General features: G+C 58.5%; 52 protein-coding genes and 1 riboswitch (2 of these 53 cut by a window edge). Of the genes, 21 read left to right on the top strand and 31 right to left on the bottom strand.

The genetic code is table 11. The annotated features are described in order from the left end of the window. The 3 genes from aceF to pdhR form a co-directional block, all read right to left on the bottom strand. Positions 1–582 carry the 5' end (the start) of a pyruvate dehydrogenase complex dihydrolipoyllysine-residue acetyltransferase gene (aceF, locus tag F3J36_RS13330; protein WP_166719855.1) on the bottom strand. The gene continues 1,305 nt to the left of window position 1, outside the view, so the window shows 582 of its 1,887 coding nt (coding positions 1–582); it begins with the start codon at positions 580–582; its stop codon lies off the left edge, out of view. A gap of 14 nt (positions 583–596) precedes the next feature. Continuing rightward, complete coding sequence (gene aceE / locus F3J36_RS13325; protein ID WP_021507538.1) at positions 597–3,263, bottom strand: pyruvate dehydrogenase (acetyl-transferring), homodimeric type; 2,667 nt, start codon at positions 3,261–3,263, stop codon at positions 597–599. 126 nt (positions 3,264–3,389) lie between these two features. Beyond that, positions 3,390–4,154, bottom strand: coding sequence for a pyruvate dehydrogenase complex transcriptional repressor PdhR (gene pdhR, locus F3J36_RS13320; protein WP_021507539.1), 765 nt, complete (start codon positions 4,152–4,154; stop codon positions 3,390–3,392). A gap of 512 nt (positions 4,155–4,666) precedes the next feature. Between pdhR and aroP the strand changes: the two genes are divergently transcribed. From aroP to F3J36_RS13305, 3 genes are all read left to right on the top strand, one after another. Further along, on the top strand, positions 4,667–6,022 hold the full coding sequence (aroP, locus tag F3J36_RS13315) for an aromatic amino acid transporter AroP (protein ID WP_058759500.1): 1,356 nt from the start codon (positions 4,667–4,669) through the stop codon (positions 6,020–6,022). A gap of 154 nt (positions 6,023–6,176) precedes the next feature. Continuing rightward, positions 6,177–7,583: a glycoside-pentoside-hexuronide (GPH):cation symporter gene (locus F3J36_RS13310; RefSeq protein WP_166719854.1), complete on the top strand. Its 1,407-nt coding sequence runs from the start codon at positions 6,177–6,179 to the stop codon at positions 7,581–7,583. Beyond that, positions 7,580–8,533 (top strand): family 43 glycosylhydrolase, encoded by a 954-nt coding sequence (locus F3J36_RS13305; protein WP_125308869.1) that lies wholly within the window; start codon positions 7,580–7,582, stop codon positions 8,531–8,533. Before F3J36_RS13310 ends, F3J36_RS13305 begins: the two co-directional genes overlap by 4 nt. Here the strand turns inward: F3J36_RS13305 and ampE are convergent. Both ampE and ampD read right to left on the bottom strand, forming a co-directional pair. After that, positions 8,515–9,369, bottom strand: coding sequence for a beta-lactamase regulator AmpE (gene ampE, locus F3J36_RS13300; protein ID WP_031279700.1), 855 nt, complete (start codon positions 9,367–9,369; stop codon positions 8,515–8,517). The two genes, F3J36_RS13305 and ampE, sit on opposite strands and share 19 nt — an antisense overlap. Before the next feature lie 16 nt (positions 9,370–9,385). Continuing rightward, entirely contained in the window at positions 9,386–9,937 is a 552-nt protein-coding gene (gene ampD / locus F3J36_RS13295; protein ID WP_166719853.1) for a 1,6-anhydro-N-acetylmuramyl-L-alanine amidase AmpD, read from the bottom strand. A 182-nt stretch (positions 9,938–10,119) separates the two neighbouring features. On the opposite strand from ampD, the gene nadC reads away from it, so the two are divergent. From nadC to hofC, 4 genes are all read left to right on the top strand, one after another. Next, positions 10,120–11,016, top strand: coding sequence for a carboxylating nicotinate-nucleotide diphosphorylase (gene nadC, locus F3J36_RS13290; protein WP_166719852.1), 897 nt, complete (start codon positions 10,120–10,122; stop codon positions 11,014–11,016). A 176-nt stretch (positions 11,017–11,192) separates the two neighbouring features. After that, positions 11,193–11,642 (top strand): prepilin peptidase-dependent pilin, encoded by a 450-nt coding sequence (gene ppdD / locus F3J36_RS13285; RefSeq protein WP_021507545.1) that lies wholly within the window; start codon positions 11,193–11,195, stop codon positions 11,640–11,642. Beyond that, a complete protein-coding gene (gene gspE / locus F3J36_RS13280; RefSeq protein WP_166719851.1) occupies positions 11,635–13,023 on the top strand; it encodes a type II secretion system protein GspE in 1,389 nt (462 codons plus the stop codon). Before ppdD ends, gspE begins: the two co-directional genes overlap by 8 nt. Beyond that, positions 13,016–14,215, top strand: a complete 1,200-nt coding sequence (gene hofC / locus F3J36_RS13275) for a protein transport protein HofC (RefSeq protein ID WP_166719850.1) — start codon at positions 13,016–13,018, stop codon at positions 14,213–14,215. The genes gspE and hofC overlap by 8 nt, the downstream gene beginning before the upstream one ends. Before the next feature lie 30 nt (positions 14,216–14,245). On the opposite strand, the gene F3J36_RS13270 is transcribed toward hofC, so the two are convergent. Next, on the bottom strand, positions 14,246–15,286 hold the full coding sequence (locus tag F3J36_RS13270; protein WP_021507548.1) for a GMP reductase: 1,041 nt from the start codon (positions 15,284–15,286) through the stop codon (positions 14,246–14,248). Positions 15,287–15,493: 207 nt separating this feature from the next. Between F3J36_RS13270 and coaE the strand changes: the two genes are divergently transcribed. Genes coaE through yacG form a run of 3 tightly spaced genes read left to right on the top strand, consistent with a single transcriptional unit; the run spans position 15,494 to position 17,056 of the window. After that, positions 15,494–16,102, top strand: a complete 609-nt coding sequence (gene coaE / locus F3J36_RS13265; protein WP_088516649.1) for a dephospho-CoA kinase — start codon at positions 15,494–15,496, stop codon at positions 16,100–16,102. 4 nt (positions 16,103–16,106) lie between these two features. Continuing rightward, entirely contained in the window at positions 16,107–16,850 is a 744-nt protein-coding gene (gene zapD / locus F3J36_RS13260) for a cell division protein ZapD (protein ID WP_132466698.1), read from the top strand. An 8-nt stretch (positions 16,851–16,858) separates the two neighbouring features. Then, the gene (gene yacG / locus F3J36_RS13255; RefSeq protein WP_021507551.1) at positions 16,859–17,056 is read left to right on the top strand and encodes a DNA gyrase inhibitor YacG; all 198 of its coding nucleotides are present in this window, start codon (positions 16,859–16,861) and stop codon (positions 17,054–17,056) included. Between the two features lie 26 nt (positions 17,057–17,082). Here yacG and mutT read toward each other — a convergent pair whose 3' ends face one another. Beyond that, entirely contained in the window at positions 17,083–17,478 is a 396-nt protein-coding gene (gene mutT, locus F3J36_RS13250) for an 8-oxo-dGTP diphosphatase MutT (RefSeq protein WP_058774821.1), read from the bottom strand. 185 nt (positions 17,479–17,663) lie between these two features. Between mutT and F3J36_RS13245 the strand changes: the two genes are divergently transcribed. After that, positions 17,664–18,050: a transcriptional regulator gene (locus F3J36_RS13245; RefSeq protein WP_021507552.1), complete on the top strand. Its 387-nt coding sequence runs from the start codon at positions 17,664–17,666 to the stop codon at positions 18,048–18,050. A 40-nt stretch (positions 18,051–18,090) separates the two neighbouring features. Here the strand turns inward: F3J36_RS13245 and secA are convergent, their stop codons facing one another. The 22 genes from secA to F3J36_RS13135 form a co-directional block, all read right to left on the bottom strand. After that, the gene (gene secA, locus F3J36_RS13240) at positions 18,091–20,796 is read right to left on the bottom strand and encodes a preprotein translocase subunit SecA (protein WP_059010287.1); all 2,706 of its coding nucleotides are present in this window, start codon (positions 20,794–20,796) and stop codon (positions 18,091–18,093) included. A 71-nt stretch (positions 20,797–20,867) separates the two neighbouring features. Further along, a complete protein-coding gene (secM, locus tag F3J36_RS13235) occupies positions 20,868–21,374 on the bottom strand; it encodes a secA translation cis-regulator SecM (protein WP_166719849.1) in 507 nt (168 codons plus the stop codon). Positions 21,375–21,646: 272 nt separating this feature from the next. Beyond that, positions 21,647–22,564 carry a UDP-3-O-acyl-N-acetylglucosamine deacetylase gene (gene lpxC / locus F3J36_RS13230; RefSeq protein ID WP_031279703.1) on the bottom strand — a complete coding sequence of 306 codons (918 nt, stop codon included), beginning with the start codon at positions 22,562–22,564 and terminating at the stop codon, positions 21,647–21,649. A 101-nt stretch (positions 22,565–22,665) separates the two neighbouring features. After that, a complete protein-coding gene (ftsZ, locus tag F3J36_RS13225) occupies positions 22,666–23,820 on the bottom strand; it encodes a cell division protein FtsZ (RefSeq protein WP_021507556.1) in 1,155 nt (384 codons plus the stop codon). A gap of 71 nt (positions 23,821–23,891) precedes the next feature. Continuing rightward, positions 23,892–25,148, bottom strand: coding sequence for a cell division protein FtsA (ftsA, locus tag F3J36_RS13220; protein WP_013507861.1), 1,257 nt, complete (start codon positions 25,146–25,148; stop codon positions 23,892–23,894). Beyond that, complete coding sequence (ftsQ, locus tag F3J36_RS13215; RefSeq protein ID WP_058780440.1) at positions 25,145–25,984, bottom strand: cell division protein FtsQ; 840 nt, start codon at positions 25,982–25,984, stop codon at positions 25,145–25,147. The genes ftsA and ftsQ overlap by 4 nt, the downstream gene beginning before the upstream one ends. A gap of 1 nt (position 25,985) precedes the next feature. After that, positions 25,986–26,906, bottom strand: coding sequence for a D-alanine--D-alanine ligase (locus F3J36_RS13210; protein WP_166719848.1), 921 nt, complete (start codon positions 26,904–26,906; stop codon positions 25,986–25,988). Then, positions 26,899–28,374, bottom strand: coding sequence for a UDP-N-acetylmuramate--L-alanine ligase (murC, locus tag F3J36_RS13205; protein WP_031279704.1), 1,476 nt, complete (start codon positions 28,372–28,374; stop codon positions 26,899–26,901). The genes F3J36_RS13210 and murC overlap by 8 nt, the downstream gene beginning before the upstream one ends. Positions 28,375–28,444: 70 nt before the next feature. Next, complete coding sequence (gene murG, locus F3J36_RS13200; RefSeq protein WP_166719847.1) at positions 28,445–29,503, bottom strand: undecaprenyldiphospho-muramoylpentapeptide beta-N-acetylglucosaminyltransferase; 1,059 nt, start codon at positions 29,501–29,503, stop codon at positions 28,445–28,447. Beyond that, a complete protein-coding gene (gene ftsW / locus F3J36_RS13195) occupies positions 29,500–30,714 on the bottom strand; it encodes a cell division protein FtsW (protein WP_021507561.1) in 1,215 nt (404 codons plus the stop codon). The genes murG and ftsW overlap by 4 nt, the downstream gene beginning before the upstream one ends. After that, positions 30,714–32,030, bottom strand: coding sequence for a UDP-N-acetylmuramoyl-L-alanine--D-glutamate ligase (gene murD / locus F3J36_RS13190; protein ID WP_166719846.1), 1,317 nt, complete (start codon positions 32,028–32,030; stop codon positions 30,714–30,716). The genes ftsW and murD overlap by 1 nt, the downstream gene beginning before the upstream one ends. 2 nt (positions 32,031–32,032) lie before the next feature. Next, positions 32,033–33,115: a phospho-N-acetylmuramoyl-pentapeptide-transferase gene (mraY, locus tag F3J36_RS13185; RefSeq protein ID WP_021507563.1), complete on the bottom strand. Its 1,083-nt coding sequence runs from the start codon at positions 33,113–33,115 to the stop codon at positions 32,033–32,035. After that, complete coding sequence (murF, locus tag F3J36_RS13180) at positions 33,109–34,470, bottom strand: UDP-N-acetylmuramoyl-tripeptide--D-alanyl-D-alanine ligase (RefSeq protein WP_166719845.1); 1,362 nt, start codon at positions 34,468–34,470, stop codon at positions 33,109–33,111. Before murF ends, mraY begins: the two co-directional genes overlap by 7 nt. Continuing rightward, a complete protein-coding gene (murE, locus tag F3J36_RS13175) occupies positions 34,467–35,954 on the bottom strand; it encodes a UDP-N-acetylmuramoyl-L-alanyl-D-glutamate--2,6-diaminopimelate ligase (protein WP_166719844.1) in 1,488 nt (495 codons plus the stop codon). The genes murF and murE overlap by 4 nt, the downstream gene beginning before the upstream one ends. Continuing rightward, positions 35,941–37,710: a peptidoglycan glycosyltransferase FtsI gene (locus F3J36_RS13170; RefSeq protein ID WP_021507566.1), complete on the bottom strand. Its 1,770-nt coding sequence runs from the start codon at positions 37,708–37,710 to the stop codon at positions 35,941–35,943. The genes murE and F3J36_RS13170 overlap by 14 nt, the downstream gene beginning before the upstream one ends. Before the next feature lie 16 nt (positions 37,711–37,726). Continuing rightward, a complete protein-coding gene (gene ftsL / locus F3J36_RS13165; protein ID WP_021507567.1) occupies positions 37,727–38,047 on the bottom strand; it encodes a cell division protein FtsL in 321 nt (106 codons plus the stop codon). Next, positions 38,044–38,985: a 16S rRNA (cytosine(1402)-N(4))-methyltransferase RsmH gene (gene rsmH, locus F3J36_RS13160; RefSeq protein WP_021507568.1), complete on the bottom strand. Its 942-nt coding sequence runs from the start codon at positions 38,983–38,985 to the stop codon at positions 38,044–38,046. Before rsmH ends, ftsL begins: the two co-directional genes overlap by 4 nt. 2 nt (positions 38,986–38,987) lie before the next feature. Beyond that, positions 38,988–39,446: a division/cell wall cluster transcriptional repressor MraZ gene (gene mraZ / locus F3J36_RS13155; RefSeq protein WP_021507569.1), complete on the bottom strand. Its 459-nt coding sequence runs from the start codon at positions 39,444–39,446 to the stop codon at positions 38,988–38,990. 492 nt (positions 39,447–39,938) lie between these two features. Next, the gene (gene cra / locus F3J36_RS13150; RefSeq protein ID WP_010615604.1) at positions 39,939–40,949 is read right to left on the bottom strand and encodes a catabolite repressor/activator; all 1,011 of its coding nucleotides are present in this window, start codon (positions 40,947–40,949) and stop codon (positions 39,939–39,941) included. Positions 40,950–41,146: 197 nt separating this feature from the next. Beyond that, positions 41,147–41,638, bottom strand: coding sequence for an acetolactate synthase small subunit (gene ilvN, locus F3J36_RS13145; RefSeq protein ID WP_010615603.1), 492 nt, complete (start codon positions 41,636–41,638; stop codon positions 41,147–41,149). 2 nt (positions 41,639–41,640) lie between these two features. Next, positions 41,641–43,365 carry an acetolactate synthase 3 large subunit gene (gene ilvI, locus F3J36_RS13140; RefSeq protein ID WP_031279705.1) on the bottom strand — a complete coding sequence of 575 codons (1,725 nt, stop codon included), beginning with the start codon at positions 43,363–43,365 and terminating at the stop codon, positions 41,641–41,643. A 419-nt stretch (positions 43,366–43,784) separates the two neighbouring features. Then, positions 43,785–43,964, bottom strand: a complete 180-nt coding sequence (locus F3J36_RS13135) for a hypothetical protein (RefSeq protein WP_132466716.1) — start codon at positions 43,962–43,964, stop codon at positions 43,785–43,787. A gap of 132 nt (positions 43,965–44,096) precedes the next feature. On the opposite strand from F3J36_RS13135, the gene leuL reads away from it, so the two are divergent. From leuL to leuD, 5 genes are all read left to right on the top strand, one after another. Further along, entirely contained in the window at positions 44,097–44,180 is an 84-nt protein-coding gene (leuL, locus tag F3J36_RS24375; protein ID WP_125308910.1) for a leu operon leader peptide, read from the top strand. A 93-nt stretch (positions 44,181–44,273) separates the two neighbouring features. Then, complete coding sequence (leuA, locus tag F3J36_RS13125; RefSeq protein WP_166719843.1) at positions 44,274–45,836, top strand: 2-isopropylmalate synthase; 1,563 nt, start codon at positions 44,274–44,276, stop codon at positions 45,834–45,836. 2 nt (positions 45,837–45,838) lie between these two features. Then, entirely contained in the window at positions 45,839–46,930 is a 1,092-nt protein-coding gene (gene leuB / locus F3J36_RS13120) for a 3-isopropylmalate dehydrogenase (RefSeq protein WP_166719842.1), read from the top strand. 4 nt (positions 46,931–46,934) lie between these two features. Beyond that, entirely contained in the window at positions 46,935–48,341 is a 1,407-nt protein-coding gene (leuC, locus tag F3J36_RS13115; RefSeq protein WP_058759634.1) for a 3-isopropylmalate dehydratase large subunit, read from the top strand. 3 nt (positions 48,342–48,344) lie between these two features. Then, a complete protein-coding gene (gene leuD, locus F3J36_RS13110; RefSeq protein ID WP_021507574.1) occupies positions 48,345–48,950 on the top strand; it encodes a 3-isopropylmalate dehydratase small subunit in 606 nt (201 codons plus the stop codon). Between the two features lie 154 nt (positions 48,951–49,104). Here leuD and F3J36_RS13105 read toward each other — a convergent pair whose 3' ends face one another. After that, entirely contained in the window at positions 49,105–50,286 is a 1,182-nt protein-coding gene (locus tag F3J36_RS13105; RefSeq protein WP_021507575.1) for an MFS transporter, read from the bottom strand. 254 nt (positions 50,287–50,540) lie between these two features. Between F3J36_RS13105 and sgrR the strand changes: the two genes are divergently transcribed. The 4 genes from sgrR to thiQ all read left to right on the top strand — a co-directional run bounded on the left by sgrR (position 50,541) and on the right by thiQ (position 55,670). Further along, positions 50,541–52,202 carry an HTH-type transcriptional regulator SgrR gene (gene sgrR, locus F3J36_RS13100; protein ID WP_166719841.1) on the top strand — a complete coding sequence of 554 codons (1,662 nt, stop codon included), beginning with the start codon at positions 50,541–50,543 and terminating at the stop codon, positions 52,200–52,202. Between the two features lie 70 nt (positions 52,203–52,272). Further along, positions 52,273–52,366, top strand: a riboswitch (TPP riboswitch). 46 nt (positions 52,367–52,412) lie between these two features. Further along, positions 52,413–53,399 carry a thiamine ABC transporter substrate binding subunit gene (thiB, locus tag F3J36_RS13095; protein ID WP_125308882.1) on the top strand — a complete coding sequence of 329 codons (987 nt, stop codon included), beginning with the start codon at positions 52,413–52,415 and terminating at the stop codon, positions 53,397–53,399. Continuing rightward, the gene (gene thiP, locus F3J36_RS13090; protein WP_166719840.1) at positions 53,375–54,985 is read left to right on the top strand and encodes a thiamine/thiamine pyrophosphate ABC transporter permease ThiP; all 1,611 of its coding nucleotides are present in this window, start codon (positions 53,375–53,377) and stop codon (positions 54,983–54,985) included. The genes thiB and thiP overlap by 25 nt, the downstream gene beginning before the upstream one ends. Further along, entirely contained in the window at positions 54,969–55,670 is a 702-nt protein-coding gene (gene thiQ, locus F3J36_RS13085) for a thiamine ABC transporter ATP-binding protein ThiQ (protein ID WP_058774834.1), read from the top strand. The genes thiP and thiQ overlap by 17 nt, the downstream gene beginning before the upstream one ends. Here the strand turns inward: thiQ and F3J36_RS13080 are convergent. Beyond that, a complete protein-coding gene (locus tag F3J36_RS13080) occupies positions 55,667–56,431 on the bottom strand; it encodes a DedA family protein (RefSeq protein WP_021507580.1) in 765 nt (254 codons plus the stop codon). The genes thiQ and F3J36_RS13080 overlap by 4 nt on opposite strands. A 169-nt stretch (positions 56,432–56,600) precedes the next feature. On the opposite strand from F3J36_RS13080, the gene polB reads away from it, so the two are divergent. After that, on the top strand, positions 56,601–57,671 hold the start of the coding sequence (polB, locus tag F3J36_RS13075) for a DNA polymerase II (protein ID WP_166719839.1). It continues 1,290 nt past the right edge of the window; 1,071 of the gene's 2,361 nt are visible here — the first part of the coding sequence; its start codon is at positions 56,601–56,603; its stop codon lies off the right edge, out of view.

Below are 57,671 nucleotides of genomic sequence, written 5' to 3'. Positions count from 1 at the left end.
GGAGGCTGCCGCTTCTTTCACGGCAGGTTTGGCAGCCGCTGCTGGCGCCGCGCCTTCGGCTTCAAAGATCATGATCAGTGAACCGGTGTTCACCTTGTCGCCCGTAGCGATTTTGATCTCTTTCACCACACCGGCAAACGGTGCAGGCACTTCCATGGACGCTTTGTCGCCTTCGACGGTGATCAGCGATTGCTCAGCCGCCACTTTGTCGCCCACTTTAACCAGAATTTCGGTGACTTCAACTTCGTCGCCGCCAATATCCGGTACGTTAACGTCTTTCGCTTCGCTGGTGGCGGCCGGTGCCGCTTCCGCTGGTTTCTCTTCGGCGGCCGGTGCCGCAGCAGCTGCACCTTCGGCGTCGAAAATCATGATCAGTGAACCGGTATTCACTTTGTCACCGGTCGCGATTTTGATCTCTTTGACCACGCCGGCCTGCGGCGAAGGCACTTCCATCGAGGCTTTATCGCCTTCCACGGTGATCAGCGACTGTTCGGCTTCAACCTTGTCGCCCACCTTGACCAGAATCTCGGTGACTTCAACTTCGTCTGACCCGATATCCGGTACGTTAATTTCGATAGCCATTACTCTCTTACCTCTTAAGCCAGACGCGGGTTAACTTTATCGGCATCGATGTTGAATTTCGCGATCGCATCCGCCACCACTTTCTTCTCGATTTCGCCGCGTTTAGCCAGTTCACCCAGGGCTGCAACCACTACGTATGACGCATCCACTTCGAAGTGGTGACGCAGGTTTTCGCGGCTGTCTGAACGGCCGAAACCATCGGTACCCAGCACGCGATAATCGCTGGCTGGCACGTAGCTGCGAACCTGCTCTGCGAACAGCTTCATGTAGTCGGTCGATGCCACCGCCGGCGCGTCGTTCATCACCTGAGCGATGTACGGTACGCGTGGAGTCTCCGTTGGGTGCAGCATGTTCCAGCGCTCACAATCCTGACCGTCGCGTGCCAGCTCGGTGAACGAGGTTACGCTGTAGACGTCAGAACCGATGCCGTAATCCTTCGCCAGGATCTGTGCCGCTTCGCGCACGTGACGCAGGATAGAACCTGAGCCCAGCAGCTGCACTTTGCCTTTGCTGCCTTCTACCGTCTCCAGCTTGTAGATACCCTTACGGATACCCTCTTCCGCACCCTGCGGCATCGCAGGCATGTGGTAGTTTTCGTTCAGCGTGGTGATGTAGTAGTAAATATTTTCCTGCGCTTCGCCGTACATACGTACCAGACCGTCATGCATGATGACTGCCACTTCGTACGCGTAAGACGGATCGTAAGAGATACAGTTCGGGATAGTCAGCGACTGAATGTGGCTGTGACCATCTTCGTGCTGCAGACCTTCGCCGTTCAGCGTGGTACGACCGGACGTGCCGCCCACCAGGAAGCCGCGCGCCTGCTGGTCGCCTGCCAGCCACATCAGATCGCCGATGCGCTGGAAACCAAACATCGAATAGTAGATGTAGAACGGAATCATCGGCAAGTTGTTGGTGCTGTAAGAGGTCGCCGCCGCCAGCCAGGAAGACCCTGCGCCCAGCTCGTTGATCCCTTCCTGCAGAATCTGGCCTTTCTCGTCTTCTTTATAGTAAGCAACCTGCTCACGGTCCTGCGGCGTATACTGCTGGCCGTTCGGGCTGTAGATACCAATCTGACGGAACAGACCTTCCATACCAAAGGTACGCGCTTCGTCCGCGAGGATCGGCACCAGACGATCTTTGATCGACTTGTTCTTCAGCATCACATTCAGCGCACGCACGAAGGCGATGGTGGTAGAGATCTCTTTGCTCTGCTCTTCCAGCAGCGCACTGAACTCTTCCAGCGCCGGCATTTCCAGCTTTTCGCTGAACTCAGCCTGACGGGTTGGCAGGTAGCCGCCCAGCTTCTCGCGCTGGCCGTGCAGGTAGTTGTACTCTTCTGAGCCTTTTTCGAAGGTCACATACGGCAGCTGTTCGATCTTGTCGTCAGCCACTGGCACGTTGAAGCGATCGCGGATGTAGCGAACGCCATCCATGTTCATCTTCTTAACCTGGTGCGCGATGTTCTTACCTTCCGCGGTGTCACCCATACCATAGCCTTTGATGGTATGCGCCAGGATCAGCGTTGGCTGACCTTTGGTCTCCTGCGCTTTCTTCAGGGCCGCGTAGATTTTCTTCGGATCGTGACCACCACGGTTCAGGGCGAAGATCTCTTCGTCTGACCAGTCTTTCACCAGCGCTGCGGTCTCCGGGTATTTACCGAAGAAGTGCTCGCGCACGTACGCACCGTCGCGTGATTTGAAGGTCTGATAGTCGCCGTCAACGGTTTCGTTCATCAGCTGAATCAGCTTGCCGCTGGTGTCTTTCTTCAGCAGCTCGTCCCAGCGTCCGCCCCAGATCACTTTGATCACGTTCCAGCCAGCACCGGCAAAGATGCCTTCCAGCTCGTTGATGATCTTACCGTTACCGGTGACCGGACCGTCGAGGCGCTGCAGGTTACAGTTGATGATGAACACCAGGTTATCCAGCTTCTCACGGGTAGCGATGGTGATCGCCCCTTTGGATTCTGGTTCGTCCATCTCGCCATCGCCAAGGAAGGCGTAAACGGTCTGCTTAGAGGTATCTTTCAGGCCGCGGTGTTCCAGATATTTCAGGAACTTCGCCTGATAGATGGCGTTCAGTGGGCCGAGACCCATCGACACGGTCGGGAACTGCCAGAAGTCCGGCATCAGTTTTGGATGCGGATAGGAAGAGAGACCGTTGCCGTGGACTTCCTGACGGAAGTTGTTCATCTGCTCTTCAGTCAGGCGTCCTTCAAGGAACGCACGCGAGTAGATGCCCGGAGAAATGTGGCCCTGGAAATAGACCAGATCGCCGCCATCCTGCTCGCTACGCGCGCGGAAGAAGTGGTTGAAGCACACTTCATAAATGGTGGCAGAAGACTGGAAAGACGACAGGTGACCACCCAGCTCCAGATCTTTCTTCGACGCACGCAGAACCGACATAATGGCGTTCCAGCGGATTGCGGAACGGATACGACGTTCAAGAGAGGTGTTCCCCGGATATTCCGGCTCATCTTCGACCGCAATGGAGTTGATGTAGTTGCTGACGGCGTTGCCGCCCGCTGCCACTTTCACACCACCTTTGCGTGCAGCACTCAATACCTGATCAATCAGATACTGCGCGCGCTCAACACCTTCTTCACGGATGACCGATTCGATCGCCTGTAGCCAGTCACGAGTTTCGATCGGATCCACGTCATTCTGTAAACGTTCTGACATGGGGTGTATTCCTTATCTGTGTCTAATACGTTGAATTATCAGGAGCCTGTCTGCTTGTGCTTTGCTTCTGATTCACAGCACAAGAAGACAGGCCCGTCGTTTATGTCGCACGTTCATTGCCGTGCGTTATTCCTTACGTTGCTGTAAACGACGCAGGGAGCGTTCACGACGGCTCTGCTCCCGACTTCTGTCCAGCAAGATTTCCTCAATGAACGCCAGGTGACGATGGGATGCCTCGCGTGCTTGTTCTGGCTCACGAGCCACAATCGCCTCAAAGATACTGGCGCGGTGACCGCTCACTTTCGCCAGCATTTCGCGGCGAGCGTAGAGCAATTCGAAATTCTGACGGACGTTCTGTTCCAGCATAGGGCCCATCGAACGCAGCAAATGCAGCAGCACCACATTATGGGCGGCTTCTGTGACAGCGATCTGATACTTCATGACCGCATCGGCCTCAGCATCTAAATCGCCGCTGTCCTGCGCCTGCTGGATGTTGACGTGACAGTCGCGAATACGCTGCAGGTCTTCATCGGTGCCGCGCAGCGCAGCGTAGTAGGCCGCAACGCCTTCCAGCGCATGGCGGGTTTCCAGCAGGTCAAACTGGGATTCAGGATGTTCAGCAAGCAGGCCGACCAGCGGGTCGCTCAGGCTTTGCCAGAGATTCTGCTGTACGAAGGTGCCACCACCCTGACGGCGCAGCAGCAGGCCTTTGGCTTCCAGACTCTGGATCGCTTCGCGCAGCGATGGACGTGAGACATCAAACTGTTTGGCCAGTTCACGCTCGGGAAGCAGTTTTTCACCCGGCTGGAGCGTCCCTTCCATAATCAGGGATTCCAGCTGCTGTTCGATTGCATCGGAGAGCTTGGGTTGGCGAATTTTACTGTAGGCCATCATCCCTTCTTATGAGCCAAACGTCCGGAGTAAATTGGTAATACCAATTGAAAAATGGTGCCCGTAAAGTAACAAAGTATTCACCTTGTGTCTATATGGCCCCCCGCACACTTTCACCGCAGACACCGGTTACCGTGCGCTAACTTACCGGGATCTGGCAGAAAAGCGTCTCAGCCCGGCAAATGTTAACAGATTTCACTTTTACCAAACCTTACACTGCATTAGCGCACACCAGGCTGCGTAGCCATAAGCGAATGCTATTCGTGTTTAAGCCTTATTCATGGCAGAAATAGCGCAAGGGAAGCGCAGAGGATGCTGCTGCTTTTTCAGCCATCTCTCAGCACAAAAAGCAAAAGCAGGTGCAAAGCGGCGCGCTTATCACTATTCTGGTCGCCAGGGTAGCTCAGGCTTGCACACAGCCCGCCGGATACCGTAAAGAAAAACGTACACAGATAGAACAGCCTTACAGTGCGCGCACTGCAGGTGCACAATAACAACATCATGAGGTTTGTATGGAACAACAGCATGGCGAAACGCTGCATCGCGGCCTGAAAAATCGCCATATTCAGCTGATTGCGTTGGGCGGTGCCGTCGGTACCGGTCTGTTTCTGGGTAGCGCATCAGTGATTAAATCGGCCGGTCCGGCCGTGATTCTCGGCTATGCCATCGCCGGTTTTATTGCCTTCCTGATCATGCGCCAGCTCGGCGAAATGGTGGTGGAAGAGCCGGTGGCCGGCAGCTTTAGCCACTTCGCCTATAAATACTGGGGCAACTTTGCCGGCTTTGCCTCCGGCTGGAACTACTGGGTGCTGTATGTGCTGGTGGCGATGGCTGAACTCACCGCCGTCGGCAAATATATTCAATTCTGGTGGCCGGAATTCCCCACCTGGGCCACTGCGGCTATCTTCTTTGTGGTGATCAACGCCATCAACCTGACCAACGTCAAAGTGTTCGGTGAGATGGAGTTCTGGTTCGCGATTATCAAAGTGGTGGCGGTCATCGGTATGATCCTGTTTGGCGGCTGGCTGCTGTTTAGCGGCAACGGCGGCCCACAGGCCAGCGTCAGCAACCTGTGGAACCAGGGCGGTTTCCTGCCACACGGCGTCAGCGGGCTGGTAATGATGATGGCGATCATCATGTTCTCCTTCGGTGGCCTTGAACTGGTGGGTATCACCGCCGCAGAAGCCGACAATCCACAAGAGAGCATCCCTAAAGCCACCAACCAGGTGCTGTGGCGTATCCTGATTTTCTACATCGGCTCGCTGGCGGTGTTGCTCTCCCTGCTGCCATGGACGCGCGTCACCGAAGAGACCAGCCCGTTTGTACTGATCTTCCACGAACTGGGCGATGCGCTGGTGGCGAATGCGCTCAACGTGGTGATCCTGACCGCCGCGCTGTCGGTGTATAACAGCTGCGTTTACTGTAATAGCCGCATGCTGTTCGGCCTCGCTCAGCAGGGCAACGCGCCAAAAGCGCTGCTGAAAGTGGACCGTCGTGGCGTGCCGGTGGCGACCATTCTGGTCTCGGCGGTCGCCACTGCGCTGTGCGTGTTGATTAACTATCTGATGCCGGGCGAAGCCTTCGGCCTGCTGATGTCGCTGGTGGTCTCCGCGCTGGTCATCAACTGGGCGATGATCAGTCTCGCGCACCTGAAATTCCGCAAGAAAAAAGACCAGCAGGGCGTGACCACCCGTTTCAGGGCGGTGCTGTATCCGCTGGGTAACTGGATCTGCCTGCTGTTCCTGGCGGCCATTCTGGTGATCATGCTGATGACGCCAGGTATGGCGATTTCAGTGTGGCTGATTCCGGTGTGGCTGCTGGTGCTGGCCGTGGGTTATACCGTTAAAAATCGGGTACAGAAAGCCTGATGCTTCACCGGGCCCGGCACGCTGCTGCCGGGCCGATCCGCTTCACACTTTTCCCCGCCCGCGTATTTTGTCCATCATCCTGACCGATTGTTCCCCACCAGGTTACTGATTTAACGCTGATAATTTTTGCTCCACTTGTCGCAGGAGACGACTGATGAAAGGAGCAGCCCTCTCGTTCAGAGAAAAACTGGGATACGGCATGGGTGACGCCGGATGCAACATGATCGGCGGTGCCATCATGCTGTTCCTCAACTACTTCTACACCGACGTATTTGGCCTTGCTCCGGCGCTGGTCGGCACGCTGTTGCTGTCGGTACGGGTGCTGGATGCAGTGACCGACCCGATAATGGGCGCGATTGCCGACCGCACGCAGAGCCGCTGGGGACGCTTTCGCCCGTGGCTGCTGTGGATATCGCTGCCCTACGTGCTGTTCAGCGTGCTGATGTTTACCACCCCGGACTGGAGCTACGACAACAAGGTGATCTGGGCATTTGTCACCTATTTCCTGATGTCGCTGACCTACACCGCCATCAATATTCCTTACTGCTCGCTGGGCGGCGTCATCACCAATGATCCCGGTGAACGCGTCTCCTGCCAGTCATACCGCTTTGTCATGGTGGGCATCGCCACGCTGATCCTCTCGCTGTCGCTGCTGCCGATGGCCGAGTGGTTTGGCGGCGACAACAAAGCGCGCGGCTATCAGCTGGCGATGAGCGTGCTGGCGCTGATTGGCCTGGTGATGTTTCTGTTCTGTTTTGCCACGGTGCGCGAGCGTATTCGTCCGGCGGTACCGAGCAACGATGATCTGAAGAAAGATTTGCGCGATGTATGGAAGAACGATCAGTGGGTGCGCATTCTGCTGCTGACGTTCTGTAATGTCTGTCCCGGTTTTATTCGCATGGCCGCCACCATGTATTACGTCACCTGGGTGATGGGCCAGTCGACGCACTTTGCGACGCTGTTTATCAGCCTGGGCGTCATCGGCATGATGCTTGGCAGCACACTGGCGAAAGTTCTCACCGATCGCTGGTGCAAGCTGAAGGTGTTTTTCTGGACCAACATTGCGCTGGCGCTGTTCTCCAGCGGCTTTTACTGGATCGATCCGCACGCCACCGTCACCGTGGTGATCGCTTATTTCCTGCTGAACATCCTGCACCAAATTCCGTCGCCGCTGCACTGGTCGCTGATGGCTGATGTCGATGACTACGGCGAATGGAAAACCGGTAAACGCATCACCGGGATCAGCTTCTCCGGCAACCTGTTTTTCCTCAAGGTCGGACTGGCGGTAGCGGGTGCCATGGTCGGGTTTTTATTGTCGATGTATGGCTATGACGCAGCGGCGAAACAGCAGTCTGCCAGCGCGCTCAACGGCATTGTGCTGCTGTTTACCCTGATCCCCGGCGTCGGCTATCTGATCACCGCCGGCGTGGTGCGCCTGCTGAAAGTGGACCGCGCGCTGATGCGCACCATCCAGCAGGATCTCGCGCTGCGTCGCGCCAACTTCCATGACCTGTCCGCCCCTGTTTGCCGCGCAACCTCACAACCAGGAGAAATTAAATGAGCTGGCCTAACCCGTTTATTACGCAACGTGCCGATCCGTTTATATTGCGCCACGGCGATGGCTACTACTTTATCGCTTCGGTGCCCGAGTATGATCGGCTGGAGCTGCGCTATGCCAGCACGCTTAACGGCCTGATTACCGCCCCGGCCACAACCGTGTGGCATAAACCGGACAGTGGTCCCTGCAGCGCCCTGATCTGGGCACCGGAACTGCACCTGATTAATGGCCAGTGGGTGATTTACTTTGCCGCCGCGCCGTCCCGCGAAATCAAAGAGGGGCTGTTTCAGCACCGTATGTACGCGCTGGTATGTGATGATGCCGATCCGCTCAGCGGTCACTGGCAGCCGTGCCGCCGCGTGCAAACCCACCTCGATACCTTCGCCCTTGACGCCACCCACTTCGTGCATCAGGGCAAAAACTGGTATCTGTGGGCGCAAAAAGATCCGGCCATTCCCGGTAACTCCAACCTGTATCTGGCGGAATTACTGAATCCGTGGACGCTGAAAACCCAGCCGCTGATGCTCAGCCGGCCGGAGTATGAGTGGGAGTGTGCCGGCTTTAGCGTTAATGAGGGACCGGCGGTGATTCGTCATGGCGAGCGGCTGTTTGTCACCTACTCAGCCAGCGCCACGGATGAAAATTACTGCCTCGGCATACTGAGTATTGACGCGCAGGCCGATCCGCTCGACATCAGCGCATGGCATAAATCGGCGCGGCCGGTATTTGCCACCAGCTGGGATAATCACCAGTACGGTCCGGGGCATAACAGTTTTACCGTGGATGAAGCAGGACGGGATGTACTGGTGTATCACGCACGGAATTACACCGAAATTGAGGGCGATCCGCTGTGGGATCCCAACCGCCATACGCGGCTTAAATATTTTGCCTGGCGCGAAGACGGCACACCGGATTTCGGCGTGCCGCCTGCCGATCACACTAACGTGCCGTAGATAGTCAGCAGCGCCACGACCACGACCAGCACCAGCGAAACGCGTTTGGCCAGCGCCACGGCAACCCGTGGCGTTTCCACTTTATCCAGATGCGGATCGCGCGCCAGCGAGAACTGCGCCAGGCTGGTCAGCACCTGATACTGTGGACGATGCACATCGCTAAGCGCGGCAAACCATGCCGGCAGCGCACGCTCGCCGTGGCCCAGCAGCGCATAAGCCACACCGGCCAGCCGCACCGGAATCCAGTCCAGCACGTGCAGAATGCGATCGATGCCGGACTGTGCGCGTTCCAGCGGGGAACGGTGTTTTGCCAGCCAGCTCTGCCAGGCGCGCAGAAACGCATACCCCACCAGCAGCACCGGCCCATACGGGCCGCCCACGACAAACCAGAACAGCGGCGCAAGATAGAAGCGGAAATTAATCCAGATCAGCGCGTTTTGCAGCGCCTGCAGAAATTCGCGCTCGCTACAGTCAACCGGCACGCCGTGAATCAGCGTCAGCTCTGCCGCCATCGCCTGATGGGCCGCTTCATCATCGTGGCTCGCCGCTTTAAGATACTGGTGGTAATGCAGCCGCACCGAGCCGGCACCAATGCACAGCAAACCGACCACAATCCAGAACAGCAGCTGCGCCACGCCAAACAGAATGCCCTTCAGGCTCCACACCACCAGCCAGACCAGCAGCATGGCGATCACGGTCATCAGCAGCGTACGCAGCAACGAGAAGCGCTGGCGACCGCGAAACAGCGGCTCAAGCCGATGATCCAGCTGCCAGTGTTCACCTAATTTAAAAAGACGTTCCCAACCCAAAACTAACAACAAACTAAACAACGTCATACCTGCTCCTGCGGTGTCAGGGGTGCTCCTGCCCGATAGCCTGTTTATAGCGTATCCAGTCAAATGCCGGACCGGGATCGGTCTTGCGTTCCGGCGCAACATCGCTGTGACCGGTGATACGTTGCGGCGTCAGCGGATAATGCTGCATCAGCAGGCGGGTAACCTGCTGCAGCGTAGCGTACTGGGCATCGGTGTAGGGCAGCGTGTCAGTGCCTTCCAGCTCAATGCCCATAGAAAAATCGTTGCAGTTTTCCCGTCCGGCAAACTGCGAAATGCCGGCATGCCAGGCGCGCTGGTCAAAGGAAACATACTGTACCAGCTCACCGTCACGGCGAATCAGACAGTGCGCCGCCACGCGTAACTGGGAGATATCCGCAAAATAGGGATGCGCATCAGCCGGTAGCGTACCGGTGAACAGCCGGTCAATCCACGGACCGCCAAATTCGCCCGGCGGCAGACTGATGTTATGAATGATCAGCAGCGACGGCGCTTCGTTATCCGGCCGCGCATTAAAGTGCGGCGACGGCACCTTGCGTGCGCTCGTGATCCAGCCGTGTTCCAGTTTCATGCCTGTTATCCTGAACAAAATCTGGCTGAGAATACCATGATTCCACCTCGCTGCTTGTGACTTAATGCGTTATGGCATCAGCAAGTTAAGGATACTAAACATTTCACCTGGCGTGTCTGGCAATAGCTGCAAAATCAGGCTAAGGTGAGCGCACGTAATCCGCAGGGTGGAGCCGCAAAATCATGGTGTCGCGTCGTTATAATCCCGAACATCGTCGTCAGGAATTGCTTAAACGTATTCAGCTGGATATCCCGGAAACCGTGGCACGTGCGCTCCAGGAGGATTTAGGTGGTGACGTTGACGCTGACCGCGACATCACCGCCCAGCTATTGCCGCAGGCGGCGCAGGCTGAAGCGCGCGTTATCACCCGCGAAGCCGGTGTTTTCTGTGGTAAACGCTGGGTGGAAGAGGTGTTTATCCAGCTGGGCAATAACGTTTCCATTACCTGGCACGCAGAGGACGGCCAACCGCTGGTGGCCGATCAGCTACTGTTTGAAATACAGGGACCTGCTCGGTTGCTGCTGACGGCAGAACGCACCGCGTTAAACTTTGTGCAGACGCTCTCCGGCGTAGCGACAGCCGTGAACCGCTATGTGGCGCTCTTGTCTGGCAGCAATACCCAGCTGCTGGATACGCGCAAAACCCTGCCTGGCCTGCGCACCGCGCTCAAGTATGCGGTGCTGTGTGGCGGCGGGCAGAATCATCGCCTGGGCCTGTCCGACGCTTTCCTGATCAAAGAAAACCACATCATTGCCAGCGGTTCGGTCAGTAAAGCGGTGGAGAAAGCCCTGTGGCTGCACCCGGATGTGCCGGTCGAGGTGGAAGTGGAAAATCTCAGCGAACTGCAGCTGGCGCTGGCGGCCGGTGCCGACATCATCATGCTGGATAACTTCACGCTGGCGATGATGCAGCAGGCGGTTACGCTGACGGCGAAGCGCGCGCTGCTGGAGGTGTCCGGCAACGTGACGGAGACGACGCTACCGCAGATTGCCGCCACCGGAGTGGATTATGTCTCGGTAGGCGCGCTGACTAAGCACGTGCAGGCGCTCGATCTGTCGATGCGTTTTCGCGAAGTCTGACGTATAGCTACGCCGCCGGTGCTGGCGGCAAAATGCGAGCCGGCTTCCATCATCATGTGGCTTCGCCTGTAACGCGCTAGATTGTCTGCGCGCCTCTTTCCGCGATTGAAACACGCCCCCTTCCGCTTTTCCCCGCCCTTTCTTACCGTTGCGGCTCCACAACAAGGAGCCTCATTATGGATAAACAACGCGGTTTTACCCTGATCGAGCTGATGATTGTTATCGGTATCGTCGCCATCCTCAGCGCCATTGGCCTGCCCGCTTACCAAAATTATCTGCAACGTGCCGCGCTGACCGACATGCTGCAAACCATGGTGCCCTATAAGACTGCCGTGGAGCTGTGCGCCATTGAGCGCGGCGGACCGGCGCAGTGTCAGGCCGGCGAGCGCGGTATTCCCGCCGCCAAAGGCTCGCGCTATGTGGCGAACCTGAGCGTGGTGAATGGTGCCATTACGCTGACCGGCCAGGAGAGCCTGACGGGGTTAACCGTTGCAATGTTGCCGATATGGAATGCGGCGGAAGGCGCACTCAGCTGGCAACGCAGCTGCACCAGCGACAACGCCAGCCTGCGCGACAGCTGTCTTGAGCAGTTCCGCTTTGCCGACAAGGAAGAAAACAATGGATAAGCCGGATAGCGCCCTGCAGGCGCTGTGTGCCCGCTATCAGGCCGTGATACTGCACCATGACGCCACGCAATTGCGCGTGGCGGTCGCGGACGCGCCAGACCCGCTGTTGTTAGAGGCGCTGCAGTTTGCCAGCCAGTGCGCAGTCGAGGTTGAGTGCTGGCCCGCCGCACGGCTGGAGCAGCTGCTGCACCAGCCAGAAAGCAGTGCGGCACCGCGCGAACAGGCCAGCGCCGAGTCCGCCATTCACGCGGTGGATCAGATTCTGCGCCAGGCCATACAGCGACGCGCCTCCGATGTGCACTTTGAACCGCAGCGTCACGGGCTGCGCGTACGGCTGCGGATTGACGGCGTGCTGCATCCGCTGCCGCAGTTACCGGATGCCCCACCCGCCGCCGTGCTGGCACGGTTGAAAATTCTCGGCGGTCTGGATATCGCGGAGCGTCGGCTGCCGCAGGATGGCCAGTTCAGTCTGGAGATGGATGACAAACCGGCGGCGTTCCGCCTGTCGACCCTGCCGGTCAGCCAGGGGGAAAAAGCGGTGGTGCGCCTGCTGCAAAGCGAAAACAGCGCCATTGCGCTCGATAAGCTGGGCATGCCGGTACCACAGCTGCGTCTGCTGAAAAACGCGCTGGCCAAACCGCAGGGGCTGATTCTGGTCACCGGCCCAACCGGCAGCGGCAAAACCTTTACGCTGTACAGCAGCCTGAGCGCCCTCAACGTGCCGGAGAAAAACGTCTGCAGCGTGGAGGACCCGCTGGAAATTCCGCTACAGGGGATTAACCAGACGCAGGTACAGCCACGGAGCGGTCTCGACTTTAACCGCGTCCTGCGCGCGCTGCTGCGGCAGGATCCGGACGTCATTATGATCGGCGAAATCCGTGATGCTGAAACCGCCAGCATCGCCGTAAAAGCGGCGCAGACCGGACACCTGGTGCTCTCAACCTTGCACACCAACTCGACGGCCGAAACCCTGACCCGCTTACGGCAGATGGACATTCCCGGCTATCTGCTTGGCCCGGCGTTACAGCTGGTGGTGGCGCAGCGGCTGGTGCGCCGTTTGTGCGTGCACTGCCGTCAGCCGGGCCAGGCGATTGCCCATCTGCCCGGCGACATGTGGCCCGGCACGCTGCAAACCTGGCGTGCGCCCGGCTGCGATCACTGCTTCTCCGGTTACTACGGCCGCCTGGCGCTGTTTGAAATCCTGCCGATGAGCAGCAGGTTGCAGAACGCCATCTCGGCTGATATGCCGCTGGAGCACCTGCTGACGCTGGCCGCGGAGCAGGGAATGAAAACGCTGCTGACCGCCGGGCTGGAGGCGGTGAGCCGCGGCGACACCTCTTTCGAGGAGATGCAGCGCGTGGTGGGCCTTGGCAATGGCTAATCGCTACCAGTTTCACTGGCAGGCACTGGACAGCATGGGCCTGCTGCAGGAGGGCGAGTCGCTGCAGCCCACGCAGGATGCCCTGCTCGGCCAGCTGGGCGATCGCGGCATGCTGGTGGTGAGCTGGCAGCGCGGGAAATGCTGGCGCGTACGCGACTGGAAGTGGCAGCAGAAAATTGACCTGATGCGCCAGCTGGCGACGTTGCTGAAAGCCGGGCTGCCGCTGGCGGAGAGTCTGACATTGCTGGCCAGCGGCCATCCTCATGCAGGCTGGCGCGTGCTGCTGAGCCTTCTGCAACAGCGGGTCATGGCCGGAGAGCCGTTTTCTCAGGCGCTGCGTGCCTGGCCGGATATCTTCCCGCCGCTGTTTCCGGCACTGATGCAGGTGGGTGAGTTGACCGGGCAACTGGACGAGTGCTGCCGCCAGCTGGCACTACAGCAGAGCAGGCAACAGTTTCTGCGCCAGAAGGTAGTGAAAGCGTTGCGCTATCCGCTGTTTATCCTGCTGGTGGCGCTGGCGGTCAGCGCCGGGATGCTGCTGTTTGTACTGCCGGAATTTGTTGCGGTGTACGCCAGTTTTGACGCACCGCTGCCAGCCTTTACCGCTGGCGTGATGGCGCTGTCGGCGCTGTTGCAGCAGGCGGCGCTGCCGCTGCTGTTGTGCGGTGTGGCGTCCGGGTGGCTGGCGCGTCTGGCCTACCGGCGCTCCGTCCCGTGGCAAAAGCGCAGCCAGCAGTGGCTGCTGCGGCTTCCGCTGCTGGCCCCGTTGTGGCGCGGCGGTCAGCTGAGCCAGATATACGCGATTCTGCAACTGACGCAGCAGGCCGGGCTGACGCTGCTGCAAAGCCTGCAGGCGGTGGAAGTGACGCTGGCCGCGCGACTGTGGCGCGATGCCATCGTGGCGTTACAGCAGCACATTGCCGCTGGCGCACCGCTGCATCAGGCGCTACAGGGACATCCGCTGTTTACACCGCTGTGCGCTCAGTTGATCCGCGTTGGTGAAGAGGCCGGTGCGCTGGATGTGATGCTGGCGCGACTGGCGGAGTGGCACGAAGCGCAAACGCTGACGCGCGCAGACAGCCTCGCCGCTTCGCTGGAGCCATTAATGATGGTGGTGATTGGCGGCATTGTCGGCATGCTGGTGATTGCCATGTATCTGCCGGTATTTGGTCTGGGAGACGCCATACGTTAAACGGGCGCACGCGGCGCCCGTTACGGCACATCAGCGGTTAAAGACGCGGTTTTCCTGTTCTGCTACACGAATAAAGGTGGTGCGCTTGGTCAGCTCTTTCAGGCGCTCTGCGCCGACGTAAGTACAGGCCGAACGCAGTCCGCCGAGGATATCTTTCACCGTCTCCGCGACCGGTCCACGCAGCGGCAGACGAACGGTTTTACCTTCTGCGGCGCGGTAGCCCGCCACACCGCCCACATGACGTTTCATCGCGGATTCGGAGCTCATGCCGTAGAACAGCATAAACTGCTCGCCCTGCTCTTCAACAAGAGTGCCTTCGCACTCATCGTGTGCCGCCAGCATGCCGCCGAGCATCACGAAATCGGCCCCGCCGCCAAACGCCTTGGCGATATCGCCCGGCACGGCGCAACCGCCGTCACTGACAATCTGCCCACCGAGGCCGTGCGCCGCATCAGCACACTCAATCACCGCGGAGAGTTGCGGGTAGCCAACGCCGGTTTTGACGCGCGTGGTGCAGACCGAACCCGGACCGATTCCCACCTTCACAATGTCGGCACCGGACAGAATCAGCTCTTCGACCATTTCACCGGTCACCACATTCCCTGCACAAATGGTTTTCCCCGGGAAGCTTTCCCGCGCGCGCTGCAGGAAGGCAACAAAGTGCTCGGAGTAGCCGTTTGCCACATCAATACAGATAAAATTGAGCTGGGGTGACAGTGCGAGGATCGCGCTTAACTTTGTGAAATCTGCTTCTGAGGTGCCGGTGGAGACCATCACGTGGCTGAGCACCGTGGCCGGTACACGCTGGATAAAGGTCTGCCACGCTTCAACACTGTAGTGCTTGTGAACGGCAGTCAGCACGTTAAAGCCAGCCAGCGCTTCGGCCATGGTAAAGGTGCCGACGGTATCCATGTTGGCGGCAATCACCGGAACGCCGGACCAGGCGAGGCCTGAATGTTTGAAGGTGAACGTGCGTTCCAGCTCAACCTCAGAACGGCTTTTCAGCGTGGAGCGTTTCGGGCGGATCAATACATCTTTAAAGCCCAGTTTTACATCTTCTTCGATACGCATAGCAGAGTGTCCTGGTTAGTGACGACGAACCGCAGTTCGGGTAGCGCTCACGGCTCCAGTGTCGTTATCATACGCGCCATTCGTTCCGCGACAAGACTGCGAATTTCACTTTATTTAAGCTACAATCCGTTAAATTTAGCTGAGAAAACCGATTGTGATCGGGCTCTCATCACGCTGCGGCAGATGAGAAAATGTTGAGAGAACGCTATGCCTTTTACCGTTGCACTGACCGGCGGCATTGGTAGTGGTAAAAGCACCATTGCTAACGCTTTTGCCGCGCTGAACGTCGACATCATTGATGCCGATGTGATTGCCCGCGAGGTGGTTGAACCGGGCACACCTGCGCTCAATGCGATTGTGAAACGCCACGGAGAATCGATTCTGACCGCAGAAGGCACGCTTTATCGCGCGCGTTTGCGGGAAATTATTTTCCAGCAGCCGCAAGAGAAAAACTGGCTCAATCAACTGCTGCATCCGCTGATTAACGCCCGTACCCAGCAGCTGAAGGCGCAGGCAGCTTCGCCTTACGTCATGTGGGTAGTGCCGCTGCTGGTAGAAAATGGTCTGCAGCATCAGGCTGACCGGGTATTAGTCGTGGATGTCGATGAGGCCACGCAGCTGCAGCGCACCCGCCAGCGTGATGGTATCTCTCTCAGCCAGGCGCAACGGATTCTTGCCGCGCAGGCCAGCCGTCAGCAGCGTTTAGCCTGCGCGGATGACATCATTGATAACAGCGGCACGCCGGAACAGGCTTTGCCGCGCGTTGCTGAACTTCACCAGCGCTATTTACGCCTGGCAGCAACCGGACGGGATTAATATCATGAGCACAGTGGTTCTGTTTGAACACCCATTGAATGAGAAAATGCGCACCTGGCTGCGCGTGGAGTTTTTGATCAACCAGCTGCACGAAACGCTGCCGGTTAACAGCTCGGTTGCCGCACTGGGTGTATTTCGTATTATTGGCGACCTGCTGGATATCTTCGAACGCGGCGATATGCGCACCGAGCTGTTAAAAGAGCTGGAGCGTCAGCAGCAAAAACTGCGTGCCTGGCTGGATGTGCCGGGTGTCGATGAACACACCGTCAGCCAGCTGCGCGAACAACTAAAGCAACAGTCCAGCGAGCTGATGGCCGCGCCGCGCATGGGTCAGCAGCTGCGCGAAGACCGGCTGATTGCCTCCGTACGTCAGCGCCTGAGCATTCCCGGCGGCTGCTGCAGTTTTGATCTGCCGGGTTTACACATCTGGCTGCACCAGCCACAGGCGCTGCGCGATACCCTGGTGAATAGCTGGCTGGCCTCGCTCGATCCGCTGCGCAACAGCCTGACGATGATCCTCAACCTGATTCGTCAGTCGGGCGTGTTTCGCCATCAGACCAGCCTCAACGGCTTTTATCAGGATAACGCCGAAGGGGCCGACCTGCTGCGCCTGCAGCTGACGCTGGAAGATGCGCTCTATCCGCAGGTCTCTGGTCATAAAAGCCGCTATGCCATCCGCTTTTTACCGCTCGATAGCGAACGCGGCGAAGTGCCGGCGCGACTGAATTTTGAATTAGCCTGTTGTTAGAGGATGTTATGCAGGAAGAGATGATTACCGTACCTTGCCCCAACTGCGGTAAAGCCGTGATGTGGGATGAACTCAGCCCGTGGCGCCCGTTTTGCAGCAAACGCTGTCAGTTGATCGACCTGGGCGAGTGGGCCGCTGAGGAGAAACGCATTCCCAGCAGCGGTGACATGACGGAGAGTGACGACTGGAGTGAAGAGCAGTCGTGATCGGCAGGGGCTCGCGGCCCCTGAGTTTAAATCTCGCCCGCCACTAAGCGGGCAATCAGGGCGTGGTTGGCCGGTGGAAATTCATCGGCCAGCAAATCACGCTGCTCGACCCAACGCTGCGGCTGACCTTCGCGTCCCCACGGCTCACCCTGCCAGCCCTCCACCAGGAAGAAATGCAGCGTAACACGCAGGTCATCGTAACTGTGGTCGGCCTGACCAATCGCTTTCGCCGCCGTCACTTCAATACCGGTTTCTTCCATCAGCTCACGTTTTAACGCCTGTTCTGCGCTTTCGTGCTGTTCAATTTTTCCGCCCGGGAACTCCCATTTGTTGGCCATGTGCGAGCTTGCTGCACGCTGGGCAAGAAAGATCTGACGACTGGCATTGCGAATGATGCCCACCGCAACCTGCAGGTGTTTCATAAGCTGGATTCCGCTTGTAGTGAGTGAGCGCTGATTTTAAAGCAGACGCCGGACGATGTTAACTGCTGTCGGCTTCACCGCGATCCTGTCGCACAGATTCCAGTTATTAAGACAGGTCGTAATGATCGCACGGCGCCATGTTGGGAATACTCGCAGCCACTTTACTCTAGCCAGGCCGACTACACATGGAACGCAAACTAACAACGTTTCTGGCGCAAGACGCACAGAAACAGATGAATACCTTACGCCATTTGGTTTTCCACGACATCCTGACGCTCGACAGTGCGCAAAACACCTTAACCTGGTGGCCAGAACAGAAGACCATCCCGCTTAATGAAGCGCAGAAGCGCTTCTTCTCCTGCCTGCTGCTGCGCATCACCTCAAAACGGCAGATCATTGCCACGGTATGGAATGAGAGCTATCCGGGGATCAGCGACAACAACTATCACCAGCTGCTGTTTCAGAGCCGGGCGTTGCTGAAACGCTATGGTTTGCCGGATGGGCTGCTGGTCACGCTGCCCTACCATGGCGTGCGGCTGAATGAGGAGAAGCTGATGGCGATTACCCGCTAATCAGCCAAAGAAAAAGGAGCCCGCGGGCTCCTTTTTGTTATCAGGCCAGACGACCGTGACACTGTTTGTATTTTTTACCTGAGCCGCATGGGCACGGATCGTTACGTCCCACTTTCCGCTCACCGCCCTGTGCCGCCAGCGCAGCGGCCGCTGCGGTGTCGTCATCGACGTGACTGAGCTGCTGCTGCTGTGCCAGACGCTCTGCTTCTTCACGACGCTGCTGCTCCATCGCTTCCACTTCTTCCGGCATCCGCACCTGCACTTTGCTCAGGGTGCTGATCACTTCGTACTTCAGCGACTCCAGCATCGCGGCAAACATGGCGAAAGATTCACGTTTGTACTCCTGCTTCGGATCCTTCTGCGCATAGCCACGCAAATGGATACCCTGACGCAGATAGTCCATCGCCGCCAGATGCTCTTTCCACAGCGAGTCGAGCGTTTGCAGCATCACGCCTTTTTCGAAGTTGCGCATCATTTCTGCGCCGACCACTTCTTCTTTCGCCGCATAGTTTTCGCTGGCGCGGCTCATGATGCGCTCACGCAGCGTCTCTTCATGCAGATCCGGCTCTTTATCCAGCCACTCGGCAATCGGCAGATCCAGGTCGAAATCATTGCGCAGACGCTCTTCCAGCCCCGGGACGTCCCACATCTCTTCCAGCGACTGCGGCGGAATGTAAGTGTCGATAGTGGCTTTGAACACATCTTCGCGGATGCTGTTGATGGTGTCCGACACGTCAGAGACATCCAGCAGTTCGTTACGCTGGCTGTAAATGGCGCGGCGCTGATCGTTAGCCACGTCATCGTATTCCAGCAGCTGTTTACGGATATCGAAGTTGCGGCTTTCCACTTTGCGCTGCGCATTAGCAATCGCTTTGGTTACCCATGGATGCTCAATTGCTTCACCCGGCTTCATACCCAGCTTACGCATCATGTTGGACACACGATCGGAGGCAAAGATACGCATCAGCGCATCTTCCATCGACAGATAGAAGCGCGAAGAACCGGCGTCACCCTGACGGCCCGCACGGCCGCGCAGCTGGTTATCGATACGGCGTGATTCGTGGCGTTCGGTACCAATAATGTGCAAACCACCTGCCGCCAGCACCGCATCATGGCGCAGTTTCCACGCAGCCTTGATAGCTTCAATCTGCTCTTCCGTTGGATTTTCCAGCGCCGCCACTTCCGCCTGCCAGCTACCGCCGAGCATGATGTCCGTACCACGACCGGCCATGTTGGTCGCGATGGTTACCGCGGCTGGCTGACCTGCCTGCGCCACGATATCCGCTTCGCTGGCGTGGAACTTGGCGTTCAGTACGCTGTGCTTGATACCCGCGCGCGTCAGCTCCTGAGATACCACTTCCGATTTTTCAATCGAGATGGTGCCCACCAGTACCGGCTGACCGTTAGCCGTACAGGTGCGAATATCTTCGATAATGGCGTCGATCTTCTCTTTCTCGGTCATGTAGACCAGATCGGCCATATCTTTACGCACCATCGGACGGTTGGTCGGCACCACGATGGTATCGAGCTTGTAGATGGAGCTGAATTCAAACGCTTCAGTATCAGCGGTACCGGTCATACCGGCCAGTTTCTCGTAGATACGGAAGTAGTTCTGGAAGGTGATGGAAGCCAGCGTCTGGTTTTCATTCTGGATCTCCACGCCCTCTTTGGCTTCGACCGCCTGATGCAGGCCATCAGACCAGCGACGTCCCTGCATGGTACGACCGGTGTGTTCATCAACGATGATCACCTCGCCGTCCTTCACGATGTAGTCAACGTCGCGGGTGAACAGTGCATGGGCGCGCAGTGCTGCCGTCACGTGGTGCATCAGCATGATGTTGGTCGGCGAGTAGAGTGATTCGCCCTCATCCATAATGCCCTGGCTGACCAGCAGCTCTTCCACTTTCACCAGACCGCGTTCGGTCATGTGCGCCTGACGGGCTTTTTCATCTACCCAGAAGTCACCTTCGCCCTGGAAGTTATCCGAGTCTTCTTTTTCCTGGCGCACCAGGTGTGGAATGATTTTGTTGACCTTGATGTAGAGATCGGAGCTGTCTTCGGCCGGACCCGAGATAATCAGCGGCGTACGCGCTTCATCAATCAGGATCGAGTCCACCTCATCCACCAGCGCATAGTGCAGTTTACGCTGTACCCGCTCTTCCGGACTGAAGGCCATGTTATCGCGCAGATAATCGAAGCCGTATTCGTTGTTGGTGCCGTAGGTGATATCGGCCGCATAGGCAGCGCGCTTGGCCACCGCCGGCATGCCTGGCAGGTTGATACCGACCGTCAGACCAAGGAACTCAAACAGCGGACGGTTGTTTTCGGCGTCACGCTGCGCCAGATAGTCGTTGACGGTCACAACGTGCACGCCCTTGCCGCTCAGCGCGTTCAGGTAGGCTGGCAGCGTCGCAGTCAGGGTTTTACCCTCACCGGTGCGCATCTCCGCGATGCAGCGTTCGTTGAGCACCATGCCGCCGATCAGCTGCACGTCAAAGTGGCGCATGCCAAACACGCGCTTACTGGCTTCACGCACGGTGGCGAAGGCTTCAGGAATCAGGCTCTCCAGCGTTTCACCTTTTTTCAGGCGCTCGCGGAATTGATCGGTTTTCGCTTTCAGTTCGTCGTCAGACAGTTTGACGAACTCCGGCTCCATCTTGTTGATGACATCGACCACTTTGCGCATGCGGCGCAGAGTACGATCATTGCTGCTACCAAAAACTTTCGTTAACAATTTGATTAACATAATAAATTTATCTCAATTCAGCCGTGACAATACGGGCTGCAAAGGCAAAAAAAAGAAAAAGGAAAATAACGTTAGCTTTGAGCAATGAAAGGTCCGGCGCGGATGCCATGAATAGCAGCCTGCCAGTCAGCAGAAGAGTGAACGCTGGGCGAAACATGGTGCGCTCGCGACGGCGGTGCCATCGTGGCTAAAGGTTGCGCGGGTGAAGTCAGCAGCGCCTGCAGCGAGTCAATCAGCGCCAGCTTTTGCGCCGCCAGCGGCAATGCATGTTCCGCTTCCGCTGTTGCGGGCGGCGTCATGCTAAATGAGAGATGGCGAATAACGGTGCGGATGGCGTGCTGATGCCAGTAGTCAACGTTGAAACTGGGGCGACGCGCGCTTTCCTGCAGGCGAATCAGGTGATCAAACCGCACCACCTTGCCGGTAAACAGGCTGCTGACCGGCGAATCGCTGCTGGTGGGCTCTGCGCTTTGTGCACAGGCAGGCAGGCCGAGACTGGCCGCCACCATTCCCAACAGGAGATGAGGCCAGAAATAGCGTCTGCCGAGTTGTCGCCAGCGTGAGAAAATCCCGATCACCTTTCGTCCATCATGCCAGTCATTAAGCGCTAAGCCAGAGTTGCGTTACGCACCCTGCTTACATGAGCGCCAGATAATAGCACTTATGTGGGGCTTCGACATCAGGGATTAAAGGGCTTACGGCGGATTTCACGTTTTTTTGCGCAGGGTTTGATCACTGACAACAGGGTTTTGCGAGCGGGATTACAGCCTCAGCGGCGGGCAATAAAAAACGGCGGGTTCCACTGACCGGAGAGGGTGTCAGGGAAGCCCGCCGTTTGATGGCTGACTTATTAAGCCAGCACTAAATTTGGCGCTTTGAAGGCCAGTGGCAGTTCAGCTTCGTCTTCGAAGGTCGCCCATTCCCAGGCTTCCTGCTTCGCCAGTACCGCCTGCAACAGTTTGTTGTTCAGCGCATGGCCGGACTTGAACGCAGAGAATGCGCCAATCACGTTATGACCACACATGAACAGGTCGCCGATGGCGTCCAGCATTTTGTGACGCACGAACTCATCTTCAAAGCGCAGGCCATCTTCATTCAATACGCGGAAGTCATCGAGGCCAATCGCACAATCTAAACTACCGCCCAGGCACAGGCCTTTAGACTGCAGATATTCGATTTCACGCATAAAGCCGAAGGTGCGCGCGCGGCTAATCTGACGCACAAAGGATTCAGCCGAGAAATTGAGCTGGTAACGCTGCGAGCTTGAGTCGATCGCCGGATGTTTGAAGTCGATGGTGAAGTCGAGTGAAAAACCGTTGTACGGTTTAATCTCGGCCCACTTATCGCCATCTTCTACCCGTACCGTTTGCTTCACGCGCACGAATTTCTTCGCACTGTTCAGCTCTTCGACACCGGCATCCATCAGCAAATAAACAAAAGGCGCGGCACTGCCATCCATGATCGGAATTTCTGGCGCATCGACTTCAACAATAATGTTGTCGATACCCAGACCTGCCAATGCAGCATTCAGGTGTTCAACCGTCGAAATACGCACGCCTTCATCATTCACCAGGCAGGTACTCAGCATGGTGTCGCGCACGTATTTTGCATCAGCCGGGAAATCAACCGGTGGATTCAAGTCAGTGCGACGATAGATGACCCCGGTATTAGCCGACGCAGGGCGTAAAGTCAGCGTGACTTTTTTGCCGGTATGCAAACCGACGCCAGTCGCCTGAACAATACGTTTTAATGTCCTTTGTTTGATCATCGCATTATCTCGCAATATTACCCATCCGACCGCCAGTATAAATTACCGGCGGGCGAATACTTTAGCACAAAGAGCGGAGAATCCCAATTCTCAGGATATTCTTAGTCTGCCTGTTTACGCAGGAAGGCTGGAATATCAAGATAGTCAGGCTCTTTGCTGGATGACGCTGGCTGGTCATTCACCACTTTCGCGGCCGGTTTCTGCTCCTGCGGCAGCGGCGCCATGCCGTGCTGCTGGTAGCGATGATCCATGACCGGCTGAGTCGCAGGCTTGTTAGTCACCAGGGTGATTTCCGGACGTTTGTCCATGCCGATACCGGTCGCCACCACGGTGACGCGCAGCTCGTCGTTCATCTCTGGATCCAGCGAGGTACCGATAACCACGGTCGCGTTGTCCGAGGCGAAGGCGCGGATGGTGTTACCCACGGTTTCGAACTCATCCAGGCGCAGGTCGAAGCCCGCCGTGATGTTGACCAGCACGCCACGCGCACCCGACAGATCGATATCTTCCAGCAGCGGGCTGGAGATCGCCATTTCGGCCGCTTCTTCAGCACGGTCTTCACCACAGGCAACGCCAGAACCCATCATCGCGTAACCCATTTCTGACATCACGGTACGCACGTCGGCGAAGTCAACGTTCATCAGGCCCGGACGGGTAATCAGTTCTGCGATACCCTGCACCGCACCTTTCAGCACGTCGTTAGCCGCACCGAAGGCATCCAGCAGAGAGATACCACGGCCCAGCACTTTCAGCAGCTTGTCGTTAGGAATGGTGATCAGTGAATCAACATGCTTAGACAGCTCTGCGATACCCTGCTCAGCAAACGCCATGCGTTTTTTCCCTTCGAAGTTGAAGGGCTTCGTCACCACCGCAACCGTCAGGATACCTAAATCTTTGGCTACTTCAGCCACCACAGGAGCTGCACCGGTACCGGTACCGCCACCCATGCCCGCGGCGATAAACACCATGTCTGCCCCTTCCAGCGCAGAACGCAGTGCTTCGCGATCCTCTTCCGCCGAGGTACGGCCGACTTCCGGGTTAGCACCCGCACCGAGACCTTTGGTGATATTGGTCCCGATCTGAATCGTCTGGCCGACCGCCGTTTTACGCAACGCCTGTGCGTCGGTATTCACAGCGAAGAATTCCACACCTTCGATACGCTCGCGTACCATGTGCTCTACGGCGTTGCCACCGCCACCGCCGACGCCGATGACTTTAATCACCGCGTCATTGGTTAATTCCATAGGTTCAAACATGATTTCTCTCCGTTATGTGCCTGTCGCCTGGAGATCATAAACATTGCCTGATGATCTCCTTTTTCAAAAAATTAAAACTCTTTCTTCAGCCAGCTGTTGATGCGTTTAAACCAGTTGCCCACTGAAGCACGTTTTTCCGTTTCTGCATCACCGTTCATGTGTGACTCTTTGCCGTAATGCAGCAGGCCAACCGCCGTCGAGTAGTACGGCTCCTGTGCATAATCCGTCAGGCCGGTGATGTTAAGCGGCTGACCGATGCGCACCTGGGTGTGGAACACCCGCTGTGCACAGGCCGCCAGACCTTCAATCTGCGCCGCACCGCCGGTCAGCACAATACCGGCTGCCAGATGGTGCTTCACGCCCTGCTGGCGCAGTTGCTCCTGCAGTTGCAGAATCTCGTCGTTCACCAGATTCAGCAGTTCGGTGTAACGCGGCTCAATCACTTCTGCCAGCGTCTGGCGCTGCAGGCTGCGCGGTGGACGTCCACCCACGCTCGGCACCTCGACGTTTTCGTCTTTGCCGACAATCGAACCCAGCGCACAACCATGACGCACTTTAATCGCTTCGGCGTCGGTTGGCGGTGTGCCAAAGGCATAGGCGATATCGCTGGTCACCACGTTCCCGGCATAGGGAATCACTTTGGTATGACGCAGCGCGCCGCCGGTGTACACCGCGATATCCATTGTACCGCCACCGATGTCAACAACACAGACTCCCAGCTCACGTTCATCTTCGGTCAGCACCGAAAAACTGGATGCCAGTCCGGCAAAAATCAGTTGGTCAACTTTCAGGCCACAACGTTCAACGGCTTTCACGATATTTTTTGCCATATCGTTGTGGCAGGTGATGAGATGCACCTTGGCCTGCATACGCACGCCGGAAAGGCCAACCGGATTTTTGATGCCTTCCTGATAATCGATGGCGTATTCCTGTGGAATCACATGCAGAATACGATGTTCGTCGCGCACGCGAACGGATTTCGCCGTGTGCACCACGTTTTCCACATCATCCTGAGTGACTTCCTCTTCGGAAATCGGAACCATCCCGATTTCGTTCTGACAACTAATATGTTTGCCCGATAAAGCAAGGTATACCGACGAAATCTGGCAGTCTGCCATCAATTCCGCCTGGTCGATGGCGCGCTGAACGCACTTCACCACCGACTCCAGATCGTTCACGCCGCCTTTGTCCATACCGCGGGACGGGCAGCTGCCGACGCCAATAATGTTGACCATACCATCGGGCAGAATTTCCCCAACCAGGGCGGCGACCTTCGCAGTGCCGATTTCAAGTCCTACTACCAGTTTTCTGTCCGTTGCCTTGATCATTGTGGTTTAGCCTGTGCCTGGTTTTGTTGCTGATTACTGTCCTGTGGCTCAATCGGTGCCGGTGCCCAGCCTACTGCGGCGCCGGAGTCATAGCGTAGATCAACATAGCTGATGCGCTGGTTCTGACTCTGGCCCTGCTGCTGCAACTCCGGATAGAGCTCAATAAAACGGTTCAGACGCTTCATGGTATCGCTGCGCCCCAGTTCGATGCGCACATCGTCGCTGGTCACCAGCTGCCACGAGCGCCGCGCCGTCATCGACGCGACCTTCAGGGTAAACTTACTGGCCCGCAGCACATCACTCATGGTGTGATAGCCGGCCAATACCTCTTTCTCACTGCCTTCCGGACCATACAGCATCGGCAACGTCTCTTTGCCGATGTGGCTGGCCGGGACGCTGAAGGAGACGCCATCGGCGTCCACCATGTGCGAGTCATTCCAGCGTGCCACCGGGACAAACTCCACCAGGTTTATCTTCAGCTCATCAGGCCACTGCTTGCGCACGCTAACCTGTTTAATCCACGGTAACCGCTCGATCTGCTGCTGGATAATATCCACGTTCTGCGACATGAACGTTCCCGGCGCGCCGAGCGATAAAATCGCCTGACGAATATCATCGTGCGTGGTGTAGTGGGTTTCGCCCGTCACTACCAGCTTCGACAGCGGCAGACGCGACGCATCATTCATCCACTTCAGCACCACGAGGCCGCCAGCCACCATGATGCCCATCACCAGCAGCAGGAACACGATGCCAAACAGCCGTGCTCCGTTGCTCCGTCCGGAGCGCGCACGCTCCTGAGGTTCGCGATTTCTAACGCGCAGTGCCGCCTGAGACATATCAGTCAGCCAGCTCCAGAATGCGCGCCACCAGTTGCGGGAAGCTGTATCCCGCCTGCTTTGCCGCCATCGGCACCAGGCTGTGGCTGGTCATGCCAGGCGAGGTGTTCACTTCCAGCAGCTGGAAATTGCCGTCACCGTCGACCATCACATCAACCCGTCCCCAGCCGCTGCAGCCTAACGCGCGCCACGCGGCCAGCACTAATGTCTGCAGTTCCGCCTCTTTCTCCGCACTCAGGCCGCTCGGGCAGAAGTATTGAGTATCGTCAGAAATGTATTTTGCTTCATAGTCATAGAACTCGCTGGCGGTCTGAATTCTGATTGACGGCAGAATTTCGTCGCCGACGATGCCCACGGTGTATTCGGCACCGCTGAGAAAAGCTTCCACCAGCACGTCATCATCATGGCGAAACGCCTCCTGCAGCGCGGCTGGCAGCGCTTCCGCCTGGTTCACGCGGCTGATGCCAACGCTGGAACCTTCACAGCTTGGCTTCACAAACAGCGGCAGTCCGAGCGCGGCGATCGACACCTGCGCTGCAGCATCCAGCCCCTGCTCATACTGCTGGCGCGTCAGCCAGACAAATTTGCCCGCCGGCAATCCCCTGCCCTGCCACAGCAGTTTGCTGCGCAGTTTATCCATGGTGATAGCCGACGCCATAACGCCGCTGCCGGTGTAGGGCAGTTGCAGAAACTCCAGCAGCGCCTGCAGCGTGCCATCTTCGCCACCGCGACCGTGCAGCGCGATAAACGCTTTGGCAAAGCCCTGCTGCGGGAGGTCCAGCACTGAGACGTCACGGGTGTCGACACCGTGCGCATCAATGCCCATCTCGCGCAGTCCTGCCAGCACCGCGCTGCCGGACATCAGTGACACCTCGCGCTCGGCGGAGGTACCGCCCATCAATACCGCGACTTTCTCAGCCATGGCGCGCCTCCGTGTTCAGAGCCGGCTGCAGCTGAATCTCAGCCAGCTTGCGGGCAATTTTGCCGATGTTGCCGGCGCCCTGCACAATCACCAGATCGTCGCCGGACAGCAGCGGTGCCAGCGCATCCGGCAGCGCTTCGTGCTCGGAGACCAGAATCGGATCGACCTTGCCGCGATTGCGGATGGCACGGCACAGTGAACGACTGTCCGCGCCCGGAATAGCGGCTTCGCCCGCCGGGTAGACATCCAGCATCAGTAACACATCCACCTGTGACAGCACATTGGCGAAATCATCGAACAGATCGCGGGTGCGCGTGTAGCGATGCGGCTGAAACACCATCACCAGCTTTTTCTCTGGCCAGCCGGCGCGCGCCGCTTTAATGGTGACATCCACTTCGGTCGGATGATGGCCATAATCGTCGACCAGCATCGCGCTGCCTGGCTTACCGTTAACGGCAGCGGTGTCAAACTCGCCCAGCACGTCGAAACGGCGACCGGTGCCCTGGAAACTCTCCAGCGCCGCCAGAATGGCGTTGTCGTCAATACCCTCTTCGCTGGCAACCGCCACGGCTGCCGCGGCGTTCAGCGCGTTATGGCGACCCGGCGCATTCAGCGTCACGTGCAGCACCGGTTTGTCCTGACGAATCAGGGTGAAGTGGCCCTGCGCGCCGCGCTGTTCGTAGTTTTCGACCCGCACATCCGCATCGTCGCTGAAACCATAGGTGGTGACCTGACGGCCCACGCGCGGAATCAGATCGCGAATCACCACATCGTCCACGCACATCACCGCGCGCCCGTAAAACGGCAGGTTGTGCAGGAAGTTAATAAACGTCTGCTTCAGGTTCTCAAAATCGCCCTGATAGGTATCCATGTGATCCGCTTCGATGTTAGTGACAATCGCCACCATCGGTTGCAGATGCAGGAAAGACGCGTCGCTTTCGTCCGCTTCCGCAATCAGATAACGGCTGCTGCCGAGGCGCGCGTGCGTACCCGCCGCTTTAACCAGACCGCCATTGACGAACGTCGGATCGAGACCGCCTTCCGCATAAATACTGGTCACCATCGCGGTGGTGGTGGTTTTGCCGTGCGTGCCGGCAATCGCGATGCCGTGACGGAAACGCATCAGCTCAGCCAGCATCTCCGCCCGGCGGATCACCGGGATACGCTGCTCACGCGCCGCCACCAGCTCCGGGTTGTCCTGCGCCACGGCGGTGGAAACCACGACGACGCTGGCGTCGGTAACATTTTCCGGGCGATGGTTGAAGTAAATGGTCGCGCCCAGCGAGGCCAGATGCTGCGTAACCGGATTGGGCGCCAGATCGGAGCCGCTAATGTGATAGCCTTCGTTCGCCAACACCTCGGCAATACCGCCCATGCCGGCACCGCCGATGCCGACAAAGTGGATGTGCCGGACGCGACGCATCTCGGGCACAATAGAACGCAGTTTTGCCAATTGTTGTGTATTCATCTGTCTCTGTTACCTGTTTTCCCGTTTGCACCTGCATTCAGATGCGGGCCAGTCAAACTGACCGGTTAACTTACTTCGCGACGCGCGCAACCTCTTGTGCCACCCGTTCGGTCGCATCAGGAATCGCCACCTGGCGGGCTTTTTCCGCCATCGCCAGCAGCGTGGCGCGATCCCAGTGGCGCAGCGTGTCTGCGACGGCCGCAGCAGTAAACTGCGGCTGCTCGAAAATTTTGGCCGCGCCGGCTTTTTCCAGCGGCAGCGCATTCCAGTACTGCTGACGATCTTTGTGCTGGAACGGCACGAAAATCGCCGGTAAACCTGCCGCCGCCACTTCACTGACGGTCAGCGCGCCGGAGCGGCACACCACCACATCGGCCCACGCATAGGCTTGCGCCATGTCATCGATGAACTCGGTGACCTTATGCTGCGGCTGGCCAGCGGCCTGATACGCCTGCTGCACGGTCTCCCGTGCGCCTTTGCCGGTCTGATGCCACAGTGTGATGGCGTCACCCAGTTCGGCGGCGACCTGCGGCACGATCTGATTGAGGATGCGCGCGCCCTGACTGCCGCCAATCACCAGCGCACGGATCGGCCCGCTGCGGTGTGCCAGACGCTGCGCCGGCAGCGGCAGCGCCAGCACATCATTACGCACCGGGTTGCCCACCACCTCGGCAGTGGAGAACGCGCCCGGAAAGGCCTGCATCACTGTAGTGGCGATCTTCGCCAGCCACTTATTGGTCAGCCCGGCAATACCGTTCTGCTCGTGCAGCACCACCGGGATGCCGCAACTCCATGCCGCAAGGCCGCCCGGCCCGGAAACATATCCGCCCATGCCCAGCACCACATCCGGCTGCCAGTTTTTCATGATGCGGCGCGCCTGGCGCCACGCATTGAAAATGCGCACCGGTGCCAGCAGCAGGGCCTTTACGCCTTTACCGCGCAGTCCGCTGATGCGAATGAAGTCGATATCGATGCCATGCTTTGGCACCAGATCGGCTTCCATCCGGTCTGCGGTTCCCAGCCAGCGCACCTGCCAGCCTTGTTCGATCAGATGATGCGCCACGGCCAGTCCGGGGAACACATGTCCGCCGGTACCCCCTGCCATGACCATCAGCCGTTTACCACTCATCGGGCACCTCGGGTAAACGCCTGGGCTTTTGCCAGACGCGTTTCATAATCTATGCGCAATAAAAACACGATGGCGGTCGACATAATGATCAGACTCGATCCACCGTAACTGATCAGCGGCAGCGTCAGGCCCTTGGTCGGCAGCATACCCGCCGCCGCACCAACGTTAACCAGCGCCTGGAAGCTAAACCACACGCCAATGGAACAGGCGAGAAAGCCGGAAAAACGCTGGTCGATCTCCAGCGCGCGACGGCCAATCGACATTGCGCGAAAAGCGACGAAGAATACCATCAACAGCGCCAAAACCACACCGACATAACCCAACTCTTCACCGATAATTGAGAAGATAAAGTCGGTGTGCGCTTCCGGCAGATACTCCAGTTTCTGCACCGAGTTGCCCAGGCCCTGCCCCCAGAACTCACCGCGGCCAAACGCCATCAGCGACTGAGTCAGCTGGTAGCCGCTGCCGAACGGATCTTCCCACGGGTTCCAGAAGGAGGTCACGCGGCGCATACGGTAAGGTTCCGCGATAATCAGCAGCACCACGGCGAAAATGCCGGAGCCGATAATCGCCAGGAACTGCCACAGTTTGGCGCCCGCCAGGAACAGCATCGCCAGCGTGGTAACAAACAGCACCACCACGGTGCCGAGGTCTGGCTGGGCCAGCAGCAGCACCGCCAGCACCACCATCACGCCCATCGGCTTACAGAAGCCCCAGAAGTTGTTCCGCACCTCTTCCACTTTGCGCACCAGATAACTGGCGAGATAGCAGAACAGCGACAGCTTGGATAACTCCGCCGGCTGAATACGCAGCGGCCCGAGCGCGATCCAGCGCGATGCGCCGTTAACCGAGCTACCGACCACCAGCACAATCAGTAGCATCGCCACCGAGGCCATCAGCATCGCGTTGCTGTAGCGCTGCCAGAAATCCATCGGTACGCGCAGCGTCACTAATGCCATACCCAGCGCCAGTGCGATATAAAAGGCATCACGCTTGGCAAAGTAGAACGGATCGTCGTTAAGACGCTGTCCAACCGGCATCGACGCCGAGGTGACCATGACAAAACCGATAATCGCCAGGCCAAACGTCAGCCACAGCAGCGTGCGGTCATACAGCACCACCGGCGCGTCGTCGTTGTCGCGCGCGCCCATCACCCAATCACGCAGGCGCAGCGAAATAAAACTGGCGATACTGGCTCCGGGAATACGCATCAGCTCAGCTCCTTCGCCAGTTGCGCGAAGCGATCGCCACGCTGTTCAAAATTACGGAACTGGTCGAGGCTGGCGCACGCCGGTGACAGCAGCACCAGGTCGCCCGCCAGCACCTGAGCGGCAATCTGCGTCATCGCCTGTTCGAGCGTGTCGGTGCGCGTCGCCACTGCCGGACGCAGCGCGGCCAGCGCATCGCCGTCGCGGCCAAAGCAGAACAGCCGCACGTTGTCGCCCTGCAGATAGCGCGCCAGCGGCGTAAAGTCCGCCCCTTTGCCATCGCCACCCAGCAGCAGCCACAGCGTACCTTTCACCTGCAGGCCGTTAAGCGCGGCTTCGGTGCTGCCCACGTTGGTGGCTTTCGAATCATTAATCCAGCGCACGCCATGCGCTTCGTGCACCAGCTGGAAGCGATGCGGCAGGCCGCTGTAGGTGGTTAACGCTTTCAGGCTGGAGGCGCGCGGGATATTCACCGCATCGGCCAGCGCCAGCGCGGCCAGCGCATTGGTGTAATTGTGCTGCCCGACCAGCTTCATCTCGTCGGTATTAAGGACTTTCTCGCCCTTCACCCGCAGCCAGGTACTGCCCTGCTGCTGGTTGAGGTGATAATCGCCCACGTCGATGCCAAAGCTGACGCAGCGGCGATCGGCGCCGCGCACCGGCATGGTCATGCCATCGTCGGCATTCACCACGCAGATATCCGCGTTTTCATAGATGCGTAATTTAGCGGCGCGGTACTGCTGCATGCCGAGCGGATAGCGATCCATATGATCCTCAGTGACGTTGAGGATGGTTGCCGCCGCCGCTTTCAGGCTGTAGGTGGTTTCCAGCTGGAAGCTGGAGAGCTCCAGCACATACAGCTGCGCCGGCGATTTGAGCAGCGTCAGCGCCGGCAGCCCAATGTTGCCGCCTACGCCCACCTGCCAGCCCGCGGCGCGCGCCATTTCGCCCACCAGCGTGGTGACGGTACTTTTGCCATTGGAACCGGTGATCGCCACAATCGGCGCCTGCGCTTCACGGCAGAACAGCTCGATATCGCCGACAATTTCAATGCCGGCGTCGGCCGCTTCGCTCAGCGCCGGGTGCGCCAGCGCGATGCCGGGGCTGGCGATGATCAGATCGCATGCCAGCAGCCAGTCGCTGTTGATACCGCCAACGTGGCGCTCCACCTGCTCTGGCAGTTTGTCCAGCCCCGGCGGTGACACACGGGTATCCATCACGCGGGGCGTCACACCCTGCGCGAGGAAGAAATCAACACAGGAGAGGCCGGTAATGCCTAATCCAATGATGACGACTTTTCTGCCCCGATAGTCAGCCATGATTAACGTACCTTGAGCGTTGCCAGGCCAATCAGCACCAGCATCAGCGAAATAATCCAGAAGCGCACGATCACGCGCGGCTCCGGCCAGCCTTTCAGTTCATAGTGATGGTGGATCGGCGCCATGCGGAAAATACGCTGACCGCGCAGCTTGAACGAACCCACCTGCAGAATCACCGACAGCGTCTCGACCACAAATACGCCGCCCATGATCACCAGCAAAAATTCCTGACGCAGCAGCACTGCCAGCGTGCCCAGTGCGCCACCCAGCGCCAGCGACCCCACGTCGCCCATGAAGACCTGCGCCGGATAGGTGTTGAACCACAGGAAGCCGAGACCGGCCCCGACAATCGCGGTACAGACAATCACCAGCTCACCGGCGTGGCGCAGATACGGGATGTGCAGATACTCAGCGAATTTCACGTTACCGGTCGCCCAGGCCACCAGTGCAAATCCCGCCGCGACAAACACCGTTGGCATGATGGCCAGACCATCCAGACCGTCTGTCAGGTTGACCGCATTACCGGTTCCGACAATCACAAAGTAGGCCAGCACCACGTAGAACAGGCCGAGCTGCGGCATAACATCTTTGAAGAAGGGCACCACCAGCTGTGTGGCAGGCGTATCTTTACCGGCGATGAACAGCGCGAACGCCACGCCGAGCGAAATCACCGACATCCAGAAATATTTCCAGCGCGCGATCAGGCCTTTAGTGTCTTTACGCACCACTTTGCGATAGTCATCAACAAAGCCAATTACGCCAAAACCGACCAGTACCACCAGCACGCACCAGACGTAAGGATTGGACGGATAAGCCCACATCAGCACCGAAACCGTGATGGAGGTCAGAATCATTATGCCGCCCATGGTCGGCGTGCCGCGCTTGCTGAAGTGCGACTCCGGACCATCGTTACGTACCACCTGGCCAATCTGCAGTTTCTGCAGCCAGGCGATCAGGCGCGGGCCCATCCATAAAGAGATGAACAGAGCGGTCAGCAGGCTGACAATGGCGCGAAACGTCAGATAGGAAAAGACGTTAAAGCCGGAATAAAATGCGACCAGATGTTCGGCCAGCCAGACTAGCATGTTCCTTTCTCCTGTAAGCTCTGTACTACCTGCTCCATGGCGGCACTACGTGAACCTTTAACCAAAATAGTGATGTCCGCATGTTCGGACAGCAGCGTGCGTAAACGTTCAGTCAGTTCAGCTTTACTGGCGAAATGTTCGCCCCGGCCGCTGCTTTCACTAATCAAATGGCTGAACCTGCCGGTGCTCAGCACACAATCAATACCAGCGGCTTTCGCCGCTTCACCCACCTGACGATGACAGGCTTCGGCTTCGTCGCCCAGCTCGCCCATGTCGCCGACCACCATGACGCGGAAGCCCGGCATATCGCCCAGCACCTGCGCAGCGGCGGTCATCGAACCGACGTTGGCGTTGTAGCTGTCATCCAGCAGCAGCTGATTACCGGCGAGGCGAATCGGGAACAGGCGCCCAGGAACGGGCTGTAAGGTTTTAAGGCCAGACTGGATAGCGGTTAACGGCGCGTCAACCGACAGCGCCAGCGCGGCAGCAGCCAGCGCATTAGCGATATTGTGCCGACCCGGCAGCGGCAGCTCGACGGCGATGTCGCCGCGCGGCGTGTGCAGGGTAAACAGCGTGGCGTCAGCGCGCAGTACGATATCGCTGGCGCGGAACTCCGCGTCTGCCATCGGCTGCGGCGAGAAGCGCCACAGGGTTTTGTCAGCGAACTGCGGCTGCCAGTTGGGCAGATCGTTGCTGTCAGCGTTGATGATTGCAGTGCCGTGCACCGGTAAGCCGCCAAAGATTTCGCCTTTGGCTTTTGCCACTCCCGCCAGTGAACCGAAGCCTTCCAGATGCGCCGCCGCCAGATTGTTGACCAGCGCGGTTTCCGGACGCACCAGATTGGTGGTGTAGGCGATTTCACCCTGATGGTTCGCGCCCATTTCAATCACGGCATACGCGTGTTGCGGGGTAAGACGCAGCAGCGTCATCGGCACGCCGTAATCGTTGTTGAGATTGCCGGCGGTATACAGCGTTTCACCGCACTGGCGCAGAATCGCTGCGGTCATCTCTTTCACGGAGGTTTTACCGGAGGAGCCGGTCAGCCCTACCACGCGCGCTTTCGCCTGCTGACGCACCAAGGCGCCGAGCTGACCAAAGGCGATACGCGTGTCAGCGACCACCACCTGCGGCACGTCAACCGCTAAACGACGATTCACCAGCAGCGCCTGTGCGCCACTGGCGATAGCATCGGCGGCAAAATCGTGCGCATCAAAACGTTCGCCCACCAGCGCGACAAACAGGCTGCCTGGGGTGACTTTACGGGTATCCGTGGTGACATCCGCTATAGTGAGATCGCTGCCGTGCAGCTGCCCACCGCTAATCTCTGCCAGGGTTTTCAGCGTAACCGGAATCATGCCATTACCCCCAGCAAACGGGCGACGGTGTCGCGGTCAGAGTAGTCAAGGCGGCGGTTGCCGATGATTTGATAATCTTCATGGCCTTTACCGGCCACCAGCACGATGTCGTCGGCGCTGGCCTGCATCACCGCATGGGTAACCGCCTGCGCTCGTCCTGCAATAACGCGTGCCCGGCCCGGATCGAGCAGACCGGTGAGAATGTCGTTAACAATCGCCGTCGGCTCTTCGCTCCGCGGATTGTCATCGGTGATCACCACGATATCGGCAAACTGTTCGGCAATCGCGCCCATCAGCGGGCGTTTGCCTTTGTCACGGTCGCCACCGCAGCCAAATACGCACCACAGCTGGCCCTTGCAGTGCAGCCGGGCCGCTTCCAGCGCTTTTTCCAGCGCGTCTGGCGTATGCGCGTAATCCACCACCACCGTCGGCTTGTGCGCGGCGGTGAACACTTCCATACGCCCGCACACCGGCTGCAGCTGGCTGGCACTGGCCACCAGCGTGTCGAGCGGATAATCCAGCGTCAGCAGTGTCGCCAGCGCCAGCAGCAGATTGCTGACGTTAAAGGCACCCATCAGGCGGCTGTCAAACTCGCCGTTGCCCCAGCTCGAACTGAACTGCACGTGTGCGCCACCGTCGTGATAATCGATCGCTGTCGCCTGCAGCCAGCGGCCACGACAGCCGGGCTGCAGATTGTTGCTCAGCGTAACGGCCACGGCATCCGGTAATTTTTCCAGCCAGCGGCGGCCCACTTCATCATCAGCGTTGATGATGGCCTCGCCTACCTGATGCTCAGAAAACAGCAGCCACTTGGCCGATTCGTAGCCCTGCATGTCACCGTGATAATCAAGGTGATCGCGACTCAGATTGGTAAATACCGCGGCGGCAAACGGCAGCGCGGCCACGCGATGCTGCACCAGACCGTGCGAAGAAACCTCCATCGCGGCGACGCTAGCCCCCTGTCCGACGAGATCGTGCAGAATATGCTGTACATCCACCGCCGAGCCGGTGGTGTTTTCACTCGGCACCAGCTGACCGTACAGGCCATTGCCCACCGTGCCCATCACCGCGCCGGTTTCGCCTAGCAGGTTGGCCCACTGCGCAATCAGCTGCGTGGTGGTGGTTTTACCGTTAGTGCCGGTCACACCAATCAGCTTTAATTTTTCAGCCGGCTGCTGGTAGAAACGCCCGGCCAGCGCGGAGAGGCGCTGCGGCAGCTGAGCCAGATAGATAACCGGGACGCCGTGCATCTCGCGGATATCACCATCGCTGGCTTCGCCTTCAGCCTCGGCAATGACCGCCGCCACACCCTGGGCGATGGCCTGTGGAATAAATCGACGTCCATCAGCATGATGGCCCGCCACGGCGATAAACAGATCGCCAGCAGCCGCAGCGCGGCTGTCCAGTGTCATGTCACGGAGTGGACGCGCCGGCGCGCCAGGCACCCACGGGGCCAGCAAGTCGCGCAGGTTACGATCTGTCACTTGATTCCTCACTTCTCTTATTCTTCACCAACTCGTTTTTATCCACCGTTGGCAGCGCATCCGGTTCAATGTTCATGGTGCGCAGGACACCGCCCATGATGGCGCCAAATACCGGTGCAGAAACCGCACCACCATAATATTTACCGGCCTGGGGATCGTTGATCACCACCACCAGCGCAAAACGCGGGCGACTGGCAGGCGCAACGCCCGCGGTGTAAGCAATGTATTTATTGACGTAGCGTCCGTCCGGCCCGACTTTTTTCGCGGTACCGGTTTTGATCGCGATGCGATAGCCCTTGATGGCGGCTTTAACACCACCGCCACCCGGCAGCGCCACGCTTTCCATCATGTGCATCACGGTTTTCACCAGGTCTTCCGGGAAAACACGCTCGCCCGCCACCGGCGGGTCAACTTTGGTAATCGACAGCGGGCGATTGATGCCGTAGCTGCCAATGGTTGCGTAGACTCGCGCTAACTGTAACGGCGTTACCATTAGCCCGTAGCCGAAAGAGAAGGTGGCCCTCTCTATGTCAGACCACCGTTGTTTTTGAGGGTATAAGCCACTACTTTCCCCGACCAGCCCCAAATTGGTCGGTTTACCCAGGCCAAAGCGCGCGTAAGTTTCTACCAGCGCTGAGGAGGGCATCGCTAACGCGAGGCGCGAAACCCCGACGTTACTCGACTTCTGCAGAACCCCGGTAAGGGTCAATTCGTTATAGCGCGCCACGTCTTTGATCTCATGACCATTGACGCGATACGGCACGGTGTTCAGAACGCTGTTCTCTTTCACTACGCCGCGCTGCAGTGCGGTCATCACCACCATTGGCTTCACGGTGGAACCTGGCTCGAAGATGTCGGTAATAGCGCGGTTACGCATCACGTCTTTCGGCGTGTTGCTGAGATTATTGGGGTTGTAAGCCGGGCTGTTGGCCATCGCCAGCACTTCGCCAGTGTTCACGTCCACCAGCACCGCAGTGCCCGATTCGGCTTTGTTAAAGGCAACGGCATTGTTCAGTTCGCGGTACACCAGCGCCTGCAGGCGCTCGTCGATGCTCAGCGTCAGGTTGTGCGCGGCGCGACTGTCGACCGAGGAGATATCCTCAATTACCCGTCCGTAACGGTCTTTGCGCACGGTACGTTCGCCCGGCTCGCCGGTCAGCCATTTATCAAAGCTCTTCTCGATGCCTTCAATGCCCTGGCCGTCAATGTTGGTAAAGCCAATCAGGTGGGCAGTGACCTGGCCGGCCGGATAGTAGCGGCGCGACTCCTGACGCAGGTAAATACCGGGCAACTTAAGCTTTTTCACGTATTCGCCAATCGCCGGGTTAACCTGACGGGCGAGGTAAATAAAGCGCCCTTTTGGATTGGCGTTGACGCGCGCCGCCAGCTGATCGAGCGGGATCGACAGCGCATCCGACAGCGCTTTCCAGCGACTATCGACGGTGACGCCGCCGTGCTCGGTCAGCTCTTTGGGATCGGCCCAGATGGCGTTAACCGGCACGCTTACCGCCAGCGGGCGTCCGGCGCGATCGCTGATCATGCCGCGTGCGGTAGGCACTTCCTGCACGCGTAGCGAACGTAAATCGCCTTCCTTCACCAGCTTATCCGGGCTGATGACCTGCAGCCACGCCACGCGCGACAGCAATCCGCCCAGCGCCAGAAGAATACAGCCGCACAGCAACGCAAAACGCCAGCTTACAAAGCTGGCCTTATCTTCCTGTTTTCTTAACTTCAGCGTTTTGCCTGCGCCGCTCATTGAGGTCTGCGATTCCTTATTTCTGCACCACAATATTTTCCTGTGAAGGATCAACATGCTGCAACTGCAGCTTATCGGTTGCTATCCGTTCTACCCGGCTGTGATCGCCCAGCGCATTCTCTTCGAGGATCAGGTTGCGCCATTCGATATCCAGCGCATCACGCTCCAGCACCAGCTGCTCACGCTGCGCCGTCAGCAGACGGGTCTTATGCGTGGTGGTCACCACCAGCACCGAAGAAACCAGCACGGCGATCAGCAGCAGCAGCGGGATCTTGCCAAAACGCAGCAGATCGCCACCAATGACGCCGGGCAGGCTGTGACGCTCATTGCCAATCACGATGCGGTTCTCTCAGCGATACGCAGGACCGAACTGCGCGCGCGCGGGTTGTCTTTGACTTCGGCTTCGCCAGGAATCAGCTTGCCGAGGGTTTTCAGTTCACGTCCGCCCAGCGCTTTCAGCTGGCTCTCGGTCATCGGAATCCCGGCCGGCACCTGCGGACCGCGGCTCTGGTCACGCATGAAGCGCTTCACCAGCCGATCCTCCAGTGAGTGGAAGCTGATGATGGATAAACGCCCGCCCGGTGCCAGCACCGTTAATGCCCCTTTCAGCGCGATATCGATCTCTTCCAGCTCACTGTTGATCCAGATGCGTATCGCCTGGAAGCTGCGCGTCGCCGGATGCTTAAACTTGTCTTTTACCGGCGTTGCCGCCGCAATCAGATCGGCCAGCTCTTTGGTGCGCGTCATCGGCTGTTCCCGGTTGCGCTCGACAATGGCGCGGGCGATGCGTTTCGCGAAGCGCTCTTCGCCGTAGGTTTTCAGCACAAACGCAATATCTGCCTCTTCCGCGCTCTGCAACCACTCGGCTGCCGACTGACCGCGCGTCGGATCCATACGCATATCCAGCGGCCCGTCGCGCATAAAGGAGAAACCGCGCTCGGCGTCATCCAGCTGAGGCGAAGAGACGCCCAAATCCAGCAGTACGCCGTCGATTTTGCCGGTCAGCCCGCGCTCTTCGACATACTCAGCCAGCGCTGAAAACGGCCCGTGCACAATCGAGAAACGTGGATCTTTTATCTCAGCGGCTGCGGCTATGGCTTGCGGATCGCGATCGATCGCCAGTAACTGCCCGTGCGCGCCAAGCTGCGACAGGATCAGGCGTGAGTGACCGCCGCGACCAAAGGTGCCGTCAATATAAATGCCGTCTTCCCTGATATTAAGGCCGTTAACCGCCTCATCGAGCAGCACCGTGGTGTGTTTAAAATTTTCCTGCATAGCTATAGCGACAAGTCCTGCAACCGCTCAGATAAAGGCTCCTGAGCTGACTGTTCTGCGTCAATATCGTCCTTAACTTGTTGATACCAGGTCTGTTCATCCCACAGCTCAAACTTGTTGAACTGTCCAACCAGCATCACTTCTTTGGTTAGGCTCGCATGCTGGCGCAACGTATTCGCCAGCAGTAAACGGCCTGCGTTATCCATCTGGCACTCGCTGGCATGTCCTAACAGCAGACGCTGCACGCGACGCTCGTTCGGATTCATACTGGATAACCGGGCCAGTTTTTTCTCAATAATTTCCCATTCGGGCAGGGTATAAAGCAGCAGGCAGGGCTGATGGAGGTCAATGGTGCAAACCATTTGACCCTGAGACTCTGCGAGCAGCAATTCGCGATAACGCGTCGGCACCGCCAGGCGCCCTTTGCTGTCGAGATTGACTAACGTTGCTCCACGGAACATGCCAGCCCTACCCCTCAGTTACCCGTTTTCACCACTTTATCCCACTTTTTACCACGAAACGAGTTTACGGAGCCGATGAAATCCTTGTCAAGCCGCAACGGCAAGTGAATATCACTCTTTACACCGAATGAAATTAACCGGAGAGAAGAATAAGAGGAGAATGAATGGTCAATTTAAAATTAACCTGATGAATAACAGTATAAAAAAAATTTGCGTTAGATTTATCGGTGAAAATTAGCGCAATTTTACCGCTGCGATTATTCTGCCCCAATCTGCGACGGCGGCGGCATTTTAGGGGATTTCTGAAAGGAAGCCCAGCACCATCGCGTCAGCTCTGCTATGCGCGATTGCTGAAGATGTAAACAAATAAGAAAATCCAGCGCCGATAATTCGTTAGCCGGGGCGATGATAATTTACGCTTTTTTACGCCCGTGTGCGTCTGGTTAAATATGGATGAGAGAAATTAGCGCGGGCGACGTCTCGCCCGACGCTTCATTTAGCGCGACGACTTAATTGTCCGCGGCGGAATAAATTACGGCGGATACGGGTTAAACCTGGCTTCGGTTTGCGTGGCTCATCCAGCGAAGCCAGCACCAGCTCGAGCACACGCTCAGCGACATCGCGATGGCGCTGCCCTACCGCCAGCACCGGGCACTCCAGAAAGTCTAATAATTCGTGGTCGCCGAAAGTCGCAATAGCCAGGTCTGTCGGCAAGCGGCCGTCACGCTTCAGCGTCACGTCCATCACCCCCTGCAGCAGGCCAAACGAGGTGGTAAACAGCGCTTCGGGCATCGCGTGGTCTTCGAGGTATTTTTCAAACAGCGTCGCCGCTGCGGCGCGGTCAAAGCTGTTGCAATAGATGAAATCGATCGGGCGCTCATCACCCTGCCACGCCTCGCGGAACCCCATTTCACGCAGGAAGCTGACCGACAGCTCCGGCAGCGCGCCGAGAAACAACACGTTTTTCACCGGCAGCTGACGCAATTCAGCCGCCAGCGCCTGCGCGTCATCCTGATCGGCACCGACCACGCTGGTGAAGTGTTCACGATCCAGCGCGCGGTCCAGCGCGATAATCGGCAGCGGATCGTTGACCCAGCGCTGATAGAACGGATGTTCCGGCGGCAGCGACGTGGAGACGATGATCGCATCCACCTGACGCTGCAGCAGGTGCTCAATGCAGCGCATTTCGTTATCCGGCTGATCTTCAGAACAGGCAATCAGCAGCTGATAGCCGCGCTGACGCGCCTGGCGTTCAAGATAGTTGGCGATGCGGGTATAACTGGTGTTTTCCAGATCGGGGATCACCAGACCAATCGAACGGGTGCGTCCGGCGCGCAGGCCCGCAGCCACCGCGTTGGGGTGATAGTTGTACTCACGCACCACCGCCATGACTTTCTCAACGGTTTTGTCGCTGACACGATACTGCCGCGCTTTGCCATTGATGACATAGCTCGCCGTGGTGCGCGACACGCCCGCCAGGCGCGCAATTTCATCCAGTTTCACGATGACACCTTAATTCTGATAAGCCAGGGCTGGCGAAAATGTCCGCAGAGTAGCTAAGGGTAAAACATTTGTAACATCTAACCGCAGAACAGTACGCTGAGCAACCGCTTTTCATGCACAAGCGGCCGAAGCGCATAAAATAAAAAAACCCGGCATTCCGCCGGGTTAGCTTGAAAACCGATGATAACTTTGCGGTATTAACGCATTACGCGATCGCCGCGTGATACCCCGACGATGCCGGAACGCGCCACTTCAACGATTTCCGCCACTTCGCGCACGGTGTTGAGGAACGCGTCGAGTTTATCGCTGGTGCCGGCCAGCTGAACCGTGTACAGCGTCGGCGTCACATCGATGATCTGCCCACGGAAAATTTCCGCGCTGCGTTTTACCTCTTCACGACCGTACCCGCTGGCCTGAATCTTCACCAGCATGATTTCACGCTCGACGTAAGCGCCCTGCCCCAGTTCGCTGACGCGCAACACGTCCACCAGCTTGTGCAGCTGCTTTTCGATCTGCTCCAGCACTTTCTGGTCGCCCACGGTCTGAATGGTCATACGCGACAGGGTAGGATCGTCGGTCGGTGCGACGGTCAGGCTCTCAATGTTATAGCCGCGCTGGGAAAACAGCCCCACCACGCGCGACAATGCGCCGGATTCGTTCTCCAGCAGAACTGATAAAATACGACGCATAATTAAGTCCTCTCCGTTTTGCTCAACCACATCTCATCCATCGCGCCACCGCGAATCTGCATCGGGTAGACGTGCTCGCTGCCGTCCACCGTGACATCCACAAACACCAGACGCCCTTTCGCCAGCGTATCGAGCGCCAGCTGCAGCTTCTCTTCCAGCTCAGCCGGATGCTGAATCGCGATGCCCACGTGGCCATAGGCTTCCGCCAGACGCACGAAGTCCGGCAGCGATTCCATATAGGATTGTGAATGGCGGCCGGAGTAAATCATGTCCTGCCACTGTTTCACCATGCCGAGGAAGCGGTTGTTCAGGTTCAGCACCAGCACCGGCAGGTCATACTGTAGCGCGGTCGACAGCTCCTGAATGTTCATCTGGATACTGCCGTCGCCGGTCACGCAAATTACGGTTTCCTGCGGCAGCGCCATCTTCACGCCGAGTGCCGCCGGCAGGCCAAAGCCCATAGTGCCGAGGCCGCCGGAGTTGATCCAGCGGCGCGGTTTATCGAACTGATAGTAAAGCGCGGCGAACATCTGGTGCTGGCCGACGTCCGAGGTCACATACGCCTCACCGTGCGTCAGACGACAAATGGTTTCGATCACCGCCTGCGGTTTGATTTTGTCGCTGGTACGGTCAAACTCCAGGCACTTGCGGCTGCGCCAGCCTTCAATGCTCTGCCACCAGTCACGCAGGCTGTCGAGCTCCTGCTTCGCCTCGCTCTGCGCCAGCAGCTCCAGCATCTGCGTCAGCGTCTGTCTGGCATCGCCGACAATCGGAATATCGGCGCTGACGGTTTTGGAGATCGAGGTCGGATCGACGTCAATGTGCATCACGGTGGCATTCGGGCAATACTTCGCCAGATTGTTGGTGGTGCGGTCGTCGAAGCGTACGCCGATACCAAAGATCAGATCGGCATTGTGCATGGTCATGTTGGCTTCATAGGTGCCGTGCATACCCAGCATGCCCACACACTGACGATGCGTGCCCGGGAACGCGCCCAGCCCCATCAGCGAGGTAGTGACCGGAATATTCAGCTGCTCTGCCAGCTGCAGCAGTTCCGCCTCGCAGCCTGAAGTAATGGCCCCGCCGCCGACGTAAATTACCGGCTTGTGCGCCGCCAGCAGCGTCTGCAGCGCGCGCTTGATCTGGCCTTTGTGGCCCTGCAGCGTCGGATTGTAAGAGCGCATGCTGACGGTTTCCGGCCACACGTAAGGCAGCTTGTTGGCCGGATTCAGAATATCTTTTGGCAGATCGATCACCACCGGCCCCGGACGACCGCTGGCCGCCAGCCAGAAGGCTTTTTTCAGCACCGTCGGAATCTCTTCGGTGCTTTTCACCAGGAAGCTGTGCTTCACCACCGGACGCGAAATCCCCACCATGTCGCACTCCTGGAAGGCGTCATAGCCAATCAGCGAGGACGGCACCTGACCGGAGAGGATCACCAGCGGAATGGAATCCATATAAGCGGTCGCAATACCGGTGATGGCGTTGGTAGCGCCAGGACCTGAGGTGACCAGCACCACGCCGACTTCGCCGGTCGCGCGCGCCAGGCCATCCGCCATATGTACAGCGCCCTGCTCGTGACGCACCAGCACGTGGTCAATACCACCGACCGTTTGCAGCGCATCATAAATATCGAGCACCGCACCGCCCGGATAACCGAATACCTGCTTAACGCCCTGATCGATTAACGAACGGACGACCATTTCGGCTCCTGACAACATCTCCATTTTCTGCCTCCAGGCTTGAGAGCCAGCTGCGCCAGCAAACGCTATCCTGCGTGCCGCTCGCATCTGTCCCTTTATTGCCAATTAAGATCAAAACCTTATGTTTATGCTCAGAAGACGCCATTCATTTCGTCTTCCAGGTACAGGGAATCTACCTGCGTGGATTCTTTTGAGAGTAGGTCGATTACCATAACCGCAGAAAACCCGGCCTGCAAACGTCATAAGGCGGCACGGCGCTGTCAGTGACAAAAAAGGCACTGACGCGTGATTATCGCCCGGGAGGAATAAACTAATGCGATGGCATAAGGACAGAGGAAAATGCTGGTTTGCAGATTATTTACAGCGTGTTGTAAGAAATATGATTTTCATATTGCCAGCGTGTTTAGCCCACAATTTTTTCCGTTACCGCGTTTCTGGCGTGATTAACTCTTAAATCCCTCTTCCACATCACAATCTGCTAAGCAACAAGCTTTATCTTGTTTTTCCACCTGACGAATAAGCCTTACTAAAAACATATAATTCAGCAACTTAAAATTATCCGCCTTTTTTAAAAGATTTTTTAAAGTGGCATAACGCGCTAAGCCACCGTTAATTAATGGCAATGCTCTGTGATGACCGATAATCCCAGCACATCGCCCTTTTCCGGCCAGAGAAATACCCTTTCACTTAGGGTTGACATCGCCAGGCGAATCCAGTACCAATATGTGCAGCACTCATTTTACGAGGTTTGATTCATGTCACGTTCTTTTCGTCTACTCGGTCTACTACTTAACGCATCCAGTTTGCGCGGTAGACTCGTGGGCGAAATCAACAACTGATTCGAACCTGCTGAAAGTTAAAAAACCCGCGCCACTGCGCGGGTTTTTTTATGCTCGTAGCACCGGCGAAGTCAATGCAAAAGGAAGATGACCATGAGCCAGCAAGTAATAATTTTCGATACCACTCTGCGCGACGGCGAACAGGCATTACAGGCCAGCCTGAGTGTTAAAGAAAAACTGCAGATCGCCCTGGCGCTGGAAAGGATGGGCGTGGATGTAATGGAAGTCGGTTTTCCGGTCTCTTCGCCGGGTGATTTCGAATCCGTGCAGACCATTGCCCGGACCATCAAAAACAGCCGCGTGTGTGGTCTGGCGCGCTGTGTCGAGAAAGATATCGACGCGGCTTACGAATCGCTGCGCGTGGCCGACGCCTTCCGTATTCACACCTTTATCGCCACTTCGCCGATGCACATCGCCACTAAACTGCGCAGCACGCTGCCGGAAGTGATCGAACGCGCGGTGCACATGATTAAGCGGGCGCGCAACTATACCGATGACGTTGAGTTCTCCTGCGAAGACGGTGGCCGTACGCCAATTGACGACCTGTGCCGCATGGTAGAAGCCGTGATCAACGCCGGCGCCACCACCATCAATATTCCGGACACCGTGGGCTACACCCTGCCGGGCGAGTACGCCAACATTATTGGTCAGCTGGTACAGCGCGTGCCGAACATCGACAAAGCGATTCTGTCCGTTCACACCCATGACGATCTGGGCATGGCGACCGGTAACGCCATTTCGGCAGTGCTGGCCGGTGCGCGTCAGGTCGAAGGCACGCTGAACGGCCTGGGCGAGCGCGCCGGTAACTGTGCGCTGGAAGAGGTGATCATGGCGATTAAAACCCGTCAGCAGATCATGAACGTGCACACCAATATCAATCATCAGGAAATCTACCGCACCAGCCAGATTGTCAGCCAGATCTGCAACATGCCGATCCCGGCCAACAAAGCGGTGGTCGGTTCCAACGCCTTCGCCCACTCCTCCGGTATTCATCAGGATGGCGTGCTGAAGAACCGTGAAAACTACGAAATCCTGACGCCAGAATCGATTGGCCTGCACAAAATTCAGCTGAACCTGACCTCCCGCTCCGGCCGTGCCGCCGTGAAGCACCGTATGGAAGAGATGGGTTACAAAGAGTCCGATTACAACCTGGATACGCTGTACGATGCCTTCCTGAAGCTGGCGGACAAAAAAGGCCAGGTGTTCGATTACGACCTGGAAGCGCTGGCCTTCATTAATAAGCAGAATGAAGAGCCGGAGTACTTCCAGCTGAACGAATTCAACGTGCAGACCGGCTCCAGCGTCACTGCGACGGCGTCGGTGCAGCTGGGCTGCGGCGAAGAGGCCAAAGCCGACGCCGCCACCGGTAACGGTCCGGTTGATGCCGTCTACCAGGCTATTAACCGTATCACCGGCTTCGATGCTGAGCTGGTGAACTACAAGCTGACCGCGAAAGGCCACGGTGAAAACGCGCTGGGTCAGGTCGATATCGTGGTCAACTACAACGGACGTAAATTCCACGGCGTGGGCCTGGCGACCGATATCGTCGAATCCTCGGCGAAAGCGATGGTGAATGCCCTGAACAATATCTGGCGGGCAAAGCAGGTCGAAAAAGAATTGCAGCGTAAATTTAAAGATCAGAAGGAAACGGTGTAACTATGACTCAGTCTTATCATATTGCGGTAATGCCAGGCGACGGAATCGGTCCGGAAGTGATGGCGCAGGCCATGAAAGTTCTCGACGCGATTCGCGCGCGCTTCGATATGCGCATCACCACCAGCGAATATGATGTCGGCGGTATCGCCATCGATCGTCACGGTGAACCTTTACCCGCCCCCACCGTGGCCGGTGCTGAGCAGGCCGATGCCATTCTGTTCGGCTCGGTCGGCGGTCCAAAATGGGAACACCTGCCGCCGGCTGGCCAGCCTGAGCGCGGTGCGCTGCTGCCGCTGCGTAAACACTTCAAACTGTTCAGCAACCTGCGCCCGGCGGCGCTGTACAAAGGTCTGGAAGCATTTTGCCCGCTGCGCAGCGACATCGCCGCCCGCGGCTTCGATATCCTGTGCGTGCGTGAGCTGACCGGTGGCATCTATTTCGGCCAGCCGAAAGGCCGCGAAGGCAGCGGCGCGCATGAACGCGCTTTTGATACCGAGGTCTATCACCGTTTCGAAATCGAGCGTATTGCCCGCAACGCCTTTGAAGCTGCGCGCAAGCGTCGTAACAAAGTGACTTCCGTTGATAAAGCTAACGTGCTGGCGACCTCAGTGATGTGGCGTGAAATCGTCAACGAAGTGGCAAAAGATTATCCGGATGTGCAGCTGAGCCATATGTACATCGACAACGCCACCATGCAGCTGATTAAGGATCCGTCGCAGTTTGACGTTTTACTCTGCTCGAATTTGTTTGGTGACATTCTGTCGGACGAGTGCGCGATGATTACCGGCTCGATGGGCATGCTGCCTTCGGCCAGCCTGAATGAAGAGGGATTCGGCCTGTTCGAACCGGCGGGCGGTTCCGCACCGGATATCGCCGGCCAGAACATCGCCAACCCGATTGCGCAGATTCTGTCGCTGGCGATGCTGCTGCGTTTCAGCCTGAACGCTGACGCCGCTGCGGATAGCATTGAGCGCGCGGTAAGCCGTGCGCTGGAAGCGGGCCATCGCACCCGTGATTTGGCCGGTGACGGCCCTGCCGTGAGCACCGATGAAATGGGCAGCATCATTGCCGGTTACATCAGCGAGGAAAAATAACAAAATGAAAAGCTTATACCAGAAGTTATTTGATGCACATGTCGTTCACGAAGCGCCAGACGAAACGCCGTTGCTGTATATCGATCGTCACCTGATTCACGAAGTCACCTCGCCGCAGGCGTTTGACGGTCTGCGTGCGCACGGCCGCAAAGTGCGCCAGCCGTCGAAGACCTTTGCCACCATGGACCACAACGTTTCCACCCAGACCAAAGACATCAACGCCTCGGGTGAAATGGCACGTATTCAGATGCAGGAGCTGATGAAGAACTGTGCTGAGTTCGGCATTCAGCTGTATGACCTGAACCACCCGTTCCAGGGCATTGTGCACGTGATCGGTCCTGAGCAGGGCATGACGCTGCCAGGCATGACCATCGTTTGCGGCGACTCGCACACCGCAACGCACGGCGCCTTCGGTTCCCTGGCGTTCGGTATCGGCACCTCCGAAGTGGAGCACGTGTTCGCCACCCAGACCCTGAAACAGGGCCGGGCGAAAACCATGAAGATTGAAGTGCTGGGCGAAGCTGCGCCGGGCATCACCGCCAAAGACATCGTGCTGGCGATCATCGGTAAAACCGGCAGCGCCGGCGGCACCGGTCACGTGGTTGAATTCTGTGGCCCGGCGATTGAAGCGCTGAGCATGGAAGGCCGCATGACGCTGTGCAACATGGCGATTGAGATGGGCGCCAAAGCGGGCCTGGTAGCACCGGATGACACCACGTTTGCCTATCTGAAAGACAAGCAGTTTGCGCCGAAGGGCGAGCAGTGGGAGCAGGCAGTGGCTTACTGGCGCACGCTGAAGTCTGACAGCGACGCGCAGTTTGACGCCGTTGTGACGCTGAATGCTGCCGATATCGCGCCACAGGTCACCTGGGGCACCAATCCGGGCCAGGTGATGGCCGTGGATCAGGCCATCCCGAATCCGGCCTCGTTTGCCGATCCGGTTGAACGTGCTTCCGCCGAGAAAGCGCTGGCCTATATGGATCTGCAGCCGGGCATCAAACTGACTGAGGTAGCGATCGATAAAGTGTTTATCGGTTCCTGCACTAACTCACGTATCGAAGATCTGCGCGCGGCTGCCGCGATCGCCAAAGGCCGCAAAGTCGCGCCGGGCGTGGTTGCGATGGTGGTGCCAGGTTCCGGTCCGGTGAAAGCGCAGGCTGAAGCCGAAGGCCTGGACAAAATCTTCCTCGAAGCCGGTTTTGAATGGCGTCTGCCGGGCTGTTCGATGTGCCTGGCGATGAACAACGACCGTCTGAATCCGGGCGAGCGCTGTGCCTCAACCAGTAACCGTAACTTTGAAGGTCGCCAGGGTCGCGGCGGTCGCACCCATCTGGTGAGCCCGGCGATGGCTGCTGCGGCGGCGGTAACCGGTCGTTTTGCCGACATTCGTGAATTGACTCAGGGAGCTTAAGCCATGGCGAACAAATTTACCCAACACACCGGGATTGTGGCCCCGCTGGATGCCGCAAACGTCGACACCGATGCCATCATCCCGAAGCAGTTTTTACAGAAAGTGACGCGCACCGGCTTTGGCGCACACCTGTTCCACGACTGGCGTTTTGATGATGACGCCGGCACCCAGCCGACCGCCAGCTTCGTGCTGAATAAGCCGGAGTTCAAAGGCACCAGCATCCTGCTGGCGCGTGAGAACTTTGGCTGCGGCTCCTCGCGTGAACACGCGCCGTGGGCGCTGACCGACTTCGGTTTTCACGTGGTGATTGCGCCGAGTTTCGCTGACATCTTCTACGGTAACAGCTTTAACAACCAGCTGCTGCCGGTAAAGCTGAGCGAAGAGCAGGTCGATGAAATGTTCAAACTGGTGGCCGCGCAGCCGGGTATCCGCTTCACCGTGGATCTCGAAGCGCAGACCGTCACCGCCGGCGACAAGGTTTACCACTTTGAAATCGACAGCTTCCGCCGTCACTGCATGATCAACGGCCTCGACAGCATTGGCCTGACGCTGCAGCATGAAGCGTCCATCGCCAGTTACGAATCCAGCCAGCCAGCGTTTCTGCGTTAAGGTTTACCCGGTGCGCAGCAAGGCGCACCCTACAGCAAACGCGCCAGTAATTTGGTCGCCATTGATGGCGACCAAAGATGTGCAAAACATGCCCGAAACGCGCAATGCCCCGCAGGGTCGCCATTGATGGCGACCTTCAATCTCCACACCGCCCTCACCGCGCATCGCGTACACGCGCCGCCAGCACCAGCGCCACCACCGCCATCACTAACGCCAGCCAGTACACCGACTCATGACCAAAGCGCTCACTCAGTATCCCCTGGATCAGGCCGGCGATAATCAACCCGGTTGAAATCGAGGTGGTGAACATGGTGGTCGCCGCACCGGCACGGCCCGGCATCAAATCCTGAAACCACAGCATACCTATGCCGGCGATGATGCCGATAAACGCGGCATTAAACAGCTGCAGCACCATCAGCGCGGTTTGAGAACGGAACAGCACCAGCCCGAGATAAAATACAATCGCCGCCACCAGCGCCAGCAGCATCAGCTTGCGCTTGCCGTAGCGCTTCGCGTAATGGCCGGCCAGCAGCATGATCGGGATCTCCAGCCCGGCGGCGGTGCCCATCAGCAGACCCGCCAGCTTCTCCGGCAGGCCAAGGGTTGCGCTGATATACAGCGGCATATCAATGATATACATGGTATTACACGCCCACATCACCACCGAGGCGATAAACAGCAGCCGCACCTGGCTGTCTTTCCACGGGCTGAGCTGCATCAGCACCTGCTCCGGCGTGGCGGCGATGCGCGGCACCGAGGGCAGCGTGCGCCAGATCAGCAGCATACTCAGCAGAAAAATCACCGCCGCCACGCAGAACAGCGTGACGAAACCGTAGTTGAGCGCCAGCGCGAACGACAGCGGCGGCCCAATCACCCACGCCAGCGACAGCTGCGCGCGCATCACCGAACTGAACATCACTACTTCACGCGCCGACTGATCGGCATATTCACGCGCCAGCGCGAAGATCTGCGGAATCGCCACGCTGGCCAGCGCCGACAGCAGCACACCGAGGGTGATGAGCGTCAGATAGTGACGGTTAAAGGCAAACAGTAGCGCGTTGGCCACCGCCATCAGGCAGCAAAACAGGATCAGATGACGGCGATCGCCACGGTTATCCGAACGCTTCGCCATCAGCAGGCTGATCACGATCCCGGCGACGGCGTTGATGGTAAAGAACAGGCCGACCCAGAACGGCCGCACCTGCACCTCACGCGTCAAAAACAGGCTGAGCGTCGGCGCCTGTAACGCCCCCGCCACGCCGACCATAAATGACACCGCCATAAAGGAGAGGTAAACCGGATTCAGGCGGCGCGGCCGCGGTAACAGCGATTTCATGCAGAAATCCCTTTGAGGAAAAAGACCGGGAAAAAAACAGCGTAGAAGATTCCACAGCAAAACGAAAAAAGCCAGCAGAGAAAAACTCCGCTGGCGGTGAAATTGCACCCTACTCAGAAAAGGTTCCACGTCGGCGGAACCGCTGGCAGAGCGCCATTCATTACTGAATGCCTCCCGCTCTTCCATTACCCGCCAGTATGCCTCTAATATGGGGCAGGAAAAACTGAGCGAAGTCGAGAAGGAGTTCCCCTTTTATGTCCTCTGCGCGTCTGCAACAGCAGTTCATTCGCCTGTGGCAACACTGTCAGGGCCAGGATCAGGAAACCACGCTGAGCGAGCTGGCCGAACTGCTGCACTGCTCACGCCGCCACATGCGTAACCTGCTGAACGCCATGCAGGCGGCGGGCTGGCTGATCTGGCAGGCTGAAGCCGGTCGCGGTAAACGCTCGCTGCTGAGCTTCTGCTACACCGGACTGGCGCTACAGCAGCAGCGCGCCGAAGACCTGCTGGAGCAGGATCGCATCGACCAGCTGGTGCAGCTGGTGGGCGATAAAAACCAGGTGCGACAGATGATTGCCGCGCACCTTGGCCGCAGCTTTCGCCAGGGCAAGCATATTCTGCGCGTGCTCTACTACCGGCCCCTGCCTAACCTGCTGCCCGGCTCGCCGCTGCGCCGTTCAGAAACCCATCTGGCGCGACAGATATTCAGCGGCCTGACGCGTATAAATGAGGAAAAGGGGGAAATCGCCGCCGACATTGCCCATCACTGGCAGCAAACCTCTCCGCTGCACTGGCGCTTCTTCCTGCGGCCGGCAATCCGCTTTCATCATGGTCGCGAGCTGGAGATGGAGGATGTCATCGCTTCACTGGAACGGGTGCGCAGCCAGCCGCTTTTTTCGCACATCGACCAGCTGCACTCGCCGGCGCCGTGGACGCTGGATATCCATCTCAGCCAGCCGGACTGCTGGCTGCCGTGGCTGCTGGCCAGCGTCAGCGCCATGATTCTGCCGCGTGAGTGGCCGACGCTGCGCCACTTCGCCCGTCAGCCCATTGGCACCGGTCCGTACAGCGTGGTGCGCAATCAGCAAACCCAGCTGAAAATCGCCGCGTTTGATGACTACTTCGGCTACCGCGCGCTGATTGATGATGTCTCGATCTGGGTGCTGCCGGAGATCAGCGATGAGCTGGTCTACGCCGGTGTAAAACTGGAAGGCGAAAACGACGACGAAAAATCGGAAGAGAGTCGCCTCGAAGAGGGCTGCTATTTTCTGCTGTTCGATCAGCGATCTGAACGCGGGCGCGATGCCGGTTTCCGCCGCTGGGTGAGCGATCTGCTTAACCCTATCGCGCTGCTCAATCATGCCGGCATCGGCTATCAGCGCTACTGGTTCCCGGCTTATGGCCTGCTGCCGCGCTGGCACCATCGGCGCGATATCACCCCAGCCCACAAGCCCGACGGCGTGACCCAGCTGACGCTCAGCTGGTACAGCCACCACGTCGAACACGAGGGCATCGCCAATGCGCTGCGGCCGCTGCTGGCGCAGCAGGGCGTCGAGCTGATTACCCGCGAAGTGAGCTACGAAAGCTGGTTCGACGGCGCGGGCGAGAGTGACATCTGGCTGGGCAGCGTCAACTTTACCCTGCCGCTCGACTACGCCCTGTTCGCTCAGCTCTACGAGCTACCGCTGATGCATCACTGTATCCCGCTCGACTGGCAGGCCGACGCCGCGCGCTGGCGTGAGAAAGCGCTGCCGCTGGCGGAGTGGAGCAAACAGCTGGTAAACAGCGACTATCTGCATCCGCTGTTTCATCACTGGCTGCTGCTGGAGGGCCAGCGCAGCATGCGTGGCGTGCGGCTGAACACGCTCGGCTGGTTTGACTTCAAGTCCGCCTGGTTCGCCCCGCCGGAGCTGTAAAAAGGGCAGCATCGGACAACACGACCGGCAGGTGAACCTTTCGCGTTGTCCTGTAAATGTCTAGAATATGTCGTTCTCAACGGGGTGCCGGTTAACTGGCTGAGAGAGACCCGTCGAACCTGATCCGGCTCGTACCGGCGTAGGGATTTGAGATGCTCCGCCCTCAGATCCTTTGCGACGCAACCTTACCTTCTCCTTAAGGAACGCAAAGTGTTAAATAAAGTTCTGCCCCTGTTGCTGCTGATCGCTGCGCCGGCTCTGGCGGCCAAACCCGTCCTCACCGTGTATACCTACGACTCGTTCGCCGCCGACTGGGGCCCCGGTCCGGCAGTGAAAAAAGCCTTTGAGGCCCGCTGCGGCTGTGAGCTGAACTATGTGGCGCTGGAGGATGGCGTATCGCTGCTTAATCGCCTGCGTATGGAAGGAAAGAACAGCAAGGCCGACGTGGTACTGGGGCTGGACAATAACCTGATTCAGGCGGCGGAAAAAACCGGCCTGTTCAGCAAAAGCACGGTGGATACCCGTGCATTGCAGCTGCCGGACGGCTGGCACAATGACACTTTTATCCCGTTTGATTACGGCTACTTCGCGTTCGTTTACGACAAAAACAAGCTAAAGAATCCGCCGCACAGCCTGAAGGAGCTGGTCGAAAGCCCGGAAAAATGGCGGGTGATTTATGAAGACCCGCGCACCAGCACGCCGGGGCTCGGTCTGCTGCTGTGGATGCAGAAAGTGTACGGCGATGAAGCGCCGGCTGCCTGGCAGAAGCTGGCCAGCAAAACCGTGACCGTCACCAAAGGCTGGAGCGAAGCTTATGGTCTGTTCCTCAAAGGCGAAAGCGATCTGGTGCTGAGCTACACCACCTCGCCGGCTTACCACATCATTGAAGAGAAAAAGGATAACTACGCCGCCGCGCCGTTCAGCGAAGGTCACTATCTGCAGGTAGAAGTGGGCGCGCAGCTCGCCAGCAGCAAACAGCCGCAGCTGGCGCAGCAATTCATGCAGTTTATGGTGTCGCCAGCGTTTCAGAGCACCATTCCCACCGGCAACTGGATGTATCCGGTGATCAAAAGCGATTTACCCGCCGGTTATCAGGCGTTGCCGGTGCCTGCTAATGCGCTGCAATACACCCCGACAGAGGTGGCTGACCATCGCGCGGCGTGGATTAGCGCGTGGCAGCGCGCCGTCAGCCGCTGATGCCCGGCTGGCTGCTGCCCGGAGCGCTTAGCGCACTGCTATTGTGTGCGGTCGCGCTGCTGGCGCTCGGTGCCCTGCTGCTTGCCGCGCCGGCCACTGACTGGCGCGCGCTGCTCAGCGATAGCTATCTGCACCATGTGCTGGCGTTCTCCTTTGAGCAGGCGCTGCTGTCAGCGCTGCTCTCGGTGCTGCCGGCCATTCTGCTGGCCCGCGCGCTCTATCGCCGCCGCTTTACCGGCCGCACGCTGCTGTTGCGCCTGTGCGCCATGACGCTGGTGCTGCCGGTGCTGGTCGCCGTATTCGGTCTGCTGAGCGTCTATGGGCGCAGCGGCTGGCTGGCGCAGCTGTGCGCTGCCATCGGTATCGACTATCACTTCTCGCCTTACGGCCTGCGGGGCATTTTGCTGGCGCACGTGTTCTTTAATCTGCCGCTGGCGACGCGCATGCTGCTGCAGGCGCTGGAGAGCATTCCCGGCGAGCAGCGCCAGCTGGCGGCGCAGCTCGGTCTGCGCGGCTGGTCGCTGTTTCGCCTGCTGGAGTGGCCGTGGCTGCGCCGTCCGCTGCTGCCAACGGCGGCGCTGATTTTTATGCTGTGCTTCGCCAGTTTTGCCACTGTGCTGGCACTGGGCGGCGGTCCGCAGGCCACCACGCTGGAGCTGGCCATTTATCAGGCGCTTAGCTTTGATTACGATCCCGGCCGCGCCGCGCTGCTGGCACTGTTGCAGCTCGGCTGCTGTCTGCTGCTGGTGCTGCTCAGCCAGCGCTTCAGTAAAGCGATTCCGGCCGGTAGCCAGACGGTGCGCGGCTGGCGCGATCCGCAGGATTCCTGGCGCGCACGCGTCGCGGATACGTTGCTGATTACGCTGGCGCTGCTGTTATTGCTGCCACCGCTGGCGGCGGTGCTGGTCGACGGCTTACGCGGCGGCATTGCCGGCGCGCTGCAACAGCCCGCGCTGTGGCAGGCCACATGGACGTCGCTGCGCATCGCACTTGGTGCCGGTGTGCTGTGCGTGCTGCTGACCATGATGCTGCTGTGGAGCAGTCGCGAACTGCGCCAGCGTCAGCAGCGCTTCGCCGCGCAGGCCATGGAACTCAGCGGAATGCTGATTCTGGCGATGCCGGGCATCGTGCTGGCGAGTGGGTTCTTCCTGCTGTTCAACGCCACCGTTGGCCTGCCGCAGCGTGCCGATGCGCTGGTGATCTTCACCAACGCGCTGATCGCCATCCCCTACGCCATGAAAGTGCTGGAAAATCCGATGCGCGATCTCAGCGCGCGCTACGCTCAGCTGTGCGCCTCGCTGGGCATCAGTGGGTTTACTCGCCTGCGGCTGATTGAACTGCGGGCGCTGAAACGTCCGCTGGCACAGGCGCTGGCATTTGCCTGCGTGCTGTCGATTGGGGATTTCGGCGTGGTGGCGCTGTTCGGCAGCGCCGATTTCCGCACCCTGCCGTTTTATCTATTCCAGCAGATTGGCGCCTATCGCGGTGCCGATGGCGCGGTGACCGCGCTGCTACTGCTGCTGTTATGCCTGCTGCTGTTTACGCTGATGGAAAAATTACCGGGTCGCCATGCTGACACTGAATAACCTTACTTATCTCTACCAGCATCTGCCGATGCGCTTCAGCTTTAGCGCACAGGCCGGTGAACGTCTCGCCATTCTCGGCCCGAGCGGCGCGGGCAAAAGTACCCTGCTGAGCCTGCTCGGCGGCTTTCTGCCGGTGAGTCAGGGCAGCCTGCTGATCGATGGCGTCGACCATACCCGCAGCGTGCCTTCCGCGCGACCGGTATCGATGCTGTTTCAGGAGAACAATCTGTTTCCGCACCTGACGGTGCAGCAAAATCTGGGGCTGGGCCTGCATCCCGGCCTGAAGCTGACGCGCGAACAGCAGCAGCAGGTACAGCAGATTGCGGAGCAGACCGGGCTGGAATCGATGCTGACGCGTCTGCCCGGCCAGCTCTCCGGCGGTCAGCGCCAGCGCGTGGCGCTGGCGCGCTGCCTGCTGCGTAATCAGCCGGTCCTGCTGCTGGATGAACCGTTTTCGGCACTCGATCCGGCGCTGCGCAGCGAGATGCTGCAGCTGGTGCGCGCGGTGTGCGAGGCGCGCACTATCACGCTGCTGATGGTGTCGCACAGTCTGGAAGATGCGCAGCAGATTGCGTCACGCAGCCTGGTGATTGTTGACGGCCGGGTGTACTGGGATGGCAGCACCGCCAGCCTGCTGCGCGGTGAGAGCCCGGCGGCCGCCATCCTTGGCGTCCAGCCGCGTTAAGCGAAGAACACTTTCCACAGCAGCTGCAGGAAAATCGGCATCATCGGGTGGAACAACAGCGCAATAAAGGCACCCACGCCGATGAGCGCCATCAGCGGAGCCAGCCAGCGCAGCCGCGCCAGTGGCAGATAAGGCGTGGCCCAGTCGACGCTTTTGCCGCTGCGCCACCAGCGCCACAGCAGCCAGCCGCCGATCCACAGCAGCAGCGCCACCGCCAGCAGCAGCCATTTGAAGCTGTCGCCCTGCGCCGCCTGCGGCACGTCGATCGCCACGCCCGCCAGAATGCCCGGCATCAGGTAGGCCGGCGGCCACAGGATGCAGCCGATAATGTTCGGCGGCAGGAATTTACGCACCGGCAGCTCCAGCATGCCGGCCGCCAGCGGAATCAGCGGACGCGTCGGTCCGACAAAGCGCCCCACGAGGATGGTAAACATGCTGTGCTGATGCAGCGCGTGCTCGGTTTTATCCAGCAGCCCTTTGTATTTTTGCAGGTATTTCCAGCGGTGCAGCGGTCCCTGGAATTTCCAGCCAATGCCGTACGACACCCAGTCACCAATCAGACAGCCGGCCAGCCCGGCGGCCCACGCCGGATAGAGCCCGATTTGTCCGCTGCCCACCAGCGCGCCGAGGCTGGCCATCAGGACCGTTCCCGGCAGCAGCAGGCCGACAAACGCCAGCGACTCAAGAAAGGTCACCAGCGCCACGGCAATCAGCGCGTACTCCAGCGATTGCGTAAACAGGTGTTGGATCCAGGCTTCCATAACTATCCTCTGCGGAATATAGAGGCTGGATTGTCCTGAGACAGCCCCACAGCGTCAAGCAATTCCCCGCGCTGCCGCACGCCCGCGCCGCGCAGACGACGGCCCCACCGGCAGTACACTGTATAAACATCCATGATATACTGAAATGAATTCATTCTCCGGAGTTAACGTGACCGAACCGCGCGCAGGATTTTTGCTGACTCGCCACTGGCGGGATACCCCGACCGGCAGCGAAGTGGTGCTGTGGCTGGCCACCGACCAGGGCCCGCAGCGCCTGGTGCTGCCTGCGCAGGAGTCAGTGGCGTTTATTCCCCGGGAGTTCCAGGCGCAAACCGAAGCGCTGATTCGCGACGAGCGCCATACGCGCCTGCAACCGCTGGATCTGAAAGATTTTCGTCGCCGACCGGTGCTGGGACTCTATTGCCGCAGCCACCGACAGCTGCAAAGCATCGAAAAACGCCTGCGTGAAAACGGCATTGCGGTGTATGAAGCAGATATCCGCCCGCCGGAACGCTACCTGATGGAGCGCTTTATCACGGCACCGGTGTGGTTCAGCGGCGAGCCGCGCGGCGACAGCCTCGTCAACGCGCGCCTCAAGCCGCATCCCGATTACCGTCCGCAGCTGAAATGGGTGTCGCTCGACATCGAAACCACCGAGCACGGCGAGCTGTACTGCATCGGGCTGGAGGGCTGCGGCCAGCGCCAGGTGTATATGCTCGGCCCGCCGAACGGTGATGCCAGCCAGCTGGATTTTGAGCTGATTTACCTCGACAGCCGGCCACAGCTGCTGGAGCAGCTTAACGCCTGGTTCGCCCGTCACGATCCCGATGTCATCATCGGCTGGAACGTGGTGCAGTTCGACCTGCGCGTGCTGCAAAAACATGCCGACCGCTACGGTATTCCGCTGCGTCTTGGCCGTCAGCAGCAGCCGCTGGAGTGGCGCGAGCACGGCTTTAAGCCCGGCATGTTCTTCGCTCAGGCCAGCGGCCGGCTGGTGATTGACGGTATCGAGGCGCTGAAATCGGCGTTCTGGGACTTCGCCTCATTCAGCCTGGAAGCGGTGTCGCGCGAGCTGCTGGGCGAAGGCAAAGCCATCAACAATCCGTGGCAGCGCATGGAAGAGATCAACTGGCGCTTTGCCCACGACAAACCGGCGCTGGCCACCTACAACCTGAAGGATTGCGAGCTGGTTACGCGTATTTTCCAGCACACCGCCATCATGCCGTTTTTGCTGGAGCGC

The sequence above is a fragment of the Pantoea sp. Cy-640 genome, assembly GCF_011752635.1.
GTDB lineage: Bacteria > Pseudomonadota > Gammaproteobacteria > Enterobacterales > Enterobacteriaceae > Pantoea > Pantoea dispersa.
The sequence above is the reverse complement of the archived record's forward strand: the minus strand, read 5'-3'. Positions and strand labels throughout refer to the sequence as shown.

Coding starts and splice junctions, on each gene's coding strand:
- aceE (WP_021507538.1), bottom strand. CDS start 3,263: ATGTCAGAACGTTTACAGAATGACGTGGATCCGATCGAAACTCGTGAC.
- pdhR (WP_021507539.1), bottom strand. CDS start 4,154: ATGGCCTACAGTAAAATTCGCCAACCCAAGCTCTCCGATGCAATCGAA.
- aroP (WP_058759500.1), top strand. CDS start 4,667: ATGGAACAACAGCATGGCGAAACGCTGCATCGCGGCCTGAAAAATCGC.
- F3J36_RS13310 (WP_166719854.1), top strand. CDS start 6,177: ATGAAAGGAGCAGCCCTCTCGTTCAGAGAAAAACTGGGATACGGCATG.
- F3J36_RS13305 (WP_125308869.1), top strand. CDS start 7,580: ATGAGCTGGCCTAACCCGTTTATTACGCAACGTGCCGATCCGTTTATA.
- ampE (WP_031279700.1), bottom strand. CDS start 9,369: ATGACGTTGTTTAGTTTGTTGTTAGTTTTGGGTTGGGAACGTCTTTTT.
- ampD (WP_166719853.1), bottom strand. CDS start 9,937: ATGAAACTGGAACACGGCTGGATCACGAGCGCACGCAAGGTGCCGTCG.
- nadC (WP_166719852.1), top strand. CDS start 10,120: ATGGTGTCGCGTCGTTATAATCCCGAACATCGTCGTCAGGAATTGCTT.
- ppdD (WP_021507545.1), top strand. CDS start 11,193: ATGGATAAACAACGCGGTTTTACCCTGATCGAGCTGATGATTGTTATC.
- gspE (WP_166719851.1), top strand. CDS start 11,635: ATGGATAAGCCGGATAGCGCCCTGCAGGCGCTGTGTGCCCGCTATCAG.
- hofC (WP_166719850.1), top strand. CDS start 13,016: ATGGCTAATCGCTACCAGTTTCACTGGCAGGCACTGGACAGCATGGGC.
- F3J36_RS13270 (WP_021507548.1), bottom strand. CDS start 15,286: ATGCGTATCGAAGAAGATGTAAAACTGGGCTTTAAAGATGTATTGATC.
- coaE (WP_088516649.1), top strand. CDS start 15,494: ATGCCTTTTACCGTTGCACTGACCGGCGGCATTGGTAGTGGTAAAAGC.
- zapD (WP_132466698.1), top strand. CDS start 16,107: ATGAGCACAGTGGTTCTGTTTGAACACCCATTGAATGAGAAAATGCGC.
- yacG (WP_021507551.1), top strand. CDS start 16,859: ATGCAGGAAGAGATGATTACCGTACCTTGCCCCAACTGCGGTAAAGCC.
- mutT (WP_058774821.1), bottom strand. CDS start 17,478: ATGAAACACCTGCAGGTTGCGGTGGGCATCATTCGCAATGCCAGTCGT.
- F3J36_RS13245 (WP_021507552.1), top strand. CDS start 17,664: ATGGAACGCAAACTAACAACGTTTCTGGCGCAAGACGCACAGAAACAG.
- secA (WP_059010287.1), bottom strand. CDS start 20,796: ATGTTAATCAAATTGTTAACGAAAGTTTTTGGTAGCAGCAATGATCGT.
- lpxC (WP_031279703.1), bottom strand. CDS start 22,564: ATGATCAAACAAAGGACATTAAAACGTATTGTTCAGGCGACTGGCGTC.
- ftsZ (WP_021507556.1), bottom strand. CDS start 23,820: ATGTTTGAACCTATGGAATTAACCAATGACGCGGTGATTAAAGTCATC.
- ftsA (WP_013507861.1), bottom strand. CDS start 25,148: ATGATCAAGGCAACGGACAGAAAACTGGTAGTAGGACTTGAAATCGGC.
- ftsQ (WP_058780440.1), bottom strand. CDS start 25,984: ATGTCTCAGGCGGCACTGCGCGTTAGAAATCGCGAACCTCAGGAGCGT.
- F3J36_RS13210 (WP_166719848.1), bottom strand. CDS start 26,906: ATGGCTGAGAAAGTCGCGGTATTGATGGGCGGTACCTCCGCCGAGCGC.
- murC (WP_031279704.1), bottom strand. CDS start 28,374: ATGAATACACAACAATTGGCAAAACTGCGTTCTATTGTGCCCGAGATG.
- murG (WP_166719847.1), bottom strand. CDS start 29,503: ATGAGTGGTAAACGGCTGATGGTCATGGCAGGGGGTACCGGCGGACAT.
- ftsW (WP_021507561.1), bottom strand. CDS start 30,714: ATGCGTATTCCCGGAGCCAGTATCGCCAGTTTTATTTCGCTGCGCCTG.
- murD (WP_166719846.1), bottom strand. CDS start 32,030: ATGGCTGACTATCGGGGCAGAAAAGTCGTCATCATTGGATTAGGCATT.
- mraY (WP_021507563.1), bottom strand. CDS start 33,115: ATGCTAGTCTGGCTGGCCGAACATCTGGTCGCATTTTATTCCGGCTTT.
- murF (WP_166719845.1), bottom strand. CDS start 34,470: ATGATTCCGGTTACGCTGAAAACCCTGGCAGAGATTAGCGGTGGGCAG.
- F3J36_RS13170 (WP_021507566.1), bottom strand. CDS start 37,710: ATGAGCGGCGCAGGCAAAACGCTGAAGTTAAGAAAACAGGAAGATAAG.
- rsmH (WP_021507568.1), bottom strand. CDS start 38,985: ATGCAGGAAAATTTTAAACACACCACGGTGCTGCTCGATGAGGCGGTT.
- mraZ (WP_021507569.1), bottom strand. CDS start 39,446: ATGTTCCGTGGAGCAACGTTAGTCAATCTCGACAGCAAAGGGCGCCTG.
- ilvN (WP_010615603.1), bottom strand. CDS start 41,638: ATGCGTCGTATTTTATCAGTTCTGCTGGAGAACGAATCCGGCGCATTG.
- ilvI (WP_031279705.1), bottom strand. CDS start 43,365: ATGGAGATGTTGTCAGGAGCCGAAATGGTCGTCCGTTCGTTAATCGAT.
- leuL (WP_125308910.1), top strand. CDS start 44,097: ATGTCACGTTCTTTTCGTCTACTCGGTCTACTACTTAACGCATCCAGT.
- leuA (WP_166719843.1), top strand. CDS start 44,274: ATGAGCCAGCAAGTAATAATTTTCGATACCACTCTGCGCGACGGCGAA.
- leuB (WP_166719842.1), top strand. CDS start 45,839: ATGACTCAGTCTTATCATATTGCGGTAATGCCAGGCGACGGAATCGGT.
- leuC (WP_058759634.1), top strand. CDS start 46,935: ATGAAAAGCTTATACCAGAAGTTATTTGATGCACATGTCGTTCACGAA.
- leuD (WP_021507574.1), top strand. CDS start 48,345: ATGGCGAACAAATTTACCCAACACACCGGGATTGTGGCCCCGCTGGAT.
- F3J36_RS13105 (WP_021507575.1), bottom strand. CDS start 50,286: ATGAAATCGCTGTTACCGCGGCCGCGCCGCCTGAATCCGGTTTACCTC.
- sgrR (WP_166719841.1), top strand. CDS start 50,541: ATGTCCTCTGCGCGTCTGCAACAGCAGTTCATTCGCCTGTGGCAACAC.
- thiQ (WP_058774834.1), top strand. CDS start 54,969: ATGCTGACACTGAATAACCTTACTTATCTCTACCAGCATCTGCCGATG.
- F3J36_RS13080 (WP_021507580.1), bottom strand. CDS start 56,431: ATGGAAGCCTGGATCCAACACCTGTTTACGCAATCGCTGGAGTACGCG.